Source organism: Profundibacterium mesophilum KAUST100406-0324, from assembly GCF_009835145.1.
GTDB lineage: Bacteria > Pseudomonadota > Alphaproteobacteria > Rhodobacterales > Rhodobacteraceae > Profundibacterium > Profundibacterium mesophilum.
Genome location: NZ_APKE01000024.1, coordinates 1 through 47,514, shown reverse-complemented (window position 1 = coordinate 47,514; position 47,514 = coordinate 1). Strand labels below are relative to the sequence as shown.

Here is a 47,514-nt window from a genome sequence, read left to right as displayed (position 1 = left end):
ACTTTTTAGATAACAGATTTCATCCGCTAGCGACGTCACAAAAGGTATGTGACGCGTGGCAAAAACAATCAGAAGCAAAGGGCAAGTGGCACTCTGTCAGGCGTTGGTCGACGCCCGTGTCAAAGCGGGCCTTGGTCAGAAAGACTTGGCAGACAGGCTCAGATGCCACCAGTCCCTTATTGCCCGTCTTGAAAGCGGTCAGCGCCGGGTCGACGTTGTCGAGCTGGTCGTTTTGGCGCGTGCCATCGGCTTTGATCCGTTCCAGCTTCTGGCGATCGTCGAAGCCGCCACGGAGCCCGACCACAGGATTTGAAGCCAATGAATTGTTGAGAGAACCGGAACCCATTTCCCCGGTCTGATGATCATTCCCTCATTGAGGACCAGGTAGCCAACATCAACGAAGCCCGGCGCGCGGTCGTAGTGAACGCTCTGCAAACCCACACCGCAATTCGCAGCGCCACAGTGCAGGAAGTCAGTAAACAGTGAACGAAGATAAGGGTGAGGGCGTCGCGATCGCCAATCTGATCGGGACCGATGGGTGCAGTGTTGTTGGTTGGGTTTATCGCTGGAGGACAGGATCACATGCGGTGATGTGGGACGTCCAAGGGCCCCGGCCGGTATCGGAAACCCGGCCGGATATAAGTGACGAACAGAAGCAAGAAATCGACTTCGATGCACTCATGCGGATTTGAAAAAGTGACAGTGGATAGGCTTCTCAGGCAGCTGCCAGTTCATATTGATGGAAAGGGTCTGCGAGCGTACCGGTCATTGGAGCAGATGGCAGCGAAGGTCTCGAAGGAGCCCTTTTTGACGAATGCTGCCGAGCGACTGAACGGCCGCTTCGGCGGACCCGCAGCTTAGCGAGGTGTTCTCCGTTCGGGTCTAGACATACTCCGTAATGCGTTTCAACAAGGCGACACCGGCACCTGATAGAACGCCGCAAGAAGACGTAAGCTCTTGACGACGCCCGGTGTCGAGCGGGTGGGGTCCTGTTATGTGACCGTAAACTGCCCCATCATGCCCGCATCCTCGTGTTCGAGGATGTGGCAGTGATACATGAATGGTGTCTCTTCCGAAGCCAGCTTGTCGAACCTTAGCAAGATTTCGGTCGGACCCTGCACACGGACAACATTTTTCCAACCGATCTGCGCCGAGTCGACCGGCCGCCCGTTCTGACTCACGACCCGAAAGGAAGTCCCGTGAACGTGGAAGGTGTGCCGCATCATCATGTCGGCATTAATGCGCCAAAGCTCGGTTTCGCCTGCGCGGACGGTCTCATCAATGCGATCCATGACGTAAGGTGCACCGTTGATCCCCATCGTCTGGCCGCCGCCACCCATCATGCCGCCGCGCATCATGCCCCCGGTGTGCATGTTGAGGGTGAAATTGCGCCTGCGGACCGGATCGCCGAGTGCGGGCGCATCCGAAGGCAGCGAGGTGGGCAGGCGGGTGGGGCCGGCGGGCGCAGCTTCGCCTACATCAAACGACATGATCTCGAGCGGCGCACCACTGTTTCCATCCATCCCCATCATGCCGCGGTCGCCCATCATGCCTCTATCGCCCATCATCATGGAGCCGCCCCTGTCACCCATCATGCCCCCGTTCATTACGCCATTCATCCCGATGTCGCGCGAGACAAGAGAAACAGGTGACCGGTCCGAGAATTCGACCACGATCTCGGCCCGTTCGGCACCGTCGAGTTGCAGGCTGGCCATGGCAAGAGGGCGGGCCAGAAGGCCGCCGTCACTCGCGACCTGGTGGAATTGCCTGCCGTCGGTGAAACGGAAATCATACACGCGCGCATTCGACGCGTTCAGGATACGCAGGCGTACCAGACCCGCCGGAACTGTAAGCTTGGGACGGATCACACCGTTGACGAGGATCTGGTCCCCCTGGAACCCATGCATCCGATCCATCATGCCAAGACTATAGGTCATGCGGCCTGACCGATCGAAGCGTCGATCCTGCACGATGAGTGGAAAATCGTTCACGCCATAGTCGTGCGGCAGTGGATCGTCGATCTCGGGGTCGTCGATGACAATCATGCCCGCCAACCCGCGATATACCTGCGGGCCTGTTCGCCCGTGAACATGGCTGTGATAAAACAGCGTTGCCGCCGGGTGATCGACCGGTAATTCCGGCGCCCAGGTCTCGCCCGGGCCGAAAGCAAGTTGCGGCCCACCGTCGAGATAGCCCGGCACGTGCATGCCGTGCCAGTGAGCAGTGATCGGTTCATCGAGACGGTTCATGACACTTATGTTTGCGGTGCGCCCGCGCCGGAACCGCAGCAGCGGTCCGAGGTAATCCTGGGAGTAGCCCCAGGTCTCCGACGTCGCGCCTCCGGTGAACTCGCGTGTTCCGCGTATCGCATCGAGTGTGTTGCCTGCGCCGGGGCCGATCTCCATAACCTCCGGTATCGGCAAAGGCGCGCCGGGTTCGGCGGCCCATGCCCGGCTGATATTAAGTGCTGGGGTTGCGAGCGAGGCTGCGGCTAGGCTAAGGAACTTTCGGCGTCTCACAGTGATACTCCGTCATTGGAAGGGTTGCATCGTCCCAACCGAGGCCGAGCAAATATCGCGATAGCGCTCGCACCGGTGTTAGGCCCGAAGCGGGAGACCCGCGTCTTTCCAGCCCGCCAGACCCCCTTCGATTACAGCGGTGTCATAGCCCATCTGTCGCAGGCTGTCGGCGGCAAGGGCCGCGCGTGCGCCGGACGCACAGAGAACGTGAACACGGCCCGTGCCATCGCGTTTCGCGGCCAAAGCCTCGTTCGCCTTGCCGGTCTCGGGATCGGCCTGTGCTTCGACCAACCCGCGCGGGATGTGGATCGCGCCTTCGATTGCGCCGTCGCTCTTCAGCTCTGCCGTTTCACGCACGTCGAGGATGACATCTCCCTGCGCCATCGCTCTGTGCGCGTCAGCGGGAGCGATTCCATCGACGCGCGATCTTGCGTCCGCGACGAGGTCTTTCATGGACTTGTTCACGATCCTTTCTTCTTTCAGAACTTGTTGACGGGCATTTTCAGGTAGTGCGCACCGTTGCTTTCGGCTTCGGGCAATTGCCCCGCACGCAGGTTGACCTGAAGTGCTGCGAGCATCCGGTCCGGCAGGTCCAGTGTGGCATCCCGATCCTCGCGGGTCTGGATGTAGTCGGCCTTGTCGGTGCCGTCCTTGACATGGACATTCTTGGCTTTGTGGGTGGCAACTGAGGCTTCCCATTCCGGCCTGTCGCGATCCTCGGACCCATAGTCATGACCGACGAAAAGCCGCGTATCCTTGGGCAGAGACAGGATCACCTGGATCGAGTTCCACAAATCCTCGGTGGTGCCACCGGGAAAATCGGCACGGGACGTGCCGCTGTCGGGCTGCATCAGCGTGTCGTGCACGAAGGCCGCATCGCCGCAGACATAGGTGATCGACCCAAGCGTATGCCCCGGGGACAGCATCACCCGAACGTCCAGATAGCCGATGCGGAAGGTATCCCCGTCCGCGAACAGGCGGTCGAAGTCGCGGTGGGGGTCGAAGGCGTCCGGCGTGTTGTAGTAGTCGCGCCAGAGTTCGGCGATGTCGCGGACCTTTTCACCGATGGCGTTTGCAGCACCGGTCCGTTTCTTGAGGTGCGACGACGCCATCATATGATCGGCGTGGGGATGCGTATCGAGTACCCATTCCACCGTCAGGCCGTGCTTCTCCACAAGGCCCAGCACCTGCTCCATGCTGCGCGTATCGGTCGCGAAACGCGCCGGATCGAAGTTCAGCACCACGTCGATCAGTGCGGCCTTCTTCGTCGCGGGATCGGCGCAGATATATTGGATCGACCCGGTGTCGGGCTCGTAGATGCCCCAGACATCGGGGCTGTTCGGCCCAGTCGATGCGGATTGGCGGACGATGGGCTCGTTCAGTTCGGCCACATTTACGCTCCTTTGCTTGCGAATGAGGAAGATGATTTGGCGAAACCGGCGAGGACGATCCCGACCAGCATGGCGGGCAGGAAAATGAGGATGCCTGACGATCCAATCAACAGCGATGTCCAAGCGGGTCCCGGACAGAAGCCGCCTAGGCCCCAGCCCATGCCGAAGATGGCCGCGCCGGTCAGAAGCGGCGCGTCTATGGCGGTGCTGTCCGGCAGATCAAACTGCGACCCCATTACGGGTCGCTCACGTCGCCAGATCAGGCGATACCCGATGAAGGCAGTGACAGACGCGCCTCCCATCACGAAGGCGAGGCTCGGATCCCATGGCCCGAGGATATCCAGAAAGTTCAGAACCTTTGCAGGATCGGTCATGCCGGAGATGATGAGGCCGATGCCGAAGACCAGCCCGGCGGCGAAACCCAGAAAATTGCGCATGTCTACTTTCCTCAAATCACGTGACGCACGAGCGTCGTCGCCAAAACGGCCGCGACCAGAAAGACTGCGACGGCGGCTGCCGATCTTGGCGACAGCCGGGCCAGACCGCAGACCCCGTGCCCGGAGGTGCATCCGGCCCCCAGACTGGTCCCGAAGCCAACCAGAAGCCCTGCCAGCGCCATACCCCAGACGTTCGTAGGCACGCTTTGCTGGGGAAATGCCCCCGTCGTGAGCAGCACGACGAGCGGCGCTGCGACCAACCCGATCAGGAACGACAGGCGCCAGCCCCGGTCGTTGGGTCCGCCGGTTCCCGGAATGGCAGTTGTCAAACCTTTGGTGATGCCCGTGATGCCCGCGATCTTGCCGAACAGGCCCATCACCATGACGGCACTGAGACCGATCAGAACGCCCCCGAAAAGCGAAAGCCAGGGCGTGAATTCCGTTGGCACGACCGGCCCCATATGCGGTCCTTCCATTTGCTGTATTGTTTTCGTTCTCTGTCGGAGACAAATGTAAGATATGTCTAAATTAGTCAATGACGATATAAAGCGGCCTTCGCTACCGGTTCTTCAAGCGCGTGCGGCGGACGTGGCGGGTCAACTGGCTTTGTTGTCGAATGCCAACAGGCTGATGGTGCTTTGCCACCTGCTGGAGGGAGAGCAATCGGTTGGTGCGCTACAGGGCCAGCTCGCCCTGAGTCAGTCGGCGCTCAGCCAGCATCTCGCGCGGTTGCGCGAGGCTGGCATGGTTGCGACCCGACGCGAGAGCCAGACGATCCACTACAGCATCGCCGACCCGCGTCTGCACGATATGATCGATGCGCTTTATCGGATCTACTGTGAAACGGATGGGGACGCGCTTGGGTGACGCGCGCACCTGTACCGTTGCCCGAACGGGCGCGGCCCTAGCTACAGTAAAGGAACAAACGACATGATGGATACATGATGGACGGAATGGGATCGATGGCGAGGGGCATGGGCCTCTGGATGCTGGGCATCTTGTTTGCAGGAAGCTGAGCCGGACAGGCGCGCGTGATGGAAGAGCCCTTCGTTCAGCTCTGGCACCGTTCGGCGGTCACGGCGCTCGGCCTGTTCTGGACGGCGTTCTGGGCGTTTGGCCTCGGCTATCTCGTTTCCTCGATGATCCAGGTCTTCGTGACGCGCGACCGGATGCAGCGGGCGATGGGCACGGAAGGGCCGCGCTCGGTCGCCTTGGGCACATTCTTCGGCTTCGTCAGCTCGTCGTGCAGTTTCGCCGCGCTGTCGGGAACACGCGCGCTCTTCGCCAAGGGGGCCGGGCTGGTGCCGTCGCTGGCCTTTCTTCTCGCCTCGACCAACCTCGTGATCGAGCTGGGTATCATCATCGGCATTTTCCTCGGCTGGCAATTCGTGGTCGGCGAGTATGTCGGCGGCGTGCTGTTGATCCTGCTCATGTGGCTTGTGGTCCGGCTGACCCGCGGCTTCGCGCCGATCGAACGGGCGCGAGAAACCGCGCAGTCGCAGAAAAACGATACCGATAGCTCCGACAAGGACTGGAAAGCGAAAGCCACGTCGCGCGAAGGCTGGGGCGAGGTCGCCACGCGCTACGTCATGGAATGGGGCATGGTGTGGAAGGACGTGACCGTCGGCTTCACCATCGCGGGGATTATCGCCGCCTTCGTGCCGCGCCGCTTCTTCGAATGGCTTTTCATCGGCGGCGACGATCCGAACTTCTTCGAGCTGCTGGCACAGGCGCTGGTCGGCCCCGTCGCCGCGTTCTTCACCTTCATCGGGTCCATGGGGAACATCCCGCTTGCCGCCGTGCTCTACGGCAACGGCGTGGCCTTTGCTGGCATCATGGCCTTCATCTTCTCCGACCTTGTGGTGATCCCCGTCCTGCGCGTGAACGCGAAATATTATGGCTGGCGCATGGCGGTCTATATCCTCGGCGTCTTCCTCGTGGTCCTCGTCGCGACGGCGCTGCTCCTGCATTACGGCTTTGCGGCCCTCGGGCTTCTTCCCTCGGCCGATCAGGTTCGCGCGGTCACTGAGCGCGAGTTCTTCAAGATCGACTATACCTTCTGGTTCAACATAGGGTTCATTGCCCTCACGGTCGTCTTTCTCGTCTGGAAAGTCAGAAGAACTGGTTCTTCCTTCTCGACCGGCGACGGCGCTATCGAGAAGGTGCTATTCTGGCTCGCCATGATCGCCTACGCGTGGCTGGGGGGCGGTCTTCTCTTCGGGTTATGAGGCTCAAGGATCGGACTATCGCGCGCCAAATGTCCTACTTGTCGGCAAGCTGTGCCGTCAAAGCGCTGAGGTTCGCGATGCTGCGTGTGCCGGTCAAAATTCGACCTTTTACGCCTCACGATAATTGTCACACGCCTCAACACCCACTGCGACCACGTCGAGAAGTGCGTCCACATCGCTCAGAAGAACCGTGATGCGCGGGCTGCTGATACGGTAGCGGATGAAACGCCCATGGCGATCGCTGGCGACAAGCCCGCACTCCAGCAGGCACCTCAGATGGTTGGAGACGTTGGGTTGCGATAGTTTCGTCCGCTCGACGAGCTCGTGAACGGCCAATGGCTCGTTACAAAGTGCACCGAGGATGGCCAGGCGGCTCGGGTCCGCGAAGCCGCGAAACAGCTTCGCCCGTCGCTCGATGGTTGCGCTCTTGCGGTCATCGACGAATTGCGCCATATCACTCCTCGCTGATATGTTGTTCTTTGATTCATCCTAGCAGGAATAGCGCGACCATGGCCAACACCGAAAGTGCCGGATTGACGGCAGATGCCCCGCCCGTCCGTTACCGGGTTTCCGGTATGGACTGCGCCAAGGATGCCGCACAGATCGAGCGGGCGGCACAGTCGGCCGGAGTCGCGCCCGGCGATGTGAAGGTGTCGGCCGCAACTCACATCATGACACTGAATGCCCCCGAAGCGCGCCTGCCGGACATCGAAAAGGCAGTCGCGGTGACAGGCTATGGCTTCGACCGGATCGATGGCGATGAAGACATTCCGCCGAATCCTGCCCATCAGGACCCGGCCTACCGCCGCGCCCTCTGGATCGTCGTGATCCTGAACGTGGGATACGGGGTCCTCGAAATGATCGGCGGTTTCATTTCCGGATCGCAGGCCGTGAAGGCCGATGCGCTCGATTTCATCGGCGACGGCGCGATCACCTTCCTTGGCCTGCTGGCCATCGGCTGGAGCCTCGCTTGGCGGGCACGGTCGGCCTTGATCCAGGGCATCTTCCTCGGGCTCCTCGGTCTCGGCGTCCTCGGCACGACCATCGTCCGGGTCTTCGAACGGACGACGCCGGATGCGGGTCTCATGGGCCTGCTTGGCATGATTGCCCTTGTCGTCAACGTCATCTCCGTTCTGCCGCTGCTGCCGTTCCGCAAGGGCGACGCGAACATGCGGGCCGTCTGGCTTTTCTCTCGCAACGACGCCATCGGCAATGCGGCGGTTGTCGTTGCCGCCGGTCTTGTGGCCTGGCTGGGCAGCGCGTGGCCCGACCTTATCGTTGCCTTCGGTATCGCCGGGCTATTCCTGCACTCGTCCTGGGCGATCATTCGCGATGCGCGGGCCGATCTGAAGACGACTGCATGAACAGCCGCGTTCTAGGCGGAGTTTGCGCCATCTCGGCGTTCGCCCTCGATCAGGGCACCAAGGCGCTTGCCCTGAACACACCTGCGCTTGAGGGCGGCGTCGAGGTTCTACCCTTTCTCAATCTCGTGCGGGTTCTGAACGATGGAGTCAGCTTCGGTATGCTGGGCGGGATCGTGCCTTGGTGGGGTCTCATCGCGCTTGCTGGCGTGATCGTGTTATGGCTGCTGATCTGGTTGTGGCGCGCGCCGGACAGGCTGACGGCTGCCGCTCTCGGTCTGATCATCGGCGGCGCACTCGGCAATGTCCTCGACCGGCTGCGTTATCAGGCCGTCCCAGACTTTCTGGATTTCCATTACGGAACATACCACTGGCCGTCCTTCAATCTTGCGGATGTGGCGATTTTCTGCGGCGCGGCCCTACTGTTCTGGGACAGCTTCCGCTCTGCGACGGACAAGCCTGGTCAGGGTCAACGCAAGGAAAACACAACGGGGGTGTAACCCATGTTCGGCATACCATCTGCGAAAGGCTTTGACAGCACACTTGCCCTGCTGCGCAACCCATATGGGTTCATTTCGGAGACCTGCCGCGCACTCGACACAGACCTGTTCGAAACCCGCATCCTCCTTCAAGAGACGATCTGCATGACCGGCGCGGCGGCGGCAGAAGCCTTCTATCGGGAAGACCGGCTGATCCGCGCAGGCTCGATGCCAGGCCGCATACAGAAGTCCCTGCTGGGAGAAGGCGGCGTTCAGGGATTGGACGGCGCTGCCCACCAGCACCGCAAGAAGATGTTCATGTCACTCATGGGGACCGAGCGGATCGCCGCGCTTGAGGGCACGTCTCTTCACATGTTGGACAACTATGCGCCGGACTGGGAGGCGAGGAACGAGGTCGTCCTCTATGACGAAGTGCGCGAAATGCTCACAAGAGCTGCCTGCGCCTGGGCCAGGGTGCCGCTTAATGAAGCTGAGGTGGCGACCCGAACGGCGCAGCTTACAGCGCTTTTTCAGGACGCCGGGGCCCTTGGCCCCAAACACTGGCGCGCGCGTCTGGCGCGCCACCGCCTGGAAAAATGGGCAGCACGGCTAATCCAACAGGTCCGCGATGGTGAGCTTCAGCCGACGCAGGAAAGTGCCCTTCATATCATCGCGACATGGCGCGATCTCGATGGGGAGTTGTTGACCCCCAGGGTGGCCGCCGTAGAGCTGTTGAATGTCCTGCGCCCGACCGTCGCGCTATCCGTGTTCATAGTTCAGGCGGCGCATGCTTTACATCGGCATCCCGAGTGGCGGCAAAAGCTGAAGGACGACGAGGGACAGCTCGAACCTTTCGTGCAAGAGGTCCGCCGTCTGTATCCGTTCTTTCCCGCGGTTGCGGCACGGGTGAAGAGCGATTTCGAGTGGCGCGGATATCGCTTTCCCAAAGGGTACAGGGTTCTGCTCGACCTCTACGGCACGAATACCGACGCTCGTTCGTGGGACGCGCCGCAAGAGTTCCGGCCCGAGCGGTTTCACGATCGGGAGGTCACTCCCTACGAGTTCATTCCGCAGGGCGGTGGCGATCACCACAGGAACCACCGTTGTCCGGGCGAGTGGATCGCGATCAGCCAGATGAAGGCGTTTTGCAGTTTCTTCGTGAACGCCATCGACTACGAAGTGCCGGATCAGGATCTGGATCTGGAAACCGGAGAACTGCCGCCCATGCCTAAATCCCGGTTCATCATGCGCAACGTCAGGCGTCGGCAGTAGCGTCGGCCTCCTCCGGCTCGACCGACCGCGCATCCTTGGTGGCCTCAAACGCTTCCCACGCAACGTAGGGCACGATCAGAAGCGCCGCGACCGGGTCGGCCCACCACCAGCCCATCCATTGCGTCAGACCGATCCCGGCCAACACCACGATTGTCTGATACTGGCAGATCATGGTGTCCTTGGCATCGTACTTCAGGGCGGGCGCATCGAGCCGTTTGCCATAGCGATACTTGCCCCAGGCGAGGAACGGGTTGACCACGAGCGAAGCACCCAGAATCGCGATACCCCACCAGTTGAAGCCCGGCGCCTTCTGCGAAATGAAGGCGGAGACCGCCTCGTAGAGGATCGCCGCGACGACGATCCAGAAGGCACAGGCAACCACGTAGAGCGCGACCTTCTTGCGGTGCAGGACCGTGCGCTTGCCGGCACCGTCCTTCTCCCCCTTCAAGCGCCAGATCAGCGTCGCGGCTGAGGTGGCTTCGACCGTGCTGTCGAGACCCCAGCTTACCAGTGCCGCGCTGCCGGTCAGAAGTCCCACGGTGACGGATACGACGACCTCGATGATGTTGTAGACGAGGCTGGCGATCTCGACGCGGATGCCGCGCGTCAGATTGGCCTGCCGGTTATCTTTCTGACTACTCATAATACCTCATAATGCGGAGCCTGCAGCAAAAGTTCGAGGCGGGAATTGATTGCCTTGCCATTAGTGTTGCGCCACGAATCGAAAGCCGATGTTGTTCTTTTTCCAAGCTTCCTCAGTAGAGGCGAGCTTGCCCCTCATACATGAATACGAATGGCCTCGGACCTGTCGCGTAGCCGGTGTCGAGCCGCTCGATCCGAAACCCGCTCTTCTCGACAAGGGCGTTCGTCGGGCGGTCAAGGTGACAGTTCCCGGCGCAACGCTTCCAGGCAGGCGTGAGCCAGCGCTGCCAGCGCCGGACACGGGCTTCCGGCGCCAAACCATGCTCGACGAAGCGGAAGATGCCGTCCGGCTTGAGAACGCGCCGGATCTCGGCGAGCGCCTTCTCCGGCTCCGACACGCTGCAGAGCGCCCAGGTGGCGACGACGCAGTCGACGCTGCGATCCTCCAGCGGCAATGCTTCGGCCACGCCCTCGATCATCTCGGCCGTGGGCATCAGGCCATGGGAGGTTTGCGCGGCCCGAGAGAGGAGTTCGGGCGACGGGTCAACACCGATGATCTGACGCACGGCCTCGGGGTAGAGCGCAAGGTTCAGGCCCGAGCCGATCCCGATCTCCAGCACACGTCCATGCAGCCCGGAGGCGGCGCGGCGCCGGTAGGGAAGAAGTTGATCCTGGCCCATCGCCAGATGCGTCAGCCGAGGGAGGATATGTTTCTCGTACAGTCGCATCTGTTCACCCGATCCGCGCAAGGACAGGGAAGGTGTCCAGCAGCCAGTAGGCCAGTGCGCTCAACCGCCCGGTCATCATCGCCAAACCCATCAGGATCATGACGCCGCCCGCAGCCTGATGCAGGCGGCGACCCCAACGACCGATGCCGCGCAGCCTGCCGGCAATACTGTCGGTGAACCCCGCGACGACCAGAAACGGGATCCCAAGGCCGGCCGAGTAGAAGGCAAGCAATGCGACGCCCTCGCCAATCGTCGCGCTTGTCGCGCTGGCGGTTAGGATGGCGCCGAGGATCGGCCCGATGCACGGTGTCCAGCCGAAACCGAAGGCGAGTCCGAGCACGTAGGAGGCGACCGGTTGCCCGCCCGGCAGGTCGAGATGAAAACGCAGGTCGCGCTCCATGGCCGACAGGCGCGCTGCCCCGATCATGAACAGACCGAACAGGATCACGATCGCGCCGCCGACGAGGTTGAGTTCGTAGCGCCACTGCAGCAGCGCCTGACCGAGCGCGGTGGCAGAGGCCCCAAGCGCGATGAATATCGTGGAGAAGCCAAGGACGAAACAGAAGCTGAGCCAGACGGCCCGCCCCTTCGAAGGCGCTGCACTGCCGGTGACCGTACGTCCGGCAACGTAGGATACGTAGCCGGGCACGAGCGGCAGCACGCAGGGCGACAGAAAGGAAACGGCACCGGCCAGCAATGCCGCCATTAGTCCAAGAACGGAAAGTTCAATCAAATCCACATCTCCAAACTGATCGGTAGACCGCCACCACGTGTGCGCACGGAGCGGAACGGCTGGCGCGGTCGTCGTGCTTTTCCATGTCCTATTGCTTACGTTCGTCAATAAGAGCGCTTATCTGCGCAACGGCTTCGGGGCTGTTCCATTCGGCCGGGCCTGCGAGGCGCCCCCGCTCGCGCCCAATGCGGTCGATCAGAATCGTTGTCGGCAGACCCACCACGGCCAAGGCCAGCATCGCGCGCGTATCCTCCGCGATATAGAGATCGAGGTTGCGAATGCCGGTCTCTCGGTAGAAGCGGCGCACAGGTTCGAGACCGGCCCGATCGATCGACAGCGGCAGAACATGAAAATCCGATCCGCCGAGGCGCGCTTGCAGCGCGTCGAGCGTCGGCATCTCCTCGCGACAAGGCGGGCACCAAGTCGCCCAAATGTTCAGAAGCACGACACGTCCCTCGAAGTCCGCCAGCGTCAGATCCCGTCCATCTCCATCCACGAAAGGCGGCGACAGGAGATCACGCGGAGTCCCGTGATTAGGGATCGGTGGTCGGGCGGAGGCAGGGCTTGCCGCAAGCGCCAAGACTCCGGCAAGGACGTCACGTCGCCTCACGGGTCGCTCTCAGCCTGCAACCGGCGCACGACCGGCAGAATGTCCTCCTCAAGCGAGGCCTGATCAAAGGGGCCGACATGCTTGTATGCAATGCGCCCCTCGGCGTCGATTATGTATGTTTCCGGCACTCCATAGACGCCCCAGTCTATCGCAACGCGGCCTGATCGGTCCGCGCCGATGCGGGTGAAGGGATCGCCGAGCTCTTCGAGGAAACCCAGCGCCTCCTCGGCATCGTCCTTGTAGTTGATACCGTAGATCGGAACGGTGCCCGCTTCGGCAAGATCGACGAGAAGCGGGTTCTCCGTGCGGCAGGGGACGCACCACGACGCCCAGACGTTGACGAGAGAAACCTGGTCTTGCAGGTTCGCCGAGGCTAGGCCGTCCTGCCGCCCTTCGATGGGCGGGAGCGCGAATTCCGGGATTGGTCTTCCGATCAGCGTCGAGGGCAACCGGTCGTCGTTGTTCCAGAGGCCCCAGTAGAAGACTACGCCCAGCAACCCAAACAGAAGAATAGGCAAAATCATGAGCGGCCGTCCGCTCCGGCGCCGCTTTTCTTGGTTATCCTTCGAACTCATAGCCTGCCATCAATGCTTGGAAGGAATAAGGTATCAGCAACCGCTGATATGAAGCAAACCGTCGCCGATCACAATGCCGAACGATGGGGGAGGCTTGGCCGCGGCTTCGCAGACCCGAGCCATACTTACTGTTTAGATTCGTAAGAAATCAGTGAAAGGTCGGTATCTGAAGAGGCCGTTGAATTCAGACCTCTGAACGGCCCCTTCGTCCGCTCTCCGGACATGCGCACCGAAAGCAGCGAAGAGCCGGTATTTGAGCAACTCAGCACGCTCAAATTCTCGCAGCATGATGGCAAAGCTGTCTTTGCCAGCGCTAGTAGTTCACCTGTTCGAAGTCGTAGTTGCCATCATAGTCACGCCAATCGACGAAGACAGATCGGTGATAGATACCCGGGCAATTCTGGCCCCAACGTTCAAGTCCCACATGGCCCTCAGGCAGGGCAGTTATAGAAGATCGCTGCCATGAGAAATCGCCTTGGGTTCCATAAGTGCCGAGGACTACAGTGGCGTAGCGTTCGCAGTCTCCTTCGTTTCCTGCTTCGTATTGCCGCGCGTAACGAACATCAAAGACACGGATGGATCGTACGAAATTGAACTCAGGTCCGCTGATATTGATGTCCGCCCGATCTTGAACGAGCCGGAGGGCCTGGTCGGCGGGAACGAATTTGTCTCTTGGCAAGGATTGGAGCGGTCGACGGCTGTCGGGCCAGTACAAGGCTTCAAAGATACGGCCAGCGTTGTTTGGTGGCCGATCGCCCTCATAGGAGGCGCCCATGGGACAGCGCCAGATTTGCAGCGGCGGTTCCACTGGCCAAGGCGTGATACGCCTGATGAATTCGGCGCGAGCTCGGGCGCAAGGGACGGAAGCGGGCCAGCCGCCAGACAGACACAAGAGGATCGCGCAGTCGATCGGGTATGTCTGCGCTCGGGCGGACATTGGTAGCGAAAGACCAGTCACGGTGAAAGCGACTGCAACCGAGGGGAGGAGCTTCTTGATCAGATAGTGCATGCTGCGGAACCTCCGTGAGAGGAGTCCAGCATATATACGATAATATACTATCGCAACACTAAGTATAAATACGCATAATGAAGTTTATGTTAACCAACTGGCGCCCTGAGCCGCTAAAACATTACGATTTGATAATGCCCCGGCAAGGGCAGTGCCACCGTACCAAAGTTACTCCTTTGCGAAAGGAGCGACCATGTTCAGAACTTTCGGATTGCTCTTGGGTCTCGCAACTGCTGTAGCTCTTTTGTTTATGGTTTCGAACAGATGCTGTCTTCTGCGAAGGCATCTGATTGAAAGCTACTCTACCTTTCACTTGCCCAGGCGATTGCCGCCTTCATTTCCGCCGGGTCGAACTGACGGAGTTCTGCCGTGGTCAGCACGTCGGCGAACCTGGTTCCCCACTCCAACAAAGCCCCTTCGCCCACCACAGCGACGCGGCGGAAGTCATTCCTATGGGCTGTGTCGATTTTCAGATCTTCGAGCAGAGCGGACGGCCCATCGTAGCCTTCGAACCTCGTGAGATCGAGAACCAGGCCGGGCTTACTTGTCTCTTGCAGGCGCTCATGAAGCAGGGCGTGCATCCGTTTCAGGTCGCTTTCGCTGAGCTTGCCCTCGCAGGCGAGGCCAATCGTGTCGTCATGAGCTGTCAGTGTCTCGGTGAACATGGTTTTCCTCCTCTTTTTCCGGTTTGCCGTGACCGTAAAGGTCAGCGTTTTCGTGTGCGCGGTCTTCGTGCTCAAATTCCAGACTCGAATGACCGATGCTGAAATCGTCCTTCAGCCGGTCCTTGATCGCGGCCTTGATCTTTTCGATTTGACCCCAGCCGTCCGCTGTCAGCACGACGTGGCAGTCCAGAGCCGCCTCGTGCTCCTGCATCTGCCACAGATGCACGTGATGAACGTCCGCGACACCATCCACACCCCGCATCGCCTGAACGACGGTTTCATTATCGATGTCCGGTGGACTGCCGAGCATCAGCGTCCGAATCGGACCGCCGATCTCGGTAAATGCGAGGTAGAGGATGTAGAGAGCGATGCCGATGGTGATCGCCGGGTCGACCCACCGCATGTTGTAGAGGAGGATGAGCGAGCCGCCGATGATGACCGCCACGGAGGCCAAAGCGTCCGATAGGTTGTGCAGGAAGAGCGCACGGATGTTCACGCTGCCTTTCTGCATCGAATAGGTGAGCAGCGCCGTCAACGTGTCGACGACCAGTGCCACACCGCCCAGGATCACCACCGTCCAGCCCTGTACCTCTGGTGGGTCGATCATGCGCATGCCACCCTCGTAGATCAGGTAGAAGCCGATCAGGATAAGTGTCGTGTAGTTGATGAGCGCTGCGACGATTTCTACCCGCCCATAGCCGAAGGTCATGCGCTTGTCCGCCGGGCGGCGAGCGATCTTACGCGCGAAGAAGGCGATCACCAGCGACGCCATGTCCGAGAAATTGTGGAGGGCATCCGCGATCAGCGCGAGGCTGCCGGAAAGGATCCCGCCGACGATCTGCGCGACCGTCAGGAGGCCGTTGGCCCAGATGGCGATGGAGACGCGACGATCACCGGATTGAGGATCGATGTGGGCGTGGCCGTGATCATGCGGCACGGTTCGTCTCCTCATGGCGGTGGTTCGGCCGATCGAATCCGGGGACCGGCGGCAAGATTCCGCGGCGGATGCGGCGAACCCTGGCATTCATCCAGTGACGGATGACGTGGCGATAGAGCAAGTCGCGCACAAATCCGAAGTTCTGGCGGTGCTTTGAGTAAAAATCGTCGGGTGCGTTGAAGGTTCCAAGATCGCGAACAATACCGGTTTTCTGGATGTAGGTATCATTGCCGGACCAAGTGACAGGCGGGGCGCTCAGACACTCCGTTCCAACCCCGTAGCCGCACAGACTATCCGTCTCGCGGAATTTCTGCTGCAGCGTCTGCAGGAAAGGCGCGTCCAGGATGAAGCCTTCAAGATTGACCCATCCGTCGCCCAAGTCCACCTCTACCCAGGAGTGGAGGATTTCGGACGGCGCGAGGGGATAGACGAGTTCCGGAACGACGCCTCTCTGAAGCGCCTTGTGGATTGTGAACCCGTGCAGTCGGCAGCGAACTCCCACGCCACGCAGCAAGGCCATGAGGAGCGTGCCCTTGGTGTTGCACTGCCCGTGGCCATCTGCGAGGACCTCGGACGCCGGAATGTCGTCGGCGCGGTTGTAGCCGAAGGTAATCTCGTTCCTGACGAAATCGTAGATGGCCCCAATTCGGTCGTCGCTGGGAAGGTCTGCCCAGCCGCGCTCCTCGATCAGTTTTGCAATTGAGGTCGCGTCAAAATCCAGCAGCCGGGTTTTGGCCAAATGAGGGTCGGCGGGGTTCACGGGATATCTCCTCGAATCGTTCACGAGAATATGTAGTTGCTACAGTCACTGTAGCTTCAAGCCCCGATTTCAGGCCGAGTCCTTGGTTACCTGATCGTCATTGTGCACCGCCTTGTGGTGTTCACCATGCGCGTCTCTCAGGATTCCGACGCCACCCCAGGCCGCGATGCCGGCGACAATCACGCCCACGACAAGGTCCGGCCAATTCGTTCCGAGCCAGGCTACGAGCCCGCCTGCGACGACGATTCCGAGATTGGCCGCGAAGTCGTTCCAGCTGAACGTATTCGCCGCTCGGATGTTCACGTCCGGATCGCGAAGCCGTGCCAACAGCCAGACGCAAAGTGCGTTGATGGCCGCCGCTACCAGCGCCATGACAATCATGATCGTGCCAAGAGGATCCGATCCGCCGACGTAGCGGCGCCAGGCGTCATACAGGATTCCAAGGGCGAAGAGGATCAGCAGGCCGCCCGAAACGTTCGCCGCTCCGCGCTTCCACTTGGCGGAGCGGGACAGCGCGAAGAGGCTGATCGCGTAGACGAAACTGTCCGACAGATTGTCGAGGCCATTGGCGATAAGCGCGCTTGAATCGCCGAATGCGCCCGAGGCGAAGAAAGCGATTGCCAGCCCGATGTTAAGACCCAGCACGATCCAGAGTGTGCGTCTTTCCGTTGCGTTTCTCTGCTCCGCCATGCCGGGTATCCAAATTAGTGAATTGCCAATGAGTAACTAACACCGGGCTTTTTGCGTTCCGATCAAAGGTCGTCGAAATTGCTCAGGCGCCGATCTCTTCATGGTCGGTCAGGCATTCGGAATGGTCGCGCAGTACCTCGAGCACACGGCAATCAGAAGTCTGTCCGCCGCTGCACTCATGCACCATCCGCTTCAATTCCGTCCGCAGCGCCTCGAGCCGCGCCAATCGTTGCTCGACCTGTTTGAGTTGCCGACGGGCGATTGCATCCGCCTCTGCACAGGACTTTCCCGGATGATCGCTGAGATCGAGGAGCTCACGGATCGCGTCCAACGAGAAGCCCAGTTGCCGAGCGTGCCGGACGAATGACAAGCGGTCGAGTTCGGCGTCGCCATAGCGTCGTTGGCCCCCCTCGGTCCTGCCGGGCTCAGGCATAAGTCCGATCTGCTCGTAATACCGGATGGTCTGCACTTTTGTTCCGGTCTTCTTCGCCAGAGTCCCAATCGTCAGCATTTCCGCTCCCCACATTACCTACAGTGGGTGTAGCTTTATGCGGTGCGCATCACAAGCTTCACCTGAGTTTCACAGATAGGTGATTGTTGGCCGATCGGTGACAATCACGCTTGAACCTACAGTAGCTAGAGGATGTAAACGCACACAAAATATAGAATCAAGTTCGGGCGGAGCGGCGTGAGGCTTTCAGGTCTTCAGAAGGTATTGTGGGTGTTGGCGGGCGCGGCGGCGTTCGTTTTCATCTGGCTGTTGCTATGGTCCGACTACCGTGCCGACCTTGCCCGAGCCGAGAATGAACCACCGTTTCTTGCTGATTTCGAACTGACCGATCATCGCGGCATTGTCCAAACGGACGAAGATTTCGCAGGGCGCTGGATGCTGGTCTTCTTTGGCTTCACCAATTGCCCTGACGTCTGTCCGACAACACTGTCCGAAGTCGCGGCCGTGATGGAGGGCCTGGGCGATGAGGCGGCAGTGGTTCAGCCGATTTTCATAACGATCGATCCCGAGCGAGATACGCCGACGGCTTTAGCGGAGTACGTGCCCATGTTCGACGCAGGGATCATCGGGCTTACCGGTACACCGGAGCAGATCGCCGCGACATCCGAAACTTTTCCGATATTCTATGAACGGATCGAGCAGGCGACTGCGCCGGGCGGATACACGATGGGTCACACGTCGCATCTTTTCCTTTTCGACACGCAAGCAGGCTTCGCGGACTCCTGGCCCTACGGCACGCCCGCCGAAGAGATCCTCGCCGATCTGAGAGAGAGGATCTGATCGTCATGACCCGACTTTCCGGAGAGACGGCCCTCGGGCTGGCCTGGATCATCGCGCTCACCGCGTCGCTTGCAGTGCTCTTCATCGGCGAGGTTCTGGGGCAGACACCTTGCGTGCTTTGCTGGTTTCAGCGTGCCTTCATGTTTCCCTTGGCCATCGTCCTCGGGCTCGGGCTGTGGTGGCAGGATCGGCGCGTGGGTCGCTACGGGATCGCGCTGGCAATCGGGGGCGCCGCCATAGCGCTCTGGCACCTCGGCCTCTATGTCGAGCTGATCCCCGAACGCATCCAGCCCTGCACGGCGACAGGCCCATCCTGTACTGACGACAATCAACTGGTCTTCGGCATTCCGATTCCTCTGATGGCGCTCGTCGCCTTCGTGGTGATCGGGCTGCTGTCGGCTCTCTCACTGAAGGAAGCACAAGAATGAAACGACGCGGCCTCATCCTGTCCGTTCTCGCGCTCGGGGTCGCCGGTTTCGGCGGGGCCGCCTGGTATGCCACCCGCCCCGACCCGATTGCCGCGTCCGATCCCATCGACCCTGAAATGGCCAACGCGCTGATCCGACCCTATTCCCCGATCCTCGGGCCCGAGGATGCGCCCGTAACCATCGTTGAATTCTTCGACCCGGCCTGCGAGGCATGCCGCGCTTTCTATCCGGTCGTCGAGGATATCATGGCGGAGCACGGAGACGCGGTGCGCGTTGTAATCCGCTATACGCCTTTTCACGGCGAGGCGTCGGTAGAAGCGATCCGTGTGCTCGAGGCGGCGCGCATGCAGGACGTGTTTGAACCTGTGCTCGAGGCAGTCTTGCGAGAGCAGCCCAGATGGGCGTCTCACGGGACCCCGGCACCCGGATTGATCCTTGAGATTGCAGCAAGCGGAGGTCTGGATGTCGAAGCTGCCCGGACACAGATGCTGGCCCCCGGTGTTGTGGCGGTGCTCAACCAGGACCGCGCCGATGTCGAGACAGTCGGGGTCCGCCAAACGCCCACGTTCTTCGTGAACGGCAAGCCTCTCGATCCGTTCGGTGAGGCCGAATTGCGGAGGCTGGTGGCAGTGGAAGTTGCGGCAAGCCAAAGCTGATTTGCGGAGGCAGGAGAAACGAGTGGTGAAGAAGTTGAGATATACCAATGCATTGGCCGTGCTTTTCACGGTTGCAGGGCTGTCGGCCCCCGCACTGGCCGGTTCGGAGGATGTCGTGGTCGAGAATGCGTGGTCCCGCGCCTCGATCGGCGTCAACAGGCCAGGTGCCGCCTATATGACCGTGCGCAACACGGGTGAAGACGCCGTTACGCTGACCGGACTTGCGACACCGCTGGCAATGATGCCCGAGATCCATGAGTCGAAAACCAACTCCGTTGGCGTCAGTTCCATGGCACCTGCAGGCGAGATCACGATTGAGCCCGGCCAAAGCGTGGCATTGGAGCCGGGCGGGTTGCACGCCATGCTCATGAAGCTGCAAGAGCCGATGACCGAAGGCGAGAATTTCCCGCTGACACTGACCTTCTCGGATGGCGGCAAGGTGACGGTCGAGGTCCCAATCCTCGGAATCGCCGCGCGTGGACCGGAGGGCTGATGCAACGTCGGCAGCTCCTTCTATACGGCGCAGCCGGTGCCGGCGTTCTTGGCCTGACGCTCTTCGTGGGCTGGTGGCGGGTGGACGGGCCCGGTGCGCCTGAACCAAAAGGGCAGCGGCCCCTGCCCCTATCGGCGATGGAGTTCCGGCTGACCGACCACGAGGAAAATGAGGTAGGGCCTGGCAACCTGATCGGTCGTCCGACAATGGTGTTTTTCGGGTTCACCTACTGCCCGGACGTCTGCCCGACGACCCTATCGGATATTTCCGGCTGGCTTGAGGAACTGGGCGACGAAGCATCAGAGATGAACGTGGTCTTCATCACGGTCGACCCGGAGCGGGACACGGTCGAGGCCATGGCCGAATATGTCGGCTATTTTCATCCGGTCATTCGTGGTTGGACGGGGCCGGAAGACCAGATTGCCCGCGCTGCAGAAGGGTTTCGTGCCTCATTTGAGCGCGTCCCGACTGAGGGCGGCGGCTATACGATGAACCATACGGCAAGCGTATTCCTGTTCGATGCCGAGGGTGAGCTCGTCACCATGATCGACTATCACGAGCCAAGAGAATTCGCGGTGCCGAAGATCCGGCGCGCACTGACAGAAGACGTAGAGGGGGCAACATGAAGATAAGAACTGTCTTGGCGGCCGTTGCGGTCGCAGGCGCATTTTCGGTGACCGCCATCGCCATCTCTGGCGTTCTGTCCAAAGAACCGGTGCCCCCTGCGATTGCTGAAGCGACCCTCTGGACTCCCGATCCGCTTGCGCCGCCTCGGATTACCGAAACCAATTCGGTCCGCCCTACACTCGCCCAGGCAGATATCGCATTCGAGTTCAGACCCCGGCCCCTCCTGACCGTTTCCCCCGCTGATACCTCCTTGCCATCTATCGAGCCCCAGCTGGTCACCTGGTCGCGCGAGATTGCGTCGGGCGAGACGCTTGATGCGGTCCTTTCCGATGCGGGGCTGGATGCTTCGGATCGCGCCGAAATCGCCTTGGCGATTGGCGCGGAATACGATCTGCGCCGTCTGCGTCCGGGTCACATCATTACCGTGGTTTCCACAACGGACGACAACCCGCGTCGTGTAGAACTAGCCGTCGATGACGGTGTCCGGATAGAGGCGGTCTTCGGCGAACAGCTTGCCGCCCGCGTGTTGGAGCCGGATCCCGAATTGGTGACTTTCGCTGGCGAGGCGGTGATCGAGAGCTCGATTTTCGCCGCCCTAGACACGGCAGACATCCCCGCCCGTTTTGCGGTGGACCTGGCGCAGATGCTGGGCGGCACCGTGGATTTCCGTCGTGATCTTGCGGGTGGCGAGACGATGCGCCTCCTTTGGCGCGAGGCCCGAGACGGGAACAAGAGGATTGGTCAGCCCGAGCTTGCCTTTGCCGCACTGGATATCGATGGCTCGGTCTATGAAATCGTCTGGCCGAACGACGGCAGCGGCCAAGCGACGATCTATGTCGACGGAGAAGTCCTGCGCGTGTTTGCGCAACCGGTCGAAGGTGCACGGCTGAGTTCTGTGTTCGGGCGCCGCACCCATCCGGTCTACGGCAATGTACGGATGCACACAGGGGTCGACTTCGCGGCGGCGCGCGGCACGCCGGTACAGGCGACGGCGCCGGGCCGCGTTCGCTTCATCGGCCGACGCGGTGGGTATGGCCGGGTCGTCGAGATCGCTCATGGCTCCGACACCCTGACGCGCTATGCGCATCTGAGCGCCGTACCGGACGGGCTCACACAAGGGCAACGCGTGATGGCCGGAGATATGATCGGGCGGGTCGGTGCGACGGGTACCGCGACAGGCCCCAACCTACATTACGAAGTGCTGGTGGACGGTCGCCCAACCGACCCTCTCTCTGACGACCGATTGGCAGAGGCGGCCGAGCGTGAAGCGGACGACACGGCCGCGCTTGAGCGACTGCGTGAGGCGCGTTCACTTCTTGCTGAGAGGCTCGCCAGCGAATTTGCACAGACGACAACCGAAAGGCTTTGATCCATGAAACGATTTACTCCCGCCCTTGCCATCGCATTTGCCTTGCTTCCCGCGGCGCAGGCCGTCGCAGAGACGATTCAGATCGACGTCCGGAAGACAAACGGCTGCGGCTGTTGCCTGTCCTGGATGAAGCACCTCGAGGAGAATGGCTTCGCGCCGATGGGCGAGGACATGTTCGGAGGATCTCTTGTGCGCTTCAAACTCGACAATGGCGTGCCGCAGCGCATGGTGTCCTGCCATACTGCTCTGGTCGACGGCTATGTGATCGAGGGCCACGTGCCGACGGCTGACATCCAACGCCTGCTGGAGGACCGGCCAGACGCGGTAGGCCTGGCGGTGCCGGGAATGCCCTACGGGTCGCCCGGCATGGGACCGGAGGACGACCGGGAGGCTTACGATGTCTTCCTGATCCACGAAGACGGATCGACCGAGGTCTACACCAGCTACTCGGCTCCTGACTGAACTCGCGGCAGAACCTTAACAATTGGAACCCCTCTCCCCCATAGCGCTTGGCTTTCTTGGAAGCCTGGCCGCCGGATCGCTGACCGCGGTCGGGGCGGTCCCCGTTCTTTTTGGGCGCATCCCGTCCCGGGCCACGCGCGATCTGCTGCTTGGCTTCGCGGCGGGTGTCATGCTCGCGGCTTCGTTCTTCTCGCTGATCATCCCGGCTCTCGACGCAGCTGAAGGACAGTTCGACAACGGTGCTCTCCCGGCGGCCATCGTATGTGTTGCGATCCTGCTTGGCATGGGCGCGGTCGCTCTGATGAACGAACGGCTGCCGCATGAACATTTCAAGACGGGGCGGGAAGGTCCCGACGCCGCATCGCTGCGGCGCGTCTGGCTTTTCATCATCGCGATCACTATCCACAATTTTCCCGAAGGGCTTGCCGTCGGCGTCGGGTTCGGGGCTGACGGTTTGTCGGGCGGGTTGCCACTTGCGATCGGTATTGGATTACAGAATGCCCCCGAAGGTCTGGCGGTGGCGGTTTCGTTGCTCGGCGAGGGCTATTCCAGGTTTCGCGCCTGGGGCATCGCCGCCCTGACCGGTCTCGTCGAGCCCGTCGGCGGGCTCATCGGCGCGGGTATCATCGGCATCTCGCAACCGCTGCTGCCTTGGGGTCTCGCCTTCGCAGCAGGGGCGATGCTCTATGTCATCAGCCACGAGATCATTCCGGAAACCCACCGGTCCGGACATCAGAACAGGGCGACGCTCGGCCTCGCGGTTGGTCTTGTGATCATGTTGTTCCTCGACGTCTGGCTGGGATAAGCGGATGAGATCTTGCCTCTTCGTCGGTCTGCTTGCTGCTCTGATCGCCTTTCTTGTCGATCAGGCAACGAAGGCAATCGTTGTTTCCAATGCGACTGTTCTTAGTTCCGGCGTATCGGTCTTTCCCGGCTTCAATCTCATCTACCTGCGCAATGACGGGGTGACCTTCGGGCTTCTCGGCGGTGCGCCGTGGTGGAGCCTTGTCGTATTGGCACTTGGCATCTGCGTCTGGTTGGCGGCTATGCTGATCCGTTCCAGCAGCCGGGTCGAGGCCATTGCCTATGGTGCGATCATCGGCGGTGCTCTCGGCAATATTCTGGACCGCCTGCGCTATCGTGCGGTGACGGATTTCCTCGATTTCTACATCGGGACGGCGCACTGGCCTGCCTTCAACATGGCCGATGTTTTTGTGGTTGGCGGCGTGATGCTGCTGCTCATTGCGCCGTGGGTTGGCGCTCGACTTCAGACCGATTCATGAAGCCGGGTTTGCCGCAGATCGTTAGTGAGGACCCGAACCTGTTCCAGTGCATGGGTCTTGCCCTTGTTGCCGGCGGATTGACGGTTTTGACCCTTCCGCCGTTTTCTTGGCTCATGGCGGTCCCTGTCGCCTTCTCAGTGCTCTTTATCGTTCTCCGGAACATCTCAACCTCGCGCGCTTTCCTTGTCGGTTGGGCTTTCGGACTGGGCCAATTCGGGATTGGAATTTCCTGGATCGCCGAGAGCTTTTACGTCGATGCCGAACGTTTCGGCGCACTGGCGATCCCGGCGGTCGCGGGTCTGTCCGCCGGACTTGCCATCTTCCCGGGCATGGCGGCGATGCTTTTTGCCGCCATCATGCAGCGCCGAGCTTTCGGCGGCATTGCGGCGGGCCTTCTGTTTGCAACCTGCTGGGTGGTCACGGAGTGGCTGCGGGGTCATATCCTGACGGGGTTTCCCTGGAACCTTGCCGCTTATGCCCTTGTCGACTATGCCGCCCTGCGCCAACCCGCCGCCTGGGTCGGCAGCTACGGTTTGGGCTTTCTCACGGTCTTCATCGGCATATTGCCAGGTGTGTTGACTGTGGCGGCGCCAAAGAGACGCGCGCCTGTTCACGTGCTCTTCGCCGTTGCTGTGACGGGTCTCTGGGTTGGCGGTGCGCTTCGGTCAGGGCAGGACGTGCCGCCGACAGACGTTGCTTTGCGCATCGTCCAAGGCAATGTGCCACAAGTCGAGAAGTGGGTACCGGGCAGCCGCCAGCGAGCCTTAGAAAAATACCTGGGCTTGTCCGCGCAACCCGGACGTTTCGATGTGCTGCTTTGGCCGGAAACGGCCTTCCCCGGCTTTCTGGATGAAGATGCTGCGGCACGCGCGCGGATATCTGCAGCTTTGCCAGACGGCAGGATCCTACTGACAGGTGCGCCTGACCGAGTGGAGGGCGATGGGGGAACCAGATATTTCAACACGGTTCAGGCATACGATGGCACCAGTGAGATTCTGACGGGATATGCAAAACATCATCTCGTTCCGTTTGGCGAATATGTGCCGCTGAGAGGCTGGCTGCCCATCGAACGACTGACGGAAGGGTTGGGCGATTTCACGCCGGGACCAGGGCCGCGCACGCTGGCGATCCCTGGCGCGCCTCTGGTCGCGGTGGCGATCTGTTACGAGATCATCTTTCCGGGCCACGTGGTCGATGACCTTTTCCGTCCCGACTGGATATTCAACGCCACAAATGATGCCTGGTTCGGAACCAGCATCGGACCCGAGCAGCACCTCGCCTCCGCGCGGATGCGCGCGGTCGAGGAGGGGCTTCCCGTGGTCCGGGCGGCCAACACTGGGATATCCGCGATCATCGACGCCAATGGAAATGTCGTCGCGCGTCTTGATACCGGGGAAACAGGCACCATTGATGCCGGCCTGCCGGGCGCGCGTACTCCAACGCCCTATGCGCGGTTCGGCGACTGGACCTTGTTGGTTCTTGTTTTTGGGTGCTGGGTCTTCGGCTGGCTGGCCAGTTTGCTCGGACGAGATCCCGATGCGCGGCATTTTGGAACGGAGGTATCCTGATGCTTGTGATCGTGAGCGCTATCGGAGGCGCGATCTGGGGTGGCTATCTGGCACGACGGAGGAGGGGGAATCACCTGGATATCCTCCAATATGCGGTAGCGTCTGCGATCGCCTTCGGACTTGTCGCCCTGTTTGCAACCATCGTGCTGTCGCGGGTTCTCGGCTAGCGAGCTTCGAAATTGCGCAAACGTGTCAGCGGCTTGAAGACCCGATAGCTCGAGGTCCCGATAGAGAATCGCGCGAATGTGCATCTAGGCGAGCTCATTTCTGATTGAGCCGTCGCTCGAACGCCTCCAATGTCGTCCCGCTGACGTGATGCTCGATCCCTTCCGCATCGCGTTCCGCGGTCTCTTTGTCGATTCCCAGGCTCAGAAGAAAGGCGACGACGACCCTGTGGCGGCGTCGACAGATCTCCGCGAGGTCCTGCCCGGCATCGGTGAGGAATATCGCGCGGTATGGCTCCCGCCGGACCAGACCAGCAGCCTTGAGCCGCGAGATGTTCTTGGTCACGGTCGGCGGCTTCACGCCAAGCCGCTCGGCGATCTCGACCGGTCTGGCCTCCCCGCGCGTCTCGATCAGTTCCGCGATCAGTTCGACGTAATCCTCCGCCATCTCGCTTTCATGTGCCTGACGCACGGTCGCAAAGCCATCGGCCTGCGCCTCGGGAGTCCGGTCGACCGCTTCGAATGGCTCACGCCCTTGTGATTGTAGCTTTGTCATACTCGGGACTTTGCAGCGAAACAGCGGGATTGACAACTTGTTTGCTTCGGGTAGATAAGTTAGCCGTGTCTAACTTTGTACTTTGGAGGCCGTGGTGATGCGAAATATTATGAGAGTGCTGCTCGCCACACTCGCAAGTGCGCTCCTCCTGTCCGGACCTGTCGCCGCGACGCCGGCCAAGGAGGCGCCTTGGCTTCCCGAGGCAGCGGCCTACCGTCTGACGCTCTTTCTTGGAAATCTCGAGCCTCTGCCCTGGGACGACATCGAGACCGCCTGGACGGAACCCTACCGGGGTTCGGAATTCTCTGTCGGGGCGCTGGCGTGGCTGGACCGCAAAAGCGATATCGAGCCCGACGGTCTCCTGGACGCTATAATGCGCGAAGACCTGCAGGCGGTCTTCGCCGAGGCGACGCGGCTTGTAGCGCTCAGGATTGAGGAGAATTTGGACCGTGCTCTCGCGGCCGAAGAATCGGCGACAGCACAGCTGGCGGTGCAGACGGCACGCGAACTCTACCGTGCGTTTGAGGATGGTATCGCGGCGGCCGATCCCGAAGCTGCAAGACGCATCGGCCTCGCCTGGCTGGAACTCAACAGCAGCACAGGTTCCGCTGGTGTTCTCGGCGCTGGCGCCACATCTGCGGATCGCGACACGATGGAAGCCGCCCGTGCAGTCATCTCCGGCTATCTTGCGGAGAACTACCTCCTGGACAGTTTCGCTCCGCGCCGGACGCTGAGCGCCCTGCCGGAAACAGCTGTGCTCAGCGGAAAGGCCATCGAGGTACCGCCAAGCCTGCCGCCTGGGTCCGACATCTTCGATCAGGACCCGCTGCCGCTGCTCGTGCTCAACTTCGAGGAACAGGGCATCGACGAGACCGATCTGCCGCTTGTTGCCTACGGCGACATGCTGTTCGACAGCGCGCAACTCTTTGGAAGCCCGGCGCAGGATCTCGGGATCGCCTGCTCGACCTGTCACAACCGCTCGGACGTCAACCAGCGGCTCTTCATCCCCGGCGCCAGCCACCAACCGGGCGCGATCGACGTGGACGGCGCCTTTTTCAACCCGATCTTCAATGACAGGCGCGACGACCCGCTCGACATTCCCAGCCTGCGCGGCTTGCGTTTTACCGGTCCCTACGGCCGCGATGGCCGCTTCGCCTCCTTGCGCGATTTTACCCGCAACGTGGTCGTCAACGAGTTCGGCGGGAAGGAACCGACGCCCTTCATGCTGGACGCTCTCGTCGCCTACATGCTCGAATTCGACTTCCTGCCGAATTCCATGCTGACGACTGATGGCCGTCTGACCGATACGACCCAAGAGGCCGCCCGGCGCGGCGAGGAGATCTTCAATACGCCCTTCGCCCGGCTCGGTGATCGGTCCTGCGCCAGTTGCCACGTGCCAGACGCGAACTTCCTCGACCGGCAGGCCCACGACATCGGCTCAGTCGCGCCGGGCTACGAGGGGGCCCGCGCCGGTGCGCTGGACACGCCCACGCTGCTCGGCACGGCCTATACCGCCCCCTATTTCCACGACGGGTCATTGCCGACGTTGGCCGCCGTCGTGGACTGGTTCGACGAGACGAAATCGCTTGGGCTTACCGAGGAAGACCGCGCCGACCTAACCGCCTATCTCGAGACCGTTGGCGCGGCAGACGAGCCCTATGAAGCCTTCGACACCGAGAACACCGCTTTCCGGCTGGCATTCGCCGAACTGACGACCTTCGCCTCGACAATCGATACGCTACTGCCGCGGCGGGACGCAGAGCATATCCTGCTGCTGACCGACACCGTGGCTGCGGACCTTTCGGCCGACGCCAGCACCATGTCGAACCTCCCCGCCCGGCCCGAGGTCTATGCGCTGGCCGAGCGGCTGGCCGCGGTCGGCGCCGCCGTCCGCGTGGAAGACTGGGAGGCCGCTGAAGCAAGCTGGACCGCGTTCAAGTCCGAAGCCGACGCAATCGAAGAGAGGGCATTCTGATGCCGGTCCATCTGACCCGTAGAACGATACTGACCTTGGTCGGCGCGGGCGCGGTGTCGCTGGCGACACCTCTCGCCGCGCAAGACGTAACCCTGCGGCTTGCCTTCATCCCGCAAGAGAACCCCGACAAGCTTCTGGGGGACATCGAGGCCATCACCGGATGGCTGGCAGAGGAGATCGGCGTCCCCGTCGAGGGGTTCGTCACCATCGACCATGCAGCGGCGGTCGAGGCGCTGCGCAACGGCGACGCGGATATCTCCTTCATGGGCGCCCTGCCCTTCGTTCTGGCCGAGGCCGAGATCGGTGCCGTGCCGCTCCTGTCCGAGGTCTACCGCGACGCGCCGAGTTATACGGGCCGCATCTTCGTGCGGCGCGACAGCGGCATCGGCGCGCTCGCAGACCTGCGCGGGCGCGACATCGCTTTTGCCGATCCGATTTCGGAATCGGGCTATCTCTACCCGCTCGCCGAATTCGTAGAAGCCGGGCTGATCGAAGACCCCGGACAGGCGGAAGCATTCTTCGGCCGCGTCTTCTTCGCGGGCGGCTACCAGCAGGCGATGCAGGCGATGGCCGAAGGCCTGGTCGATGCCGCAGGCGCCAGCCAGTATGCCGACCTGCTTCTGACGCCGCAGCAACAGGCAGAGGTAACCTGGATCGCGGAAAGCGCGCCGATCCCGAGCCATTTGGTGATCGCTCGCCCGGGGCTCGATGCCGCTCTGCGGGACCGTTTTGTCGACGCAATGCTGCGGCTCAACGAGCCGGAGCACCGCAACAAGCTGCGCTATTTTTATGGACCGGATGGGTACGTCAGGGCCGACGGCGCCGCCTATGACGGCGTACGCGATATGGCACGGCAATACGGGCTGTTGCGATGAGCACAGCTGTCGAAGTAGACGACCTGAGGTTTGCCCATACGGGCGCGGACCTCCCGGCGCTGGAGCGGGTCTCGTTTCGGGTTTCGGCGGGCGAGAGCGTCGCTTTGCTCGGCCCGTCCGGGGCGGGCAAGACGACCCTGCTGGCACTGCTCGACGGCAGGCTCCAAGGCTGGAGCGGGCGGGTATCGGTTCTGGGTGCGCCGCTCGATCCCGACCGTCCGCCGCCGAGCGCGCGCCGTCCGGATACCGGTTTCGTGTTTCAGGAGTTTGCATTGGTCGAGCGTTCCTCGGTTCTGCGCAACGTCCTGAATGGCCGCCTGGGGCGCATGTCGCCGCTGCGGGCCCTGTTGGGATCACCGACCAAACATGATCTGGAGATTGCGCGCACGGCACTTGCCGATTGCGGAATTGCCGATCTTGCCGAACGCAGGGTCGACAGCCTCAGCGGCGGGCAGCGGCAGCGTGTGGCCATCGCACGGTGTCTGGCGCAGGAACCGCGCCTAATCCTCGCCGACGAACCGGTGAGCAACCTCGACCCCGCGCATGCATGTGAGATCCTGGCGCTGCTGACCGGGGCGGCGCGAACGCGCGGCGCGACGGCGCTGTTTTCGTCGCACCAGCCCGACCTGGCGCGGCGTTTCGCGCAGCGCATCATCGGCATGCGGGACGGGCGGATCGTGTTCGATGTACCGACCTCCGAGTTGAACGATGATGCGACGGCGGAGCTCTATCGGGAGGTAGGGCCAATCCCCGGTATCGGCCTCAGGGCGGTGTCCTGATGGCGTTCCGCGGGTTTGGCGGCATTGCGACGAGCGGTCTGATCGCAGCCGCGATCCTGTGGTCCTTCGCCACGACCGATGTCGAGTTCTCGCGACTTCTGTCGGCCGGCCCGCGGATCGCCGATTTCTTCGGCCGGATGTTTCCGCCTGACCCGACGGTGATGGCCGAGATCAAGAAGGGCAGCGCGGAAACGCTGAGGATCGCGATCCTCGGCACCCTCGGTGCTGTGATCCTGTCCGTTCCCCTCGGCATTCTCGCGTCTGAGACGATGGTATCGCCTGCGGTGTTTCGGCCGATCCGAACGCTGCTTGCCTTCATCCGGGCGATTCCGCTGATCCTCGTGGCCATGCTCATGGTGGGCGCTGTCGGGCTCGGGCCGCTGCCCGGCATCATCGCGGTCGCCTTTCATGCAACGGGGATGCTCGCCAAGTTCTATGCCGAGGCGATCGACGGCGTGTCCCGCGCGCCGATCGCAGCACTTGAAAGCGCGGGCGCCGGGCCGCTCGTGCGGCTCAGATACGCGATCTGGCCGCAGATGGCGCCGGTCGTCGCCCGCGACACGATTTTCCGGTTCGAGTTGAACCTGCGCGAGTCGCTGATCCTCGGCATTGTCGGCGCGGGCGGGATCGGCTTTTACATCCAGACCTACGTGCGCTCTTTCCAGTATGATAAGGCGGCCAGCGTCACGATTGCCGTCGTCGTCATGGTCATCGCTATCGAAGCCATCAACGTTGCGCTGCGCCGTCGCTTCACCTGACGATCAGGCATAGATGTCGATGGGGGTTCCGTCCCTGACCATGGCGTAGATATCCTCGATTTGCCGGTCTGTGACGGAGATGCAGCCTGCGGTCCAGTCGCGCTTGTTCATCGGGTCGATCCCCTTGCGCGGCCCCCCGTGGATGAAAATGTTGCCGCCCGGCGATTTTCCTTGCGCCTTCGCAAACGCGATATCGGCCTCGTTCGGGAATGAAATGCCGATGGAGAGGTGGAAGAGGCTGTCCGGGTTGCGCCGGTCAATCAGATAGGAGCCCTCCGGCGTGCGGCCGTCTCCTTCGAACTGCTTGTGGCCTTCGGGCGCGAAGCCCAATCCGATGGGATAGGTCCGCAAGACATCATCCGTTCCGTCAAGAACCAGCAGCCGCTGCGCCTTGTATATACGCAGCCGGGTCACTTCGGGTCCGTTGTAGGACCGGAACTTGCTGGCACAGCCAGACAGGAAGGTGGCCAATCCGCCCAACAGCAAGACCCGCCGTGGAATTCTGGTATTCATCACTGCTCGACGCCCCTTTTGCGAGGTCTGGTTGATGTCAGACGTTACTCTACCGAAACCGCCGGATCAATGACCGTGCGCCAGTGCTCCTTTCGCCATCTGCTCGCCCACCGGTTCTCCGCCTGAAGGCCCGGCCTCAACCTGATGGCCGTTCAGGAGCCGAAGTGCGTTGGCGACCACCAGCAGAGACACGCCTACATCCGCAGCAATGGCGCCCCACATTGAGGCCATACCGAACGCGGTCAGCCCGACGAACAGCGCCTTGGTCGCCAGCGATATGCCGATATTCTGGTGGATGATCGTCATGGCACGGCGCGAATGGCCGATAAGCCAGGGTACCTTGCCGATGTCGTCGGTCATCAGCGCGATGTCGGCCGTCTCGATCGCGGCATCCGATCCGACAGCGCCCATGGCGATGGCATAATGCGCCCGCGCCATGGCCGGTGCGTCATTCACACCGTCGCCGATCATCGCCACCATGTCGTGGCTTTCGACGAGTTCCTCAATGGCCGTCACCTTGTCTTCTGGCAAAAGTTCGGCGCGCACCTCGTCGATGCCGACTTCGGCTGCCACCGCGCGCGCGGTGCGTTCGTTGTCGCCCGTCAACATCACGATGGTCTTCACACCCTGCGCATGCAGACGCGCAACGATCCCCTTTGCATCTGGGCGGATGCGGTCGCGAAGCTCCAGTACGCCGGTCACGCCGGTCTCGTCACCCACGGCAACGAGGGTGCTCCCTGCCCCTTCGATCCGATCCCGCAGATCCGCCGGAATGGCATTGCCGAACCCCTTCTCTTCGGCGAAGCGATCCGAGCCGAGCCAGATAGCGCGCCCGTCGGCGCGTCCTTCCAGACCGCGCCCGGGCACGGTACGGGTGTCCTCTGCGGCAGACACGGAAACACCATCGGCTTCGGCGCGCGAGAGGATGGCGCGTGCCAGCGGGTGTGAAGACCGCGCCTCCAGGCTTGCTGCCAGCGCCATGAGATCGCGTGCGGAAACGCCGACCAGTGGGTGAACCGCCGCCACCTCAGGCTCGCCCATGGTGATCGTCCCGGTCTTGTCCATCGCCAGTGCCGTGGTCCGCCCCGGCGCCTCGACATAGGCGCCGCCCTTGATGAGCACCCCCGCCCGTGCCGACGCGGTCAGCGCTGCCACGATGGAGACCGGCGTAGAAATGACCAGCGCGCAAGGACATGCGATGACCAGAAGGACCAGAGCATTGTAGAACCAGTAGTCCCAGGCGCCGCCGAGCAGCAGTGGCGGCACCAGCGCGATGGCGATCGCCAAAGCCATCACGATGGGTGTGTAGATGCGCGCGAACTTGGCCACCCACTGTTCGACCGGCGCGCGGCGGGCATGGGCATCGCCCACCATGCGAATGATTTTCGCCAGCACCGTGTCCGAGGCGGCTTTGGTCGCCCGCACCGTCAGTGTGCCCTCGCCGTTGATAGTGCCGGCATAGACCTCGTCGCCGGGCTCCTTGGGCACCAGTGCGCTTTCGCCGGTAATAGGAGCCTGATCGACGGCCCCTGCCCCGTCCACGACTTCACCGTCGAGAGGGATCCGGTCGCCGCCGCGCACGATAAACCTTGCATTGACTGCCACGGCAGCGGCCGGAACGTCGGCTTCCGATCCGTCGTCGTAAAGAACCCGAGCCGTAGGCGGCGCGAGGTCGAGGAGAGATGAAACCGCGTTGCGTGCGCGACCGACACTCCAGCTCTCAAGATAGAGCGACAAAGAGAAGAAAAACGCGACCGTCGCGGCCTCGAAGAATTCGCCGAGCCCGATGGCTCCTGCAACGGCCACCACCATAAGTAGGTTCATGTCTGGCGAAAGTCGCCGCGCCGAAGACCATGCCTTGGGCGCAACCAGCCAGACCCCAAAGAGGATCGCGACGGCGAAGATCCCTGCTTCCGCCATAGGCATAGGCACCTCGCCATGCCCCGCAAAGAGCCCGAGCGCGCCGCCCATGCCGGTCTCGACAATGTGAAAAAGGAATCCCGCCGCCCAGAAGCCGCCGCTCAACGAGGTAAAGCGCTTCTGACGTGCCAGATGCGCGGCCTGATCCTCTGCTGCGTTGTCGGCGTCCCACGGTTTTGTGCTCATGCCGGTACTCGCGACCAGTTGCGAAACCTCGTTGTCCGAAATTCCGACTGCGGTATCCAGAATCGTCATCCGACCATTGATGACATCGAACGCCAGATGCTCAGTCCCGCCGACTTTTGGACCGACCACCCTATTCAGAATTGCCACCTCTTCGGCACAATCTAGACCGGAAACTTGAAAACTTCGCCCATTCGAGGGGATGGATTGTGCCGGTCCCGTGTTGGCTCCAGCACCGCAGCACGCAGCACCTTTTCCATGAGAGTGGGGAACTACGCTCGCATGTTTGTGATCATCACCATGATCGTGACTGCAGTCAGAGCTGTGCTTGTGGTCGTGGCGGTGGCCATTGGAAGACATGGGATTGACCTCGGGATTCGTTCATTCCACATTGAGATAGCCCCTACAGTAACTAGAGCTTCAAGAGCAAAAACAGAAACTTGGTCAAATAAGGACACAGACCTGCGGAACCTTGAAACGCGCCGCTAAGTCTGAGGACGCGGCTGACCTGCCAAAGAGTGAGATAGATATGCTTCAAAAATATGCGGTGATCATGGTTGCAACATTGGCCCTGGCTGGCTGCGCGGTGCCTTCTAAGGAAGACAACGATCCATTCAGGATCGGAAATGTTCCAGAATCTGTCGCAGCCCTCGCTGCACCCGACCAGGATCTCATCACGGCACGGCTACGTCCCGAAGATAATTGCTATTGGTATGCCCATAGTGGGCCGGTGGAAACGACCTTGGTCCCGTTGCGATCGGCAGGCGGCAATCCCATCTGCGTCGCGCGCCAATCCTGATTGACGCGTCCAAGCGTCGGATTGACGGCGCGGCTTGGGTCAACTCTGCGGAGTCACGCTGTCCTCGGCCGAATATAGGAACGCCGTCGAGCCAATCTCCACATTCGGATACAGATCGTTTATGTGCGCCATGACCATCCGGACGCAACCGGAACTGGCTCGGCCGCCGATGCTTCGCGGCTGTGGTGTACCGTGGATGCGCAGATAGGTGTCTCGGTCCCCGACATAGAGATAAAGCGCCCGTGACCCGAGCGCGTTCTCAGGTCCGGGTTCCATACCGTCAGCGATGTCGGCGTAGAGCTCCGGGTCGCGGTCAATCATGTTCTGTGTTGGCTGCCAATGCGGCCACCTGACCTTGCGCTTGATCGTGTAGACGCCTGGCTCATAAAGTTTGCCACGAGCAATCGCTACGCCATAGCGCATCGCCGTGCCGCCTTCCTCGATATGGTAAAGATAGCGCGCGACAGCATCGACATGGATGTCACCGGCCACAAGACCATCTTTAGTTATAACCCGCTGCGGCAGAAAGCGCGGGTGCAGGCCCCACGGGTTTGATGTGGCTGGGTTATAGCCCGGCGGTGTAATCTGTGCATCCCAAGCCGCCTTTTCCGCTTCAGTGGGCCAGGTGTCAGCGAGGAGCGGACTCGAGATAGACGCCGAGAACAATGCGGCAGTCGTCTGGATGAAGTGTCGTCTTGTCAGCATGTATCGTGCTCCGCGCAGTTTCTAATTTGGTGCTGGATCTGTCAGATCAATTTCTTTCATGCTAAAACGTCTAGCCACTAGAGGTTCAAGGGTTAAATTTTCACTTAACCGCGAGAAGCAGAGAATAGAATAGCGATTTCAATGCTAGACGTTCACGCGCCAACTGGGTCAGCAAAGGGCTAAATCTGAAAAGGCTTCTCTACTATATCGTTGCGCGCCACATCCGATAGCGCCCCTGCCCGGTCACCTCACGGATCAGACCCCGCGCTTCCAACCAGCTAAGGTTACGTTGAACAGCGGCGCGGCTGGCGCCAGTCAAGATCTCGGTCATCGGTGCAGAGACGAGTGGCCACTCGATCAGTACAGCGCGAAGAGCAGGTGGCGTCTTGCCCGAGAGCGGCGCCATTTCGGTGTCTGCGCGCATAGCCCATGCCTCTATGTCGTCTAGGTGCCGCATCGCGCTCAGGGATGCTATCATCATCCCATCGAGCCAACGCGACAGACGGTCAGCGGGTGGGCCGCCAGCGCGCAGCCCCCCTGATCCGCCCATGGCCAGAGGTACAAAGACCGCCCCCCTTCCCGCACCGGCCGCAATCCTTGCGGCTGTGACTGCCGCCTCCATCCCGTCTCCGTGCTGTCCGAGACCCGCGAGGTTCCAGAGGTGGAAGCCCATGCAGGCGCGGCTGATCGGATGCAGATCGACAGCTCTCGCCATCAGATCCAGCCACCCGCTCGCACGATTCATGAAAGGTTCGGCATCATCACCAAGGTTCTCGGGGTCGCGGCAGTCGAGAAAGGCGGAAAGGTCCACCTCGGGCCCCGGCCCGCCGCTCAAACGGCGAACTGCCCATCCGACGCGCGCGAGTGCTGCGGTGTCCTCCTGAACGCCTGATAGGCGCATGGATATCCAAAGAGCAAGGCGATCCGGGCCGATATGATCACCCACAAACCAGCTGAGGTCAGCTGCCTCGATCAGTGCAAGCCTGTGTCGCCATCCTTCGGGGCCGCGCTTCAGGCGGTCGTGCAGCGCGCCGACGCGACCAGCTACACTGGCAAGACGCGCGGCGAGGCCCGCCTCTGCTTTCCGCCAGTCATCAAGGACCTCGGTTTCACGCGGTTCGGTCCGTGGTCCGGGTGGCAGATAATCCGGCTCTTCTTCCATCGGACCGGGCAGGAACCAAAGATCCTCCTCTGACGACTGTCCCACCTCTTCAGCGTCGAGGAAGAGAGCATCAAAATCATCATGTAATGTAGGCGCTTGAGGCTTCATATGTGCAAAATACTAGAATTTTGCACTTTACTAAAGGGTTTTGTCAGAGTGCGACCACGCTCTTTATATGGTACGCGCGGGCGATGGTCGGCGAGGGCTCTCACATCGCGCTCAGCCTATGGAAACCAAGGGCTTTCCGCTGAACCAGGCCACAGAGAGCATCCTTGCATCCGTTTACAAACGGTCGTTTATTGGTGATATGTGAAACTGCAAACGGCCTATTTTGATGCCTCTGATCGGCTATGCGCGCGTCTCGACCGAGGATCAGACCCCCCTGTCCCAGTCTGAGGCTCTGCAAACTGCGGGATGCGTCGAGATCTTCGAAGAGCACGCCTCAGGCGGCAATCGTGCCCGGCCGGTGCTTGCCCGCTTGCTGGAGCGCATTAGCAAGGGCGACACGCTGGTTGTCGTACGGATCGACCGGCTCGCACGGTCTCTGTCGCACCTTCTCGAGGTGATCGAACGGTTGGAGGTCAAGGGGGCGTTCTTTCGTTCCATTCAGGACCCGATCGACACCGGATCCCCGCAAGGCAAGTTCACGCTGCAGGTTCTGGGCGCCGCGGCCGAGTTCGAGCGGGCGCTGATCCGGGAACGTACCAAAGCAGGGCTGGCGAGCGCCCGTACCAAGGGCCGGGTCGGCGGGAACCCTGGACTGCGGGCCAAAGACCCTGCTGCTCTTCGCAAAGTACGGCTGGCGCGACAAGGTGGTGCGCATCATCAACGGCCCCTTGCCCGAGGCGCGTCGCTGGACCCAAAGCCGTCTCTTGCGCGCTGTGAAGGCCTATGTCGGCGACGGCTTCCTGCCGGCCGAGGTGCTAGCCCGCGCCGGGCGCCGCGAAACCGACGACCGTCTGCCCGCCATCGTCGCCGGCATCAAGGGCGCGGACCCCGACATCACGCTTCAGGCGATCTGCACCCGGCTGGAAGCGATGCGCGAACGCACGCCTCATGGCCGAACAAGATGGCAGCCGTCTTCGGTGAAAATGCTGTTGGAGCGGGCGGAACGACTTGGCCTCATGCCGTACGAATCGAGCCAAAATCAGATGTAGCTTCTGACCCGAATCCAAAAAATTTCACCGGGAGAAAACTCCGCAGGAGGCAGAAAGTGCCATTAGTTGCTTGGGGTTAGCTGCTAATGTGCCAACTCAACAGAGTAGCGGCTCGATTTGGTTAGATCTGCATTTAATATCTCTATATCAATGACTTGCTGAGTTTTTTACACGACAACACCTATAGGTGTTGTGGATAACTCTCACACTACATTTAGATTCTTCTTGCCGGACTCACTGGATCGTGGCATTCCCATTCTGACGGCAAAACGCGTCAGACACGCTGTACACCGTCAGAATGACTAAGAGCCTCAACAGAGGCCGAGAGTGGGCGGCAGGACATGGATGATCGTAACATTGGATACACGCAAGGCATAGGCTCTTCCGATATCGGAGCATTTGCCGACAATCTGGCTGAGTCTTTGGATCGCCAGATGAAGATCGCTTTTGAACCCGAAGAACGAAAGTCCCTACGTCGCTTCAGTTCCACCGAAGTCGCCGGCCTCCTGCGCGTAAGCACATCTAACCTGCGCAACCGGCACAAGGACGGCAGCTTCCCGGAAGTGCATACAGACAACCGCGGACACCGGTTCTACACAGCCCAAGAGATTGATGAGTTGCGCGATGTTCTTGGACGCACTGGAAAGAACGCAGAAAGCTACCGCCCAGGTCGACGTGATGGCGATCGTCTCCAGGTGATATCCGTCGTCAACTTCAAAGGCGGCTCATCAAAGACTACTGCAACGATTCATCTTGCGCAAAGGTATGCCTTGCGCGGTTACCGCGTGCTGGTCCTAGACCTCGATCCGCAAGCAAGTTTGACCACGTTTTTCGGCTTTCGGCCCGAGCTTGAGTTCGCCGATGGCGGCACAATCTATGATGCTTTGAGATATGAGGACCAAGTTCCTCTCTCGAACGTCATCCAAAAGACCTACTTCCATAAGCTCGACATGGTGCCCGCCGGTTTGATGCTCTCGGAGTACGAAACCGAGACCGCAAACGCTCTCGCCCGTCGCGTACAGCCCATCTTTGCAGAGCGCCTCGCCTTGGCGCTTGAAGAGGTTGAGGCAAACTACGACATCGTCCTGATCGACTGCCCGCCTCAGCTTGGGTTTCTAACCCTGACTGCGCTGGCAGCCTCGACTGGGCTTTTGGTTACCGTGGTACCTGGCATGCTTGACATCGCATCTATGAGCCAATTCCTGAAGCTTGCTTCAGAAACGGTCAAGGCCGTGGAGGAAGCCATCGGTCGGCGTGTCACATGGGATTTTGTCAAGTTCCTGATTACCAGATATGAACCGTCGGACGGTCCGCAGACCCAAATGGCAGGCTACCTGAGATCAATTCTGGCAGGTCAGGTCATGACAGAGCCAATGCTGAAGTCTACGGCGATCTCCGACGCGGGGATGACCCAGCAGACCGTCTACGAAGTCGATCCAAGCCAATTCATCAGAAAGACAATTGATCGCGCCCTGACCAGCGTGAATGGCGTTGGCGATGAGCTAGAGCAGACGATCCAAATGGCATGGGGGCGTCGCTGATGGCCCGAAACATCTTCAACCAGCCTCCAAGGAATGAGACGGAGAGCGGAGCCCCCTCCCCTACCCCGCCAAAAGCGGCAAAGCTGCCGGGATCTGTTGGAGGATTGCGCGACTCTTTGCGCGAGATCACAGCAAACTCGATTCGCGATATCGAACCCGATCAGATTGACATGGATGGGCTGCGCGATCGGTTGGTGCTGGAAGATTCCAGTATCGATGAGTTGGCCGAGAGCATTCGCAAGCATGGCCAACAAGTGCCCATCATGGTCCGTCCATCTGCCCAACCGGACAGATACCGCATCATCTACGGCCGCCGCAGGCTTGCGGCGATCCGTAAGGTCGGTGGAACGGTCAAGGCAATTGTTCGAACCTTGGACGATGACGCATCTCTGATCGCTCAAGGCCAGGAGAACAACCTCAGGCTTGATCCGTCTTTTATAGAAAAGTCTCTTTTTATCAAAGAGATGCAAGAATCCGGGTACAAACCCGGTGTCATTCAAGATGCTCTAGGTCTGACCCGGCAAGGCGTATCCAACCACAGGGTCGTCATAGAACAACTGCCAGACGGTCTTGTTCAACTCATCGGGCCAGCACATGGGATCGGACGACGGCAGTGGGGTGATCTAGCTGCCTTGTCGGTGAAGGTAGATTTGGTGGACATCGCCAAAGAGGCGCTCGCCGCCCTGCCCGACGACACTCCTAGTTCCGAAAAGTTCCAAGCGGTCTATTCGGCTTGCTCGAGCAAAGCACGTAGCGACAAGAAGCCGCCCAATCGTGGGCTGACTTCGGTCATCAATGATGAGAATGGCAGTTCATTGGGCACGCTGACAATCGATGAGAAGGCGATCGCGCTCAAGGTCACCAAGAAGGACAATCCAGAATTCGGCCAATGGCTCGAAGAGCACGCGGAAGCTACGCTTTTGCAACTCTTCGTACAGTGGCGGAATGAGAGAGGCTCTGGGTCCTAACCCAGGCCACACAGAGCAACACGAGCAGAGGAGAAAAGCGAAGACCCGAAAGAAAAGAGCCCCCCAAAGTTTCCCCTGGAGAGCCCTCATCATCTGATTAGCATCTTTGATGTAGCAACCTCCAGCATACCGGTCAAGAGTCACCGATTCGGTGGACTGATATTTTTTGCCTTTTTCCGCGAAAATTCGAGGAAAGAGACGGGGAAGTTGGGGGCCGAACGGTCGTCGTGAACAAGCCATGGCATTTACAAAACTCTCGATCGAAGCCGCAGGTGCTGATGCAACCCGCGGCTCATTTCCCCCATCTGAAACCGACGTCTGGACCATCTTCAGAGCCCTGAGAGATGCACGCAGCGTGTTTGGTCTACGTCCTGGCCACATACAGACACTTCAAGCAATGCTCAGTTTTCTGAAACCTGGCCATGGCGAAACGGTTTTTGCGTCTAACAATTCACTTTGCCAGCGCGTTGGCGGAATCGACGAACGGACACTCCGGAGGCACATCAACCGCTTCGTTGAACTCGGATTCATCGAGCGCAATGACAGCTCGAACCGAAAGCGCTACCGCGTTCGCTCATCCGGCGGGGAGTGCATCAGTTATGGATTGTCTCTCACCCCCCTGCTCCAACGTGCGAGCGAGCTTATAGCCATCGCGCAAGAGATGGAGAATAACCGGCGAGATCGAATATTTGTCCGCAAACAGATCCTTACAAAGCTCGCCCATTTGGAAGAGCACGATCCTAGCAACACATTCATCAACCACGCACGGAAAGCTCTACGCAGGAAGCTGAGCCTCCCCGAATACCACGCTCTGCTCGCCAATACAGATGCAGAATGCCAGAGTTTGTCTACCCCGGATGACCCGCCTGAAACTATGGAATTGCCCGCCAATGACGGACAAACTGTCCGGCATCAATCTAAGTCTGAAGAAGAAAAAAAAGATTTAGATAGCAACATAGGCCTTGAGGCCCTGAAACCAGACTTGCTGACCTCAGTCTGCGATCAGGCGACATCGTTCTCCACAGAGAGACTTAGAAACTGGTTGGACATTGAAAACCATGCTCGAACACTTGCACCCATGATGGGCATTCACCCAGAGACTTTCGAGAAAGCCAAGAATGCTGTAGGAGCTCAGAAAGCGTCATGCGCGATCTTCATCATGCTACATCTTGGAAAACGCATCAGGGATTTTGGAGCGTATTTTCACAGTATCACCCTGGGTCAAAGGCAAAACCAATTTGATCCATTAGCTTTGATCAAGCGACTGTCCGAAAACAATGAGCGAACTGTCTAATGTCCACCGCGGTGGACTTCGAACGAGAAGCGGCGCTTGTGGCAACCAAAACTGTCCAAACGCACGTAGCGGCGCGTGGTGGTTCTTCAGTTTATCTCAGACCAGCAGATGTCCACCGCGGTGGACAAGTGACACACGAGCAAGCCTTGATGAAAATCTGGCCGCCCATGGAAGAAATCGGCGGCCAGGCATTACACCCTAAATGCCTAAAGTTATTGTGGGAGGTCACCGTCTCCAAAGAGGTTTGGAAAGAGCCGCTCTCGATAATCCAACGGAAACGCCAACCGAACCGGCGTCTTCGGCGAGGCGGACGTCATGTATCCGGCGGCGGTCAGTTTACTCAGCGTGTTGCGAGCAGTACGCTCGGACGTCTTGAGCACAATCTGCGCATCGCCTCGTTCCAGTGCCCCATGCCGAAGAACCGCCGAGATTAGTTCCGGCGCTCGCTTGTCATCGATGGTATCTGCAACAAGACGACGATACCGTTGGTCAAGACCGCCGAGATCGAACAATCTTGCTGAGAAGGTGATCTGGTCGAGCGTCACCTTTAGGAACCATTCACTAAACGTCTTCAGTGCCGCTTCTGACAGGTTCCCCCGTCCGTCGCGGTCTCCGCGGCGTGGACTGTCGGCCAGATCCATCATCCGTTTGTACTCGCCCCGATCGGTTAGCCCGCGGGCCAGCCCACGTGATACGGACCAGAGCCCTTGGCCACCAATCCCCGCTGTGAGGGCCATGGCATGAGACATCAGTCTGCTGACACGGCCGTTACCATCCGGGAAAGGGTGGATGTAGTTGAGCCGGTGATGCGCAGAGGCGATCGCGATGATCCGTCCGCTCGAAGACCGCGCCGCAATCTGAAATCGTTTGTCGAAATGGTCCATGAATGCCGCGACGCGCGACGATGAAGGAGGTAGGTGGCGCCCAACCGCAACTTCCCGATCATCATCCTGCCGCATGCGTCCCGGAACGATGGGCTCTTGTGTGCCGTCGGGATGTTCGATGACCCGAAACTCTTCCGGCATCTCGTCGTAGAAGCTCTTATGGACCCAAGTCAGGAATTCGACGGATGTGGGGCGGGGCAGGGTGCCCTTGCGATGCATCTCGTCGATGGCCCGTTGAACGATGACGTGCGCCCGGGCCTCAAGGGCGAGGGGACGGGTTTCTTCCTCAAGCTCGGCACCAGCCAGCGCCCTTTCGATGTCGCGGGGGCGCGTGTTGTGTCCTTCGATCAGGTTGGAGTAGTAGCAGTTCATCACACGGACGAGATCGGCAAGTTCGGCTGCGCTGTCAGGATGCAACCCTTGTCCCAGCCCGCTGGCTTCCCTCTGGATGTCGACCGAAAGGTCTGCCAGTTCTGTGGGAATATGCTCCTCGAAGAAGCAGGGTTCGATCCTGGCGGGTGTTTCCAGCATTTTTGCCGATCTTCCATGTTTGCAAAGTAATTGAAAAATAAACACATTTCGTACTTTCAAGCAAGGTTTTGCCGATATGCGTTGCCGATCTTGCCTGCCGATCTGGAATTGCTGCATGAAATCAATGGCTTCGGCAGAAGGGCCGGGCTTTTCGGTTTTGTTGTGTGCCCAAAGGGGCCGGAAAAAGAGAAAGTGTTCTTCGGGTATTGTGACTGACGGATGAGGGCCTTTGGGGTCCCTCAGATGGGTCCGGGCCGGGTTCCGGTCTGCCGTTCCGGATGAAGGGCATTCCTATGCAATCAGGTGTCTTGCGCGTGCTCCGCGCAACCGCCGCCTCCTGGTGGCGGCATAGAGAGCTGCGCCGAACTGGCCAGACGGCGCTGGCACAGCGGCTCGAACGCCAGACCGTCCTGCGTGATCTCGGCTATCTGAAGCAGGCGGCGTCATTGCCAAACGCGCATGTGATCTGCGGGGAGGGTGGGACATTCCTCCATCTCGGTTGGACCACCGTGTCGACCTTCGCGCCGATCGAGCGCTTTCCCTTGGCCGCCCTCGCGGTCGCACGAGGAACGCCGTTCATCGATATCCGATCCGTCACCGATGTCACCGCCTTCGCGAACTTGCCGTGCGTGGCGCGGGACGGATCGGTCGACCCTGACCCTTGCGGTCCTGGCAGGTCCGTCTCGCTGACCACCTACATCGACATGGTCGAAGCCCTCGGTGCCAAGATCGCCAACGATCCGCGCCCCCGCCAGTCAACCTGATCACCATTCCCTCTCACCAACACTCGAAAGGAGGCCAGCCATGGCCCGATCCCGCACGCCCAAATTCGATGCCTCCGAGGTCATCACAAACGAAATCATCCGCATCATCGAGCGCGGCGTCCTGCCGTGGCGCAAGCCATGGACCGCAGGTGGCAGCTCTCGTCCCCTGCGCGTGGGCGGAGAACCCTACCAAGGGGTGAACAACTTCCTGCTGACGATGCGGGCCGTGATGGCGGGCCACAGCTCTCCCTTCTGGATGACGCTGCCGCAAGCCAATGCGTTGGACGCAAAGGTCCGCAAGGGCGAGAAGTCCTCTGTCGTCGTTTATTACGGTCAAAGCCGGAAAGACGCGGGCGCATATGAGCATGACCGCAGCGACGGGGATGATCACTCCGAGGAAGCCCGTATATTCCGCTTCCAGAAATCCTACCGCGTGTTCAATGCCTGCCAGATTGAGGGCTTGCCCGACAGCTTCTTTCCGGACCCGGAGCCCGTGCCCGAGCATCCGCGGTCCGAGCCAATCCCGCACATGCAGGCGTTTTTCGATGCCATCAACATCACGACCGTCTTCACGGGCACGGAGGCGTACTATTTGCCGCCCGTGGACAAGGTCTACATGCCGTCCATCACGCGGTTCCAGGACCCGCGCAATTTCTACGGGGTCTGGGCCCATGAGCTGGCCCATGTCGGTGTTCCTGGGTCAGACGCTCGGCTTCACGGCGCATACGCTCGAGATGAATGCCGCCTACCTCCACAACTGGTTGCGCGTTCTTCGGTCGGACAAGGGTGCGATCTTCAAGCACGCCGCGGATGCGCAGCGCGCCTGTGACTATCTGATCGCACAATCTGAGGCGGGTAGGGCAGGGCGCAGTGCCGAGGCCGCCTGACCACACGGAGAACGGAGACTCGCATGTCACGCAAGGAACCCAAGACGCTGCGGGTGGCCTGCTTCGAAGACGGCCGCCGCAAGATCATCACCTTCAAACGCGGTGCCTATTGGTGGAGCCCGTCCGAGGGCGCTTACCCGCTCTCGGCGGCACTCGAGAGCATCAAGGAACAGGGCGGCTGGATCGAAACCATCCCCAACCCGAACTACAGAGCCAGAGGGCTGTTCGGGTAAGGCGCCTTCTGCTTCGGTCCTTCCGCCAAGCAGAAAAGTGAAAGCGGGCTTTGGGAAGGGTGTTTCAACTTCTCAAAGGAAATCCCATGTCCATGACCGTTCAATCCCAGCCAGACCGTCCGGATCCGACCGTGATCGCGGCGCAAAACGACGCGTTTCGCAAGCTCGCGTGCCTTGGAGTGGCGCCCGCGAAGCCCATTCAGGGCCGAATGCATGTCACCCGCTCGCTTATGGAGGCCGGTGACGGCTTCATGGCCGAGGCGGTGAAGGCCACCGGTGAGTTTGCCACGTTCGAGCCTGAGAATGATCCCGAGGGATGGCACGATTTTGGCGCGGTCGAGATCCGGGGCGAGACCGTGTTCTGGAAAATCGATCTCTATGAGGCAGATTCGGATTTCCGCTACGGGGCCGAGACCCCGGACAATCCTGCCACAACCATGCGCGTGCTGACCATCATGCTGGCGCGTGACTGGTAGGGTAGGAGGGCTTCCCAAAGTGTCGATCTGAAAACTCAAGGCCCACTGACCCCTCAAAGGGAAAGTGGGCTTTTTGTCTTGGTGATCCCTGAAGCCGGGGATTGGTCACGCGCAAGCGCGCGGGCCGCATCTCACCCACCTGGAAGGATATCCCATGACCGTAAGCTTTGCCCCTCTCACCGTCGCCATCGGCGATCTGGTCCCGCATCCAGCCAACGTGCGCAGCAACGCGCCGGAAACTTATGACCCCGAGAACATCGCGCATCTGAAGGCCAGCATCGCCGTTCTGGGCTTGCTCCAGCCTCTCCTGGTCCAGAAGCTCGACGGCAAATACGCTGTCCTCGCTGGTGGCCGACGCCATGCCGCGCTGAAGGAGCTGGTCGCAGACAAGGCCGCCAAGGGGTTCACCGCGAAAACCAAGATCGACTGCCGCCTTGTACCGGAAGACTGCGACGTCACCACGGCCCTGTCGCTGGCCGAGAACATCACCCAGGCCCCCATGAACGCGATTGACGAGTTCGAGGCTTTCGCCCGGATGATGGAGGTCGACGGCCAGACGCCCGAGACCATCGCCAAGACCTTCGGCACCACGGTGGCGGCCGTAAAAGGCCGGTTGCGTTATGGCCTTATCCACCCCGACATCCGCGCTGCGGCTCGGGGCAAGGTGATTACGCTCGACACGATGAAGGCCTTCGCCGAGCACCCGAGCCAGGAGGCGCAGCGCGAGGTTTTCGAGGCGCTCACGAAAGATGGCAGTTATCTGCAGGCCTATACCGTCCGTCAGGCGCTCAAATCCCGCGGGGTGCAGGTTAGCGACGACATCGGGGCTTTCGTGCGCGAAGACTACGAGGCACGCGGTGGCGCCGTCGCGGCTGACCTTCTTGAAGAGCATTCCGTGCTTGAGGATGCGGCGCTGGTCGAGACCATCTTGCTCGAAAAGCTCGGTGCCGCTGCCGAAGAGGCCCGTATGAGGCTGGGGTTTGCCTGGGCCGATGCGATGGTGCGCTATGACTACGCGACCATGGCCGACTATGGCCGCGTCTATCCCGGCCCGATCGAGCCGGATGAGGCTGCCCAGAAGCGCATCGATGAGATCACCGCCGAGCTTGAGAAATTGCAGCTCGAGATGGAGGATGAGGGGCTCGAGGACGGTGCCTACAACGCGCTTTACGAGCGCGTCGACGCTCTGGATGAGGAAGCGCGCGATCTGCAGGAGGCCTACAGCGCCGAGGACCTCGCACGGTCTGGGGTGATCGCCTCGTGGCAGGGTGGGCAGATCACGCTCCATGTTGGTCTCGTCCGCCCGGAAGACACCATCAAAGAGGAGGGCGCGCGCGGCTCCTCGGCTAGCCCGACCGGGGAGGAGGCCCCGGACCCGGGCGAAATCACTTATCCATCTTCACTGGCTGAGGACCTCAAGACCGAGCGAGCCATGGCGCTTGGGGCCGCGATGGCGCTGCATCCGGAGGCCACGCTTGATGTGACGCTCTTCAAGCTGGTCAGTGATGTTCTGGCCAGCGGCATGAGTGTCACGCAGGCGATCAAGATCGAGGCCCGCAAGGAATATCGCAGCCACGCCAAGATGGACGAGATCGACGAGACCTCGCTCGAGCAGGTGGCGGCGGCGCATGATGCGCTTGATCTGTCCTGGCTCGATGACGCCCGCGCGCCCGCTGATCAGTTCGCGGCGTTTCGCGCGCTGGAGGCAGGGGAGAAGGCCAAACTTGTCGCCTATGCTACGGCCAGCACCACGCAGTCCTGCTTCGCACGGGATTCTCGGCGCGACAGCCTGATGCATGCGTTCGAGATCGAGATCATGCCCGACATCCGCGCCCACTGGACGCCGAACGCGGCGCTGTTCAACCGCTTCAAGAAGGCCTGGCTCCTGAAGATCCTCGGCGAGGATCTGGGTCTCGCCCAGGAGGCGGTGACGCTGGCCTCGTCGAGCAAGAAGGAGATTGTCGCCTTCTGCGACAAGCTCTTCGCCGAACCCTTCGCCACCCTCACCGACGCGCAGCGCGCTGCCGTGGCCGCCTGGTGCCCGCCGATGATGCAGACCAACGGTGTCGCCTTTGATGAGGCGGAGCCCATCGCGGAATCTCCGGAGCCTGACAGCGAGGTCGCGCAAGCGGCCTGAGCCATCACGCGACCCGCGCGTGGGCCATGCCACCCGCGCGGGTCGACCCTTCCAAACCGAACAGAAAGACATCCCCATGGCTATTCTCAAGTTCTCTGCCTCCGCTGTTGCGGCGCAGATCGCCCATGCACGCGCCTGCAAAACCTTCTTGCCCAACTGGAACGGGCCCGTGGACAGGCCCGCCCTGATCCTCATCGTCGGCAATGGTGTGCATCTGCGCTCAAACGGCATCGATGGCACGACCACCCGTATCGTCACCACCGAGCAGGCCGATCCGTCCTTTGCTTTCGCCGATAGCATGAACCCGTTTCGGGACACCGACTGGATGGCGCAGCGCCGCATGGCGTTTCGCGATTTGACCGGCCAGTTCTACACCGACATCCTGGATGACGTGCAGGTGCTCATCGACCGGGGGCGGGGTGCGATCCGGCTCGCCACCGATGGCCACAGCATCCGCGTCTTCGTGCGCCGGGCCTCGGACTATCTCATCGGCGGGACCTACGAAGTGCCCTCGGGCCTTGGCGGCACCTTCCGGGTCATTCTCAAGGATGCCTGCGACACCTTCGCAATCGTGCAGAACTGCGGCAATTGCGAGGATTTCGACGCCATGCAGCCCTACCGCGTGCCGCTCGATGCGCTGATGGAACTCGATGACCGGAGGGTGGCGTAATGCGCCCTTTCTCAAACAAGCATCGCCAATACCCTGCCGGGCCTGCGGCCCGCTCGGGACATTGGCGACAACAGTTTCCCCAATGAGAGAAAGGACTCTGAGATGGGATGGCTCTTCTACACCGACGGCCGCGTCCAGACCTACGCGGATGAGAAAGCGGAGATTGCTCGGCTGTGCACCTTCGAGGGCGACAGGCGCAAGACGGAACTGGTCAAAGCCTGCAAGGTGGGTTCGACTTGGTATGCGGCGGCAAAGGTCACAAATATCGACGGCACCCCTGTCGAAGACAGTAAGCGTTTCCTGGCCCGCACCTTCCCAATTCTCACCTGACCTGAGATTTCGCACCTGACGGAGATTAGGGCAGGAGTTT

Annotated in this window: 52 protein-coding genes and 3 pseudogenes; 32 read left to right on the top strand and 23 right to left on the bottom strand. The window is 60.8% G+C overall.

The window, feature by feature from the left end; genetic code table 11:
- The first annotated feature begins 55 nt into the window (after positions 1–55).
- Positions 56–313 carry a helix-turn-helix domain-containing protein gene (locus PMES_RS10395; RefSeq protein WP_159965622.1) on the top strand — a complete coding sequence of 86 codons (258 nt, stop codon included), beginning with the start codon at positions 56–58 and terminating at the stop codon, positions 311–313.
- Between the two features lie 679 nt (positions 314–992).
- Here PMES_RS10395 and PMES_RS10385 read toward each other — a convergent pair.
- From PMES_RS10385 to PMES_RS10365, 5 genes are all read right to left on the bottom strand, one after another.
- A complete protein-coding gene (locus tag PMES_RS10385; RefSeq protein ID WP_236549774.1) occupies positions 993–2,405 on the bottom strand; it encodes a multicopper oxidase family protein in 1,413 nt (470 codons plus the stop codon).
- Positions 2,406–2,597: 192 nt separating this feature from the next.
- Positions 2,598–2,972, bottom strand: a complete 375-nt coding sequence (locus PMES_RS10380; protein ID WP_067921159.1) for a rhodanese-like domain-containing protein — start codon at positions 2,970–2,972, stop codon at positions 2,598–2,600.
- A 26-nt stretch (positions 2,973–2,998) separates the two neighbouring features.
- Positions 2,999–3,910: an MBL fold metallo-hydrolase gene (locus PMES_RS10375; protein ID WP_159965620.1), complete on the bottom strand. Its 912-nt coding sequence runs from the start codon at positions 3,908–3,910 to the stop codon at positions 2,999–3,001.
- A gap of 2 nt (positions 3,911–3,912) precedes the next feature.
- Positions 3,913–4,347 carry a DUF6691 family protein gene (locus PMES_RS10370; RefSeq protein ID WP_159965619.1) on the bottom strand — a complete coding sequence of 145 codons (435 nt, stop codon included), beginning with the start codon at positions 4,345–4,347 and terminating at the stop codon, positions 3,913–3,915.
- Between the two features lie 11 nt (positions 4,348–4,358).
- The gene (locus tag PMES_RS10365) at positions 4,359–4,808 is read right to left on the bottom strand and encodes a YeeE/YedE family protein (RefSeq protein ID WP_159965618.1); all 450 of its coding nucleotides are present in this window, start codon (positions 4,806–4,808) and stop codon (positions 4,359–4,361) included.
- A gap of 58 nt (positions 4,809–4,866) precedes the next feature.
- Here PMES_RS10365 and PMES_RS10360 point away from each other — a divergent pair, with 58 nt between their 5' ends.
- Positions 4,867–5,214 (top strand): ArsR/SmtB family transcription factor, encoded by a 348-nt coding sequence (locus PMES_RS10360; protein ID WP_159965617.1) that lies wholly within the window; start codon positions 4,867–4,869, stop codon positions 5,212–5,214.
- A gap of 167 nt (positions 5,215–5,381) precedes the next feature.
- The gene (locus PMES_RS10355; RefSeq protein WP_159965616.1) at positions 5,382–6,575 is read left to right on the top strand and encodes a permease; all 1,194 of its coding nucleotides are present in this window, start codon (positions 5,382–5,384) and stop codon (positions 6,573–6,575) included.
- A gap of 108 nt (positions 6,576–6,683) precedes the next feature.
- Here the strand turns inward: PMES_RS10355 and PMES_RS10350 are convergent, their stop codons facing one another.
- Positions 6,684–7,028: an ArsR/SmtB family transcription factor gene (locus PMES_RS10350; protein ID WP_159965615.1), complete on the bottom strand. Its 345-nt coding sequence runs from the start codon at positions 7,026–7,028 to the stop codon at positions 6,684–6,686.
- 56 nt (positions 7,029–7,084) lie between these two features.
- On the opposite strand from PMES_RS10350, the gene PMES_RS10345 reads away from it, so the two are divergent.
- The 3 genes from PMES_RS10345 to PMES_RS10335 are packed head-to-tail and all read left to right on the top strand — an operon-like array spanning position 7,085 to position 9,687.
- Positions 7,085–7,939: a cation efflux transmembrane domain-containing protein gene (locus PMES_RS10345; RefSeq protein ID WP_159965614.1), complete on the top strand. Its 855-nt coding sequence runs from the start codon at positions 7,085–7,087 to the stop codon at positions 7,937–7,939.
- A complete protein-coding gene (lspA, locus tag PMES_RS10340; protein WP_067631017.1) occupies positions 7,936–8,436 on the top strand; it encodes a signal peptidase II in 501 nt (166 codons plus the stop codon). Before PMES_RS10345 ends, lspA (PMES_RS10340) begins: the two co-directional genes overlap by 4 nt.
- Positions 8,437–8,439: 3 nt before the next feature.
- Positions 8,440–9,687, top strand: a complete 1,248-nt coding sequence (locus PMES_RS10335) for a cytochrome P450 (RefSeq protein ID WP_159965613.1) — start codon at positions 8,440–8,442, stop codon at positions 9,685–9,687.
- Here PMES_RS10335 and PMES_RS10330 read toward each other — a convergent pair.
- From PMES_RS10330 to PMES_RS10280, 11 genes are all read right to left on the bottom strand, one after another.
- Positions 9,671–10,330, bottom strand: coding sequence for a cation diffusion facilitator family transporter (locus tag PMES_RS10330; RefSeq protein ID WP_082379096.1), 660 nt, complete (start codon positions 10,328–10,330; stop codon positions 9,671–9,673). The genes PMES_RS10335 and PMES_RS10330 overlap by 17 nt on opposite strands.
- A gap of 112 nt (positions 10,331–10,442) precedes the next feature.
- Positions 10,443–11,057: a class I SAM-dependent methyltransferase gene (locus PMES_RS10325; protein WP_159965612.1), complete on the bottom strand. Its 615-nt coding sequence runs from the start codon at positions 11,055–11,057 to the stop codon at positions 10,443–10,445.
- A gap of 4 nt (positions 11,058–11,061) precedes the next feature.
- Positions 11,062–11,763 carry a cytochrome c biogenesis CcdA family protein gene (locus PMES_RS10320; RefSeq protein WP_369796074.1) on the bottom strand — a complete coding sequence of 234 codons (702 nt, stop codon included), beginning with the start codon at positions 11,761–11,763 and terminating at the stop codon, positions 11,062–11,064.
- Between the two features lie 115 nt (positions 11,764–11,878).
- The gene (locus tag PMES_RS10315; protein ID WP_312869919.1) at positions 11,879–12,286 is read right to left on the bottom strand and encodes a TlpA disulfide reductase family protein; all 408 of its coding nucleotides are present in this window, start codon (positions 12,284–12,286) and stop codon (positions 11,879–11,881) included.
- 110 nt (positions 12,287–12,396) lie between these two features.
- Complete coding sequence (locus PMES_RS10310; RefSeq protein ID WP_236549773.1) at positions 12,397–12,975, bottom strand: DsbE family thiol:disulfide interchange protein; 579 nt, start codon at positions 12,973–12,975, stop codon at positions 12,397–12,399.
- 313 nt (positions 12,976–13,288) lie between these two features.
- Complete coding sequence (locus PMES_RS10305) at positions 13,289–13,984, bottom strand: hypothetical protein (RefSeq protein WP_236549772.1); 696 nt, start codon at positions 13,982–13,984, stop codon at positions 13,289–13,291.
- 302 nt (positions 13,985–14,286) lie between these two features.
- Positions 14,287–14,649, bottom strand: a complete 363-nt coding sequence (locus PMES_RS10300) for a SpoIIAA family protein (protein WP_050532584.1) — start codon at positions 14,647–14,649, stop codon at positions 14,287–14,289.
- A complete protein-coding gene (locus tag PMES_RS10295; protein ID WP_007803480.1) occupies positions 14,621–15,586 on the bottom strand; it encodes a cation diffusion facilitator family transporter in 966 nt (321 codons plus the stop codon). The genes PMES_RS10300 and PMES_RS10295 overlap by 29 nt, the downstream gene beginning before the upstream one ends.
- Positions 15,576–16,346, bottom strand: a complete 771-nt coding sequence (locus PMES_RS10290; protein ID WP_005645237.1) for a transglutaminase-like domain-containing protein — start codon at positions 16,344–16,346, stop codon at positions 15,576–15,578. The genes PMES_RS10295 and PMES_RS10290 overlap by 11 nt, the downstream gene beginning before the upstream one ends.
- A 69-nt stretch (positions 16,347–16,415) precedes the next feature.
- Positions 16,416–17,036 carry a cation efflux transmembrane domain-containing protein gene (locus PMES_RS10285; protein WP_067920036.1) on the bottom strand — a complete coding sequence of 207 codons (621 nt, stop codon included), beginning with the start codon at positions 17,034–17,036 and terminating at the stop codon, positions 16,416–16,418.
- Positions 17,037–17,118: 82 nt separating this feature from the next.
- Entirely contained in the window at positions 17,119–17,547 is a 429-nt protein-coding gene (locus PMES_RS10280; protein WP_007803476.1) for a MerR family transcriptional regulator, read from the bottom strand.
- 213 nt (positions 17,548–17,760) lie between these two features.
- On the opposite strand from PMES_RS10280, the gene PMES_RS10275 reads away from it, so the two are divergent.
- From PMES_RS10275 to lnt, 10 genes are read left to right on the top strand one after another with little or no spacing between them, the layout of a single operon-like run.
- Positions 17,761–18,327, top strand: a complete 567-nt coding sequence (locus tag PMES_RS10275; protein ID WP_040643209.1) for an SCO family protein — start codon at positions 17,761–17,763, stop codon at positions 18,325–18,327.
- Positions 18,328–18,332: 5 nt separating this feature from the next.
- Complete coding sequence (locus PMES_RS10270) at positions 18,333–18,755, top strand: disulfide bond formation protein B (protein WP_046002647.1); 423 nt, start codon at positions 18,333–18,335, stop codon at positions 18,753–18,755.
- On the top strand, positions 18,752–19,411 hold the full coding sequence (locus PMES_RS10265; protein ID WP_050532586.1) for a DsbA family protein: 660 nt from the start codon (positions 18,752–18,754) through the stop codon (positions 19,409–19,411). The genes PMES_RS10270 and PMES_RS10265 overlap by 4 nt, the downstream gene beginning before the upstream one ends.
- A gap of 22 nt (positions 19,412–19,433) precedes the next feature.
- Positions 19,434–19,904: a copper chaperone PCu(A)C gene (locus PMES_RS10260; RefSeq protein WP_438943238.1), complete on the top strand. Its 471-nt coding sequence runs from the start codon at positions 19,434–19,436 to the stop codon at positions 19,902–19,904.
- The gene (locus tag PMES_RS10255) at positions 19,904–20,530 is read left to right on the top strand and encodes an SCO family protein (protein ID WP_050532587.1); all 627 of its coding nucleotides are present in this window, start codon (positions 19,904–19,906) and stop codon (positions 20,528–20,530) included. Before PMES_RS10260 ends, PMES_RS10255 begins: the two co-directional genes overlap by 1 nt.
- The gene (locus PMES_RS10250; protein WP_152453299.1) at positions 20,527–21,900 is read left to right on the top strand and encodes a M23 family metallopeptidase; all 1,374 of its coding nucleotides are present in this window, start codon (positions 20,527–20,529) and stop codon (positions 21,898–21,900) included. The genes PMES_RS10255 and PMES_RS10250 overlap by 4 nt, the downstream gene beginning before the upstream one ends.
- A gap of 3 nt (positions 21,901–21,903) precedes the next feature.
- On the top strand, positions 21,904–22,362 hold the full coding sequence (locus PMES_RS10245) for a DUF411 domain-containing protein (protein ID WP_159965610.1): 459 nt from the start codon (positions 21,904–21,906) through the stop codon (positions 22,360–22,362).
- Positions 22,363–22,384: 22 nt separating this feature from the next.
- On the top strand, positions 22,385–23,167 hold the full coding sequence (locus PMES_RS10240; protein ID WP_048535492.1) for a ZIP family metal transporter: 783 nt from the start codon (positions 22,385–22,387) through the stop codon (positions 23,165–23,167).
- 4 nt (positions 23,168–23,171) lie between these two features.
- Positions 23,172–23,645, top strand: coding sequence for a signal peptidase II (lspA, locus tag PMES_RS10235; protein ID WP_048535494.1), 474 nt, complete (start codon positions 23,172–23,174; stop codon positions 23,643–23,645).
- On the top strand, positions 23,642–25,213 hold the full coding sequence (lnt, locus tag PMES_RS10230) for an apolipoprotein N-acyltransferase (RefSeq protein ID WP_050532590.1): 1,572 nt from the start codon (positions 23,642–23,644) through the stop codon (positions 25,211–25,213). Before lspA (PMES_RS10235) ends, lnt begins: the two co-directional genes overlap by 4 nt.
- Positions 25,214–25,474: 261 nt before the next feature.
- Here lnt and mntR read toward each other — a convergent pair whose 3' ends face one another.
- Positions 25,475–25,933 (bottom strand): manganese-binding transcriptional regulator MntR, encoded by a 459-nt coding sequence (gene mntR, locus PMES_RS10225; protein ID WP_159965609.1) that lies wholly within the window; start codon positions 25,931–25,933, stop codon positions 25,475–25,477.
- A 115-nt stretch (positions 25,934–26,048) separates the two neighbouring features.
- Here mntR and PMES_RS10220 point away from each other — a divergent pair, with 115 nt between their 5' ends.
- The 4 genes from PMES_RS10220 to phnE are packed head-to-tail and all read left to right on the top strand — an operon-like array spanning position 26,049 to position 30,320.
- Complete coding sequence (locus tag PMES_RS10220) at positions 26,049–27,908, top strand: cytochrome c peroxidase (protein WP_236549771.1); 1,860 nt, start codon at positions 26,049–26,051, stop codon at positions 27,906–27,908.
- On the top strand, positions 27,908–28,783 hold the full coding sequence (locus PMES_RS10215; RefSeq protein WP_009824424.1) for a phosphate/phosphite/phosphonate ABC transporter substrate-binding protein: 876 nt from the start codon (positions 27,908–27,910) through the stop codon (positions 28,781–28,783). Before PMES_RS10220 ends, PMES_RS10215 begins: the two co-directional genes overlap by 1 nt.
- Positions 28,780–29,562: a phosphonate ABC transporter ATP-binding protein gene (locus PMES_RS10210; protein ID WP_159965608.1), complete on the top strand. Its 783-nt coding sequence runs from the start codon at positions 28,780–28,782 to the stop codon at positions 29,560–29,562. The genes PMES_RS10215 and PMES_RS10210 overlap by 4 nt, the downstream gene beginning before the upstream one ends.
- On the top strand, positions 29,562–30,320 hold the full coding sequence (phnE, locus tag PMES_RS10205; protein ID WP_048535504.1) for a phosphonate ABC transporter, permease protein PhnE: 759 nt from the start codon (positions 29,562–29,564) through the stop codon (positions 30,318–30,320). The genes PMES_RS10210 and phnE overlap by 1 nt, the downstream gene beginning before the upstream one ends.
- Positions 30,321–30,323: 3 nt before the next feature.
- Here the strand turns inward: phnE and PMES_RS10200 are convergent, their stop codons facing one another.
- Complete coding sequence (locus tag PMES_RS10200; protein WP_050532595.1) at positions 30,324–30,833, bottom strand: L,D-transpeptidase family protein; 510 nt, start codon at positions 30,831–30,833, stop codon at positions 30,324–30,326.
- A 66-nt stretch (positions 30,834–30,899) separates the two neighbouring features.
- Positions 30,900–33,296 (bottom strand): heavy metal translocating P-type ATPase, encoded by a 2,397-nt coding sequence (locus PMES_RS10195; protein WP_432760099.1) that lies wholly within the window; start codon positions 33,294–33,296, stop codon positions 30,900–30,902.
- A gap of 169 nt (positions 33,297–33,465) precedes the next feature.
- On the opposite strand from PMES_RS10195, the gene PMES_RS16710 reads away from it, so the two are divergent.
- Complete coding sequence (locus tag PMES_RS16710) at positions 33,466–33,735, top strand: hypothetical protein (RefSeq protein ID WP_005613342.1); 270 nt, start codon at positions 33,466–33,468, stop codon at positions 33,733–33,735.
- Positions 33,736–33,774: 39 nt separating this feature from the next.
- On the opposite strand, the gene PMES_RS10185 is transcribed toward PMES_RS16710, so the two are convergent.
- Entirely contained in the window at positions 33,775–34,440 is a 666-nt protein-coding gene (locus tag PMES_RS10185) for a L,D-transpeptidase (protein ID WP_005613343.1), read from the bottom strand.
- A gap of 202 nt (positions 34,441–34,642) precedes the next feature.
- A complete protein-coding gene (locus tag PMES_RS10180) occupies positions 34,643–35,710 on the bottom strand; it encodes a hypothetical protein (protein WP_159965607.1) in 1,068 nt (355 codons plus the stop codon).
- 226 nt (positions 35,711–35,936) lie between these two features.
- Between PMES_RS10180 and PMES_RS10175 the strand changes: the two are divergent.
- The 4 genes and pseudogenes from PMES_RS10175 to repC all read left to right on the top strand — a co-directional run bounded on the left by PMES_RS10175 (position 35,937) and on the right by repC (position 40,562).
- Positions 35,937–36,759: pseudogene (locus tag PMES_RS10175) on the top strand (recombinase family protein).
- Between the two features lie 341 nt (positions 36,760–37,100).
- On the top strand, positions 37,101–38,300 hold the full coding sequence (gene repA, locus PMES_RS10170) for a plasmid partitioning protein RepA (RefSeq protein ID WP_009807965.1): 1,200 nt from the start codon (positions 37,101–37,103) through the stop codon (positions 38,298–38,300).
- A complete protein-coding gene (gene repB, locus PMES_RS10165; RefSeq protein WP_024099295.1) occupies positions 38,300–39,268 on the top strand; it encodes a plasmid partitioning protein RepB in 969 nt (322 codons plus the stop codon). Before repA ends, repB begins: the two co-directional genes overlap by 1 nt.
- Positions 39,269–39,506: 238 nt before the next feature.
- Positions 39,507–40,562, top strand: a complete 1,056-nt coding sequence (gene repC / locus PMES_RS10160; RefSeq protein ID WP_159965606.1) for a plasmid replication protein RepC — start codon at positions 39,507–39,509, stop codon at positions 40,560–40,562.
- A 212-nt stretch (positions 40,563–40,774) separates the two neighbouring features.
- On the opposite strand, the gene PMES_RS10155 is transcribed toward repC, so the two are convergent.
- The gene (locus PMES_RS10155; RefSeq protein ID WP_159965605.1) at positions 40,775–41,977 is read right to left on the bottom strand and encodes a Fic family protein; all 1,203 of its coding nucleotides are present in this window, start codon (positions 41,975–41,977) and stop codon (positions 40,775–40,777) included.
- A gap of 278 nt (positions 41,978–42,255) precedes the next feature.
- On the opposite strand from PMES_RS10155, the gene PMES_RS10145 reads away from it, so the two are divergent.
- The 7 genes and pseudogenes from PMES_RS10145 to PMES_RS10115 form a co-directional block, all read left to right on the top strand.
- Positions 42,256–42,741 (top strand): hypothetical protein, encoded by a 486-nt coding sequence (locus tag PMES_RS10145; RefSeq protein WP_159965603.1) that lies wholly within the window; start codon positions 42,256–42,258, stop codon positions 42,739–42,741.
- A 40-nt stretch (positions 42,742–42,781) separates the two neighbouring features.
- Positions 42,782–43,628 (top strand): annotated as a pseudogene (locus PMES_RS10140) (ArdC family protein).
- Between the two features lie 23 nt (positions 43,629–43,651).
- Entirely contained in the window at positions 43,652–43,861 is a 210-nt protein-coding gene (locus PMES_RS10135; protein ID WP_040182663.1) for a DUF6330 family protein, read from the top strand.
- An 86-nt stretch (positions 43,862–43,947) separates the two neighbouring features.
- Positions 43,948–44,337, top strand: coding sequence for a DUF3768 domain-containing protein (locus PMES_RS10130; protein WP_159965602.1), 390 nt, complete (start codon positions 43,948–43,950; stop codon positions 44,335–44,337).
- A gap of 154 nt (positions 44,338–44,491) precedes the next feature.
- Positions 44,492–46,474 carry a ParB/RepB/Spo0J family partition protein gene (locus PMES_RS10125; RefSeq protein WP_159965601.1) on the top strand — a complete coding sequence of 661 codons (1,983 nt, stop codon included), beginning with the start codon at positions 44,492–44,494 and terminating at the stop codon, positions 46,472–46,474.
- A gap of 76 nt (positions 46,475–46,550) precedes the next feature.
- Positions 46,551–47,144: a regulator gene (locus PMES_RS10120; RefSeq protein ID WP_159965600.1), complete on the top strand. Its 594-nt coding sequence runs from the start codon at positions 46,551–46,553 to the stop codon at positions 47,142–47,144.
- Between the two features lie 102 nt (positions 47,145–47,246).
- Positions 47,247–47,435 (top strand): annotated as a pseudogene (locus PMES_RS10115) (DUF6927 domain-containing protein); the annotation flags it as partial.
- Between the last annotated feature and the right edge of the window lie 79 nt (positions 47,436–47,514).

Coding starts and splice junctions, on each gene's coding strand:
- PMES_RS10385 (WP_236549774.1), bottom strand. CDS start 2,405: ATGGAGATCGGCCCCGGCGCAGGCAACACACTCGATGCGATACGCGGA.
- PMES_RS10380 (WP_067921159.1), bottom strand. CDS start 2,972: ATGAAAGACCTCGTCGCGGACGCAAGATCGCGCGTCGATGGAATCGCT.
- PMES_RS10370 (WP_159965619.1), bottom strand. CDS start 4,347: ATGCGCAATTTTCTGGGTTTCGCCGCCGGGCTGGTCTTCGGCATCGGC.
- PMES_RS10365 (WP_159965618.1), bottom strand. CDS start 4,808: ATGGGGCCGGTCGTGCCAACGGAATTCACGCCCTGGCTTTCGCTTTTC.
- PMES_RS10360 (WP_159965617.1), top strand. CDS start 4,867: ATGTCTAAATTAGTCAATGACGATATAAAGCGGCCTTCGCTACCGGTT.
- PMES_RS10355 (WP_159965616.1), top strand. CDS start 5,382: ATGGAAGAGCCCTTCGTTCAGCTCTGGCACCGTTCGGCGGTCACGGCG.
- PMES_RS10350 (WP_159965615.1), bottom strand. CDS start 7,028: ATGGCGCAATTCGTCGATGACCGCAAGAGCGCAACCATCGAGCGACGG.
- PMES_RS10345 (WP_159965614.1), top strand. CDS start 7,085: ATGGCCAACACCGAAAGTGCCGGATTGACGGCAGATGCCCCGCCCGTC.
- lspA (WP_067631017.1), top strand. CDS start 7,936: ATGAACAGCCGCGTTCTAGGCGGAGTTTGCGCCATCTCGGCGTTCGCC.
- PMES_RS10335 (WP_159965613.1), top strand. CDS start 8,440: ATGTTCGGCATACCATCTGCGAAAGGCTTTGACAGCACACTTGCCCTG.
- PMES_RS10330 (WP_082379096.1), bottom strand. CDS start 10,330: ATGAGTAGTCAGAAAGATAACCGGCAGGCCAATCTGACGCGCGGCATC.
- PMES_RS10325 (WP_159965612.1), bottom strand. CDS start 11,057: ATGCGACTGTACGAGAAACATATCCTCCCTCGGCTGACGCATCTGGCG.
- PMES_RS10320 (WP_369796074.1), bottom strand. CDS start 11,763: ATGGCGGCATTGCTGGCCGGTGCCGTTTCCTTTCTGTCGCCCTGCGTG.
- PMES_RS10310 (WP_236549773.1), bottom strand. CDS start 12,975: ATGAGTTCGAAGGATAACCAAGAAAAGCGGCGCCGGAGCGGACGGCCG.
- PMES_RS10305 (WP_236549772.1), bottom strand. CDS start 13,984: ATGCACTATCTGATCAAGAAGCTCCTCCCCTCGGTTGCAGTCGCTTTC.
- PMES_RS10300 (WP_050532584.1), bottom strand. CDS start 14,649: ATGTTCACCGAGACACTGACAGCTCATGACGACACGATTGGCCTCGCC.
- PMES_RS10285 (WP_067920036.1), bottom strand. CDS start 17,036: ATGGCGGAGCAGAGAAACGCAACGGAAAGACGCACACTCTGGATCGTG.
- PMES_RS10280 (WP_007803476.1), bottom strand. CDS start 17,547: ATGCTGACGATTGGGACTCTGGCGAAGAAGACCGGAACAAAAGTGCAG.
- PMES_RS10270 (WP_046002647.1), top strand. CDS start 18,333: ATGACCCGACTTTCCGGAGAGACGGCCCTCGGGCTGGCCTGGATCATC.
- PMES_RS10265 (WP_050532586.1), top strand. CDS start 18,752: ATGAAACGACGCGGCCTCATCCTGTCCGTTCTCGCGCTCGGGGTCGCC.
- PMES_RS10255 (WP_050532587.1), top strand. CDS start 19,904: ATGCAACGTCGGCAGCTCCTTCTATACGGCGCAGCCGGTGCCGGCGTT.
- PMES_RS10250 (WP_152453299.1), top strand. CDS start 20,527: ATGAAGATAAGAACTGTCTTGGCGGCCGTTGCGGTCGCAGGCGCATTT.
- PMES_RS10245 (WP_159965610.1), top strand. CDS start 21,904: ATGAAACGATTTACTCCCGCCCTTGCCATCGCATTTGCCTTGCTTCCC.
- lspA (WP_048535494.1), top strand. CDS start 23,172: ATGAGATCTTGCCTCTTCGTCGGTCTGCTTGCTGCTCTGATCGCCTTT.
- lnt (WP_050532590.1), top strand. CDS start 23,642: ATGAAGCCGGGTTTGCCGCAGATCGTTAGTGAGGACCCGAACCTGTTC.
- mntR (WP_159965609.1), bottom strand. CDS start 25,933: ATGACAAAGCTACAATCACAAGGGCGTGAGCCATTCGAAGCGGTCGAC.
- PMES_RS10215 (WP_009824424.1), top strand. CDS start 27,908: ATGCCGGTCCATCTGACCCGTAGAACGATACTGACCTTGGTCGGCGCG.
- PMES_RS10210 (WP_159965608.1), top strand. CDS start 28,780: ATGAGCACAGCTGTCGAAGTAGACGACCTGAGGTTTGCCCATACGGGC.
- phnE (WP_048535504.1), top strand. CDS start 29,562: ATGGCGTTCCGCGGGTTTGGCGGCATTGCGACGAGCGGTCTGATCGCA.
- PMES_RS10200 (WP_050532595.1), bottom strand. CDS start 30,833: ATGAATACCAGAATTCCACGGCGGGTCTTGCTGTTGGGCGGATTGGCC.
- PMES_RS10195 (WP_432760099.1), bottom strand. CDS start 33,296: ATGTCTTCCAATGGCCACCGCCACGACCACAAGCACAGCTCTGACTGC.
- PMES_RS16710 (WP_005613342.1), top strand. CDS start 33,466: ATGCTTCAAAAATATGCGGTGATCATGGTTGCAACATTGGCCCTGGCT.
- PMES_RS10185 (WP_005613343.1), bottom strand. CDS start 34,440: ATGCTGACAAGACGACACTTCATCCAGACGACTGCCGCATTGTTCTCG.
- PMES_RS10180 (WP_159965607.1), bottom strand. CDS start 35,710: ATGAAGCCTCAAGCGCCTACATTACATGATGATTTTGATGCTCTCTTC.
- repA (WP_009807965.1), top strand. CDS start 37,101: ATGGATGATCGTAACATTGGATACACGCAAGGCATAGGCTCTTCCGAT.
- repB (WP_024099295.1), top strand. CDS start 38,300: ATGGCCCGAAACATCTTCAACCAGCCTCCAAGGAATGAGACGGAGAGC.
- repC (WP_159965606.1), top strand. CDS start 39,507: ATGGCATTTACAAAACTCTCGATCGAAGCCGCAGGTGCTGATGCAACC.
- PMES_RS10155 (WP_159965605.1), bottom strand. CDS start 41,977: ATGCTGGAAACACCCGCCAGGATCGAACCCTGCTTCTTCGAGGAGCAT.
- PMES_RS10145 (WP_159965603.1), top strand. CDS start 42,256: ATGAAGGGCATTCCTATGCAATCAGGTGTCTTGCGCGTGCTCCGCGCA.
- PMES_RS10135 (WP_040182663.1), top strand. CDS start 43,652: ATGTCACGCAAGGAACCCAAGACGCTGCGGGTGGCCTGCTTCGAAGAC.
- PMES_RS10130 (WP_159965602.1), top strand. CDS start 43,948: ATGTCCATGACCGTTCAATCCCAGCCAGACCGTCCGGATCCGACCGTG.
- PMES_RS10125 (WP_159965601.1), top strand. CDS start 44,492: ATGACCGTAAGCTTTGCCCCTCTCACCGTCGCCATCGGCGATCTGGTC.
- PMES_RS10120 (WP_159965600.1), top strand. CDS start 46,551: ATGGCTATTCTCAAGTTCTCTGCCTCCGCTGTTGCGGCGCAGATCGCC.